Annotated in this window: 49 protein-coding genes (2 of these 49 running past the window's edge); 39 read left to right on the forward strand and 10 right to left on the reverse strand. The window is 68.7% G+C overall.

Translation table 11 applies throughout. The features are described 5' to 3' along the window. The 6 genes from ESD82_RS02310 to ESD82_RS02335 form a co-directional block, all read left to right on the forward strand. On the forward strand, window positions 1–509 hold the 3' end of the coding sequence (locus ESD82_RS02310; protein WP_024842498.1) for a CmpA/NrtA family ABC transporter substrate-binding protein. The gene continues 664 nt to the left of window position 1, outside the view; the window shows 509 of its 1,173 coding nt (coding positions 665–1,173); its start codon lies off the left edge, out of view; the stop codon is at window positions 507–509. Between the two features lie 281 nt (window positions 510–790). After that, on the forward strand, window positions 791–1,999 hold the full coding sequence (locus tag ESD82_RS02315) for an MFS transporter (RefSeq protein WP_024842499.1): 1,209 nt from the start codon (window positions 791–793) through the stop codon (window positions 1,997–1,999). A 15-nt stretch (window positions 2,000–2,014) separates the two neighbouring features. After that, entirely contained in the window at window positions 2,015–4,447 is a 2,433-nt protein-coding gene (nirB, locus tag ESD82_RS02320; RefSeq protein WP_147429100.1) for a nitrite reductase large subunit NirB, read from the forward strand. Further along, window positions 4,444–4,779, forward strand: a complete 336-nt coding sequence (nirD, locus tag ESD82_RS02325) for a nitrite reductase small subunit NirD (RefSeq protein WP_147429099.1) — start codon at window positions 4,444–4,446, stop codon at window positions 4,777–4,779. The genes nirB and nirD overlap by 4 nt, the downstream gene beginning before the upstream one ends. A gap of 11 nt (window positions 4,780–4,790) precedes the next feature. Then, complete coding sequence (locus tag ESD82_RS02330) at window positions 4,791–5,633, forward strand: formate/nitrite transporter family protein (RefSeq protein WP_147429098.1); 843 nt, start codon at window positions 4,791–4,793, stop codon at window positions 5,631–5,633. Between the two features lie 8 nt (window positions 5,634–5,641). Further along, on the forward strand, window positions 5,642–8,245 hold the full coding sequence (locus ESD82_RS02335) for a nitrate reductase (RefSeq protein ID WP_147429097.1): 2,604 nt from the start codon (window positions 5,642–5,644) through the stop codon (window positions 8,243–8,245). A 27-nt stretch (window positions 8,246–8,272) separates the two neighbouring features. On the opposite strand, the gene ESD82_RS02340 is transcribed toward ESD82_RS02335, so the two are convergent. After that, window positions 8,273–9,385, reverse strand: a complete 1,113-nt coding sequence (locus ESD82_RS02340; RefSeq protein ID WP_024842504.1) for an ABC transporter ATP-binding protein — start codon at window positions 9,383–9,385, stop codon at window positions 8,273–8,275. Window positions 9,386–9,477: 92 nt separating this feature from the next. Here ESD82_RS02340 and ESD82_RS02345 point away from each other — a divergent pair, with 92 nt between their 5' ends. From ESD82_RS02345 to ESD82_RS02410, 14 genes are all read left to right on the forward strand, one after another. Further along, window positions 9,478–10,491: an extracellular solute-binding protein gene (locus ESD82_RS02345; protein WP_147429096.1), complete on the forward strand. Its 1,014-nt coding sequence runs from the start codon at window positions 9,478–9,480 to the stop codon at window positions 10,489–10,491. A gap of 22 nt (window positions 10,492–10,513) precedes the next feature. Continuing rightward, the gene (locus tag ESD82_RS02350) at window positions 10,514–12,157 is read left to right on the forward strand and encodes an ABC transporter permease (RefSeq protein ID WP_024842506.1); all 1,644 of its coding nucleotides are present in this window, start codon (window positions 10,514–10,516) and stop codon (window positions 12,155–12,157) included. Window positions 12,158–12,210: 53 nt separating this feature from the next. After that, window positions 12,211–12,630 carry a DUF2946 family protein gene (locus ESD82_RS02355; RefSeq protein ID WP_024842507.1) on the forward strand — a complete coding sequence of 140 codons (420 nt, stop codon included), beginning with the start codon at window positions 12,211–12,213 and terminating at the stop codon, window positions 12,628–12,630. Between the two features lie 68 nt (window positions 12,631–12,698). Beyond that, the gene (locus tag ESD82_RS02360; RefSeq protein WP_147429095.1) at window positions 12,699–13,694 is read left to right on the forward strand and encodes a DUF1775 domain-containing protein; all 996 of its coding nucleotides are present in this window, start codon (window positions 12,699–12,701) and stop codon (window positions 13,692–13,694) included. Next, window positions 13,681–14,313 (forward strand): SCO family protein, encoded by a 633-nt coding sequence (locus ESD82_RS02365; RefSeq protein ID WP_024842509.1) that lies wholly within the window; start codon window positions 13,681–13,683, stop codon window positions 14,311–14,313. Before ESD82_RS02360 ends, ESD82_RS02365 begins: the two co-directional genes overlap by 14 nt. A gap of 407 nt (window positions 14,314–14,720) precedes the next feature. Further along, on the forward strand, window positions 14,721–15,998 hold the full coding sequence (locus ESD82_RS02370) for an ABC transporter substrate-binding protein (protein ID WP_147429094.1): 1,278 nt from the start codon (window positions 14,721–14,723) through the stop codon (window positions 15,996–15,998). 70 nt (window positions 15,999–16,068) lie between these two features. Next, window positions 16,069–17,031, forward strand: coding sequence for a carbohydrate ABC transporter permease (locus ESD82_RS02375; protein WP_114669360.1), 963 nt, complete (start codon window positions 16,069–16,071; stop codon window positions 17,029–17,031). After that, window positions 17,028–17,861, forward strand: a complete 834-nt coding sequence (locus tag ESD82_RS02380) for a carbohydrate ABC transporter permease (protein ID WP_024842512.1) — start codon at window positions 17,028–17,030, stop codon at window positions 17,859–17,861. The genes ESD82_RS02375 and ESD82_RS02380 overlap by 4 nt, the downstream gene beginning before the upstream one ends. A 3-nt stretch (window positions 17,862–17,864) precedes the next feature. After that, window positions 17,865–18,866, forward strand: coding sequence for an ABC transporter ATP-binding protein (locus tag ESD82_RS02385; protein ID WP_147429093.1), 1,002 nt, complete (start codon window positions 17,865–17,867; stop codon window positions 18,864–18,866). Between the two features lie 42 nt (window positions 18,867–18,908). Continuing rightward, window positions 18,909–19,694, forward strand: a complete 786-nt coding sequence (locus ESD82_RS02390) for a ThuA domain-containing protein (protein ID WP_024842514.1) — start codon at window positions 18,909–18,911, stop codon at window positions 19,692–19,694. Beyond that, window positions 19,694–20,743 (forward strand): Gfo/Idh/MocA family protein, encoded by a 1,050-nt coding sequence (locus ESD82_RS02395; RefSeq protein WP_024842515.1) that lies wholly within the window; start codon window positions 19,694–19,696, stop codon window positions 20,741–20,743. Before ESD82_RS02390 ends, ESD82_RS02395 begins: the two co-directional genes overlap by 1 nt. Before the next feature lie 66 nt (window positions 20,744–20,809). Beyond that, the gene (locus ESD82_RS02400; protein WP_147429092.1) at window positions 20,810–21,982 is read left to right on the forward strand and encodes a Gfo/Idh/MocA family protein; all 1,173 of its coding nucleotides are present in this window, start codon (window positions 20,810–20,812) and stop codon (window positions 21,980–21,982) included. 107 nt (window positions 21,983–22,089) lie between these two features. Then, on the forward strand, window positions 22,090–23,223 hold the full coding sequence (locus ESD82_RS02405; protein ID WP_167521687.1) for an aminodeoxychorismate synthase component I: 1,134 nt from the start codon (window positions 22,090–22,092) through the stop codon (window positions 23,221–23,223). Then, window positions 23,175–23,810, forward strand: coding sequence for an aminotransferase class IV family protein (locus ESD82_RS02410; protein ID WP_147429090.1), 636 nt, complete (start codon window positions 23,175–23,177; stop codon window positions 23,808–23,810). The genes ESD82_RS02405 and ESD82_RS02410 overlap by 49 nt, the downstream gene beginning before the upstream one ends. Before the next feature lie 5 nt (window positions 23,811–23,815). Here ESD82_RS02410 and ESD82_RS02415 read toward each other — a convergent pair whose 3' ends face one another. After that, complete coding sequence (locus ESD82_RS02415; protein ID WP_147429089.1) at window positions 23,816–24,580, reverse strand: IclR family transcriptional regulator; 765 nt, start codon at window positions 24,578–24,580, stop codon at window positions 23,816–23,818. A 228-nt stretch (window positions 24,581–24,808) separates the two neighbouring features. On the opposite strand from ESD82_RS02415, the gene nadA reads away from it, so the two are divergent. The 10 genes from nadA (at window position 24,809) to ESD82_RS02465 (ending at window position 41,408) form a co-directional block, all read left to right on the forward strand. Beyond that, complete coding sequence (nadA, locus tag ESD82_RS02420) at window positions 24,809–25,861, forward strand: quinolinate synthase NadA (protein ID WP_147429088.1); 1,053 nt, start codon at window positions 24,809–24,811, stop codon at window positions 25,859–25,861. Window position 25,862: 1 nt separating this feature from the next. Continuing rightward, window positions 25,863–27,428: an L-aspartate oxidase gene (locus tag ESD82_RS02425; protein WP_147429087.1), complete on the forward strand. Its 1,566-nt coding sequence runs from the start codon at window positions 25,863–25,865 to the stop codon at window positions 27,426–27,428. Beyond that, a complete protein-coding gene (nadC, locus tag ESD82_RS02430) occupies window positions 27,425–28,276 on the forward strand; it encodes a carboxylating nicotinate-nucleotide diphosphorylase (RefSeq protein WP_147429086.1) in 852 nt (283 codons plus the stop codon). The genes ESD82_RS02425 and nadC overlap by 4 nt, the downstream gene beginning before the upstream one ends. Before the next feature lie 231 nt (window positions 28,277–28,507). Then, complete coding sequence (locus ESD82_RS02435) at window positions 28,508–30,904, forward strand: glycogen/starch/alpha-glucan phosphorylase (RefSeq protein WP_147429085.1); 2,397 nt, start codon at window positions 28,508–28,510, stop codon at window positions 30,902–30,904. A gap of 19 nt (window positions 30,905–30,923) precedes the next feature. Next, window positions 30,924–33,125: a 1,4-alpha-glucan branching protein GlgB gene (gene glgB / locus ESD82_RS02440; RefSeq protein ID WP_147429084.1), complete on the forward strand. Its 2,202-nt coding sequence runs from the start codon at window positions 30,924–30,926 to the stop codon at window positions 33,123–33,125. Window positions 33,126–33,168: 43 nt separating this feature from the next. Continuing rightward, entirely contained in the window at window positions 33,169–34,431 is a 1,263-nt protein-coding gene (glgC, locus tag ESD82_RS02445; protein WP_074990341.1) for a glucose-1-phosphate adenylyltransferase, read from the forward strand. A 13-nt stretch (window positions 34,432–34,444) separates the two neighbouring features. Further along, window positions 34,445–35,845: a glycogen synthase GlgA gene (gene glgA, locus ESD82_RS02450; protein ID WP_147429083.1), complete on the forward strand. Its 1,401-nt coding sequence runs from the start codon at window positions 34,445–34,447 to the stop codon at window positions 35,843–35,845. After that, on the forward strand, window positions 35,845–37,938 hold the full coding sequence (gene glgX, locus ESD82_RS02455) for a glycogen debranching protein GlgX (protein ID WP_147429082.1): 2,094 nt from the start codon (window positions 35,845–35,847) through the stop codon (window positions 37,936–37,938). The genes glgA and glgX overlap by 1 nt, the downstream gene beginning before the upstream one ends. Beyond that, window positions 37,931–39,766, forward strand: a complete 1,836-nt coding sequence (locus tag ESD82_RS02460) for a 4-alpha-glucanotransferase (RefSeq protein ID WP_147429081.1) — start codon at window positions 37,931–37,933, stop codon at window positions 39,764–39,766. Before glgX ends, ESD82_RS02460 begins: the two co-directional genes overlap by 8 nt. A gap of 10 nt (window positions 39,767–39,776) precedes the next feature. Further along, window positions 39,777–41,408, forward strand: a complete 1,632-nt coding sequence (locus ESD82_RS02465) for an alpha-D-glucose phosphate-specific phosphoglucomutase (RefSeq protein WP_147429080.1) — start codon at window positions 39,777–39,779, stop codon at window positions 41,406–41,408. 20 nt (window positions 41,409–41,428) lie between these two features. Here ESD82_RS02465 and ESD82_RS02470 read toward each other — a convergent pair whose 3' ends face one another. The 5 genes from ESD82_RS02470 to ESD82_RS02490 all read right to left on the reverse strand — a co-directional run bounded on the left by ESD82_RS02470 (window position 41,429) and on the right by ESD82_RS02490 (window position 44,542). Beyond that, window positions 41,429–41,767, reverse strand: coding sequence for a carboxymuconolactone decarboxylase family protein (locus tag ESD82_RS02470; RefSeq protein WP_147429079.1), 339 nt, complete (start codon window positions 41,765–41,767; stop codon window positions 41,429–41,431). Between the two features lie 103 nt (window positions 41,768–41,870). Then, a complete protein-coding gene (locus ESD82_RS02475) occupies window positions 41,871–43,016 on the reverse strand; it encodes an alpha-D-ribose 1-methylphosphonate 5-triphosphate diphosphatase (RefSeq protein WP_147429078.1) in 1,146 nt (381 codons plus the stop codon). 179 nt (window positions 43,017–43,195) lie between these two features. Further along, the gene (locus ESD82_RS02480; RefSeq protein WP_024842532.1) at window positions 43,196–43,876 is read right to left on the reverse strand and encodes an NAD-dependent deacylase; all 681 of its coding nucleotides are present in this window, start codon (window positions 43,874–43,876) and stop codon (window positions 43,196–43,198) included. Between the two features lie 7 nt (window positions 43,877–43,883). After that, complete coding sequence (locus ESD82_RS02485) at window positions 43,884–44,189, reverse strand: hypothetical protein (RefSeq protein ID WP_024842533.1); 306 nt, start codon at window positions 44,187–44,189, stop codon at window positions 43,884–43,886. Between the two features lie 167 nt (window positions 44,190–44,356). Then, window positions 44,357–44,542 carry a heavy-metal-associated domain-containing protein gene (locus ESD82_RS02490; RefSeq protein ID WP_024842534.1) on the reverse strand — a complete coding sequence of 62 codons (186 nt, stop codon included), beginning with the start codon at window positions 44,540–44,542 and terminating at the stop codon, window positions 44,357–44,359. Window positions 44,543–44,657: 115 nt separating this feature from the next. Here ESD82_RS02490 and ESD82_RS02495 point away from each other — a divergent pair, with 115 nt between their 5' ends. The 5 genes from ESD82_RS02495 to ESD82_RS02515 all read left to right on the forward strand — a co-directional run bounded on the left by ESD82_RS02495 (window position 44,658) and on the right by ESD82_RS02515 (window position 49,952). Beyond that, window positions 44,658–45,563, forward strand: a complete 906-nt coding sequence (locus ESD82_RS02495; protein WP_114669106.1) for a DMT family transporter — start codon at window positions 44,658–44,660, stop codon at window positions 45,561–45,563. A 41-nt stretch (window positions 45,564–45,604) separates the two neighbouring features. After that, on the forward strand, window positions 45,605–47,404 hold the full coding sequence (gene lepA, locus ESD82_RS02500; RefSeq protein ID WP_024842536.1) for a translation elongation factor 4: 1,800 nt from the start codon (window positions 45,605–45,607) through the stop codon (window positions 47,402–47,404). A gap of 51 nt (window positions 47,405–47,455) precedes the next feature. Then, a complete protein-coding gene (locus ESD82_RS02505) occupies window positions 47,456–47,959 on the forward strand; it encodes a hypothetical protein (RefSeq protein WP_147429077.1) in 504 nt (167 codons plus the stop codon). Further along, window positions 47,960–48,388: a hypothetical protein gene (locus ESD82_RS02510; protein ID WP_024842538.1), complete on the forward strand. Its 429-nt coding sequence runs from the start codon at window positions 47,960–47,962 to the stop codon at window positions 48,386–48,388. It begins immediately after the preceding gene. A gap of 130 nt (window positions 48,389–48,518) precedes the next feature. Beyond that, window positions 48,519–49,952 (forward strand): NAD-dependent succinate-semialdehyde dehydrogenase, encoded by a 1,434-nt coding sequence (locus ESD82_RS02515; protein ID WP_147429076.1) that lies wholly within the window; start codon window positions 48,519–48,521, stop codon window positions 49,950–49,952. A gap of 10 nt (window positions 49,953–49,962) precedes the next feature. Here the strand turns inward: ESD82_RS02515 and ESD82_RS02520 are convergent, their stop codons facing one another. Continuing rightward, the gene (locus ESD82_RS02520) at window positions 49,963–50,541 is read right to left on the reverse strand and encodes a cupin domain-containing protein (RefSeq protein WP_024842540.1); all 579 of its coding nucleotides are present in this window, start codon (window positions 50,539–50,541) and stop codon (window positions 49,963–49,965) included. A gap of 143 nt (window positions 50,542–50,684) precedes the next feature. Between ESD82_RS02520 and gabT the strand changes: the two genes are divergently transcribed. Then, window positions 50,685–51,965 (forward strand): 4-aminobutyrate--2-oxoglutarate transaminase, encoded by a 1,281-nt coding sequence (gabT, locus tag ESD82_RS02525; RefSeq protein WP_147429075.1) that lies wholly within the window; start codon window positions 50,685–50,687, stop codon window positions 51,963–51,965. A gap of 13 nt (window positions 51,966–51,978) precedes the next feature. Here gabT and ESD82_RS02530 read toward each other — a convergent pair whose 3' ends face one another. Then, complete coding sequence (locus ESD82_RS02530; protein WP_322789429.1) at window positions 51,979–52,887, reverse strand: LysR family transcriptional regulator; 909 nt, start codon at window positions 52,885–52,887, stop codon at window positions 51,979–51,981. Between the two features lie 85 nt (window positions 52,888–52,972). Here ESD82_RS02530 and ESD82_RS02535 point away from each other — a divergent pair, with 85 nt between their 5' ends. Both ESD82_RS02535 and ESD82_RS02540 read left to right on the forward strand, forming a co-directional pair. Next, on the forward strand, window positions 52,973–54,184 hold the full coding sequence (locus ESD82_RS02535) for an acyl-CoA dehydrogenase (protein WP_024842543.1): 1,212 nt from the start codon (window positions 52,973–52,975) through the stop codon (window positions 54,182–54,184). Then, a complete protein-coding gene (locus ESD82_RS02540) occupies window positions 54,184–55,329 on the forward strand; it encodes a CaiB/BaiF CoA transferase family protein (protein ID WP_147429199.1) in 1,146 nt (381 codons plus the stop codon). Before ESD82_RS02535 ends, ESD82_RS02540 begins: the two co-directional genes overlap by 1 nt. A gap of 3 nt (window positions 55,330–55,332) precedes the next feature. On the opposite strand, the gene ESD82_RS02545 is transcribed toward ESD82_RS02540, so the two are convergent. Continuing rightward, window positions 55,333–56,289 (reverse strand): AraC-like ligand-binding domain-containing protein, encoded by a 957-nt coding sequence (locus tag ESD82_RS02545; protein ID WP_147429074.1) that lies wholly within the window; start codon window positions 56,287–56,289, stop codon window positions 55,333–55,335. A gap of 294 nt (window positions 56,290–56,583) precedes the next feature. Between ESD82_RS02545 and capB the strand changes: the two genes are divergently transcribed. After that, window positions 56,584–56,847, forward strand: partial view of a caprolactamase subunit beta gene (gene capB / locus ESD82_RS02550; RefSeq protein WP_147429073.1) — the 5' end (the start) only. It continues 1,485 nt past the right edge of the window; only the first 264 of its 1,749 coding nucleotides appear in the window; its start codon is at window positions 56,584–56,586; its stop codon lies beyond the right edge, outside the window.

Here is a 56,847-nt window from a genome sequence, read left to right on the forward strand (position 1 = left end):
CCGAGCCGCAGCTGACGGGCGCGCTGATGCGGGCGGTCTGGCGCGCCGGGCGCTGGCTCGACGAGCCCGAGAACCGCGACACCGCCGCCGAGATCCTGTCGCGGCGCGAATATCTGGATCTGCCGGCCGAACTGGCCGAGCGCGGGCTGACCGGGCGGATGCAGGTCACGCCTTCGGGCGAGATCCGCCATGTGCCGGGCTTCGTCGCCTTCCATGCCGGGGCGGCGAATTTCCCTTGGAAAAGCCTGGCTGCACTGTTCGCGCAGCGCATCGCCCTGCGTCACGGGCTGGAGCCGGGACCGGCGATGCAAAAGGCGATGGCGCATTTCCGCACCGATCTTTACCGCCGGCACCTGCGCGAGGCGGGGGCGGCGCTGCCCGGCGCCTCGGCCCGGCTGGAGGGCGCGCTGGCTGAGGACCGCGAGGTCGCGGCCGAAAAGGGGCAGATGATTCTGCGTGCCGATGCCTTCTTCGACGGCACCGTCTTCGAGCCCCCTTTCGCCGGTTGAGCGTTTTGCAGGCAGGCCGGGCATGGGGCTGCCCGGCATTCGGGCGCAGCCTGTCGCGGATGCTGCGATGCCGCATCAAGGCTTGATCCGGCCCGCGTCCTGACCCAGTCTTGCCTCATGGCCCGGCGCAACGGCGCGCCATCGGCCCGCTCGCAATGATGCGGCACGGGTTTCCGCAAGGGCGCGGAGATCCTCCCCCGAAAGCGTAAATCCGCTGCGGTATTCGCCGCTCGGCCGCGCTTTCCGACAGCCTTCGCCATCAGCAACGCATCGGAGCCACCATGTCCGCCGTTCCCCCCGTTCCATCCTCCGAGGCCAGCCGCGCGCTGGGCCTCTCGACCTTCGCCTTCACCATCTGCTTCGCGGTATGGACCATCTTCTCGATCATCGGCCTGCAGATCCGCGAGCAGCTTTCCCTGACCGAGACGCAGTTCGGCCTGCTGATCGGCTTGCCGATCCTGACCGGCTCGCTGGTGCGCATCGCGCTTGGCGTGCTGACCGACCGGCTGGGCGGGCGGCGCGTCTATACGCTGACCATGCTGGCCGCCGCCGGCGCGACCTTCCTGCTGTCCTGGGCCAGCACCTGGCCGCAGATGCTGCTGGCGGCGCTGGGCGTCGGGCTGGCCGGCGGATCCTTCGCCGTCGGCGTGGCCTATGTCTCGCGCTTTTACGACAAAGGGCGGCAGGGCACGGCGCTGGGCATCTTCGGGGTCGGAAATGTCGGCGCCGCCGTGACCAAATTCGCCGCGCCCTTCGTCATGCTGGCACTGGGCTGGCAGGCGACCGCGCAGATCTGGGCCGGTGCGCTGGCGCTGACCGCCGTGCTGTTCTGGGTCTTCAGCAAGGACGACCCCGTCACCGCCGCAGGGGCCAGCCGCAAGGCGCCCTTGCGCGCCGAGTTCGCGCCGCTGGGCCAGGTCCGGGTCTGGCGCTTCTCGGCCTATTACTTCTTCAGCTTCGGCGGCTTCGTGGCGCTGGCGCTGTGGCTGCCGCATTACCTGACGCAGGTCTACGGCTTCGGTGTCGGGACCGCCGGCATGATCGGCGCGGCCTATTCTATCCCCGGCTCGATCTTCCGCGCCTGGGGCGGGGTGCTGTCCGACCGCATCGGCGCGCGGGCGGTGATGTATGCGACCTTCCTCGTCTCGCTGGTCGCGACGGCGATCCTGTCGATCCCCTCGGGCGTGCCGGTGCCGGTCTTTTTGGCGGTGATCTTCGTGCTGGGCTTCTTCATGAGCCTGGGCAAGGCCGCCGTCTACAAGCACATCCCCAGCTATTACCCCGGCCATGTCGGCGCGGTCGGCGGGCTGGTCGGCATGATCGGCGGCCTTGGCGGCTTTGCGCTGCCGCTGCTGTTCGGCTGGCTGCGCGACCAGACCGGGCTGTGGTCCAGCTGCTTCATGGCGCTGTTCCTGCTGGTCGGGCTCTGCGCGCTCTGGATGCATGCCTCGATCCGCCAGATGGGCCGCGCGCCCCTGCAAGCCGCCTGAGAAAGGAGTCACGCGATGAAGAAACTGGTCGTCATCGGCGCCGGCATGGCCTCGGGCCGCCTGCTGGAGCAGCTGTTCGAGGCCGCGCCCGGCGAATGGCATGTCACCCTGTTCAACGCCGAGCCGCGCGGCAATTACAACCGGCTGATGCTCTCGCCGGTCCTGTCGGGCGAAAAGACCTATGAGCAGATCGTCACCCATGACGCGGACTGGTATGCCGCGCATGGCGTCGATTGCCGCTTCGGCGAGCCGGTGGTGCGGATCGACCGCGCCAATCGCGCCGTCTATTCCAATTCGGGCGGCGCGCCCTATGACGCGCTGGTCATCGCCACCGGCTCGGCGCCCTTCATCATCCCGGTGCCGGGCAGCGATCTGCCGGGCGTGGTGACCTATCGCGACCTCGAGGACACCAATGCGATGATCGAGGCCGGTATCGCCGGCAAGGACGCCGTGGTGATCGGCGGCGGGCTTCTGGGCCTTGAAGCCGCGGCCGGCATGGCCGCGCGCGGCGCCCGCGTCACCGTCGTCCACCTGATGGGCCATCTGATGGAGCGGCAGCTGGACCCCGCCGCCGGCTATCTGCTGCAGCGCGACCTGGAGCGCCGCGGCATCAAGGTGCATTGCAAGGGCGCGACCAAGGCGATCCTGGGCCATGGCCGGGCCGAGGCGGTGCTGCTGGAGGACGGCACCGTCCATCCCGCCGACCTGGTCTGCATGGCGGTCGGCATCCGCCCCGAGGTGCGGCTGGCCAATGACGCGCATCTGGAGGTCGAGCGCGGCATCGTCGTCGACGACGCCCTGCGCACCAGCGATCCGCATATCTTCGCGCTTGGCGAATGCGTCGAGCATCGGGGGCAGGTCTTCGGCCTTGTCGCGCCGCTTTACGACCAGGCCAAGGTGCTGGCCCGGACCCTGCTGGGCGAGGAGGCCGAGTTCCGCCCGGTGCAGACCGCGACCAAGCTGAAGGTGACGGGCTGCGACCTGTTCAGCGCCGGCGATTTCGCCGAAGGCGAGGGGCGCGAGGACATCGTGTTTCGCGACCCCGGCCGCGGCATCTACAAGCGGCTGGTCTTGGAAAACGACCGCATCATCGGCGTGGTCATGTATGGCGACACCGCCGACGGCAACTGGTTCTACGGGCTGATGAAGGACGAAACCGACGTGTCGGAGATGCGCGACACGCTGATCTTCGGCCCGGCCTTCCAGGGGGGGACCGCGCTGGACCCTATGGCGGCCGTTGCAGCCTTGCCGCCTGAGGCGGAGATCTGCGGCTGCAACGGCGTCTGCAAGGGAACGATCACCGATGCGGTGCTGAATGGCGCAACCACGCTCGACGCGGTGCGCGCAACCACCAAGGCGTCGGGATCGTGCGGCACCTGCACCGGGCTGGTCGAGCAGGTGATGAAGCTGACGCTGGGCGACGGCTTCGTCGCGCCCGCGCCTGCCGGCATGTGCAAATGCACCGACCACAGCCACGAGGACGTGCGGCGGCTCATCAAGTCCATGGGGCTGAAGTCGATCCCGGCCGTCATGCAGGAACTGGGCTGGAAGAGCGTGGGCGGCTGCCATTCCTGCCGCCCGGCGCTGAACTATTACCTGCTGGCGGAATGGCCCCTGGAATATCAGGATGACCGCCAGTCGCGCTTCGTGAATGAAAGGAACCACGCCAATATCCAGAAGGACGGCACCTATTCCGTGGTGCCGCGCATGTGGGGCGGCGTCACCACGCCCTCGGAACTGCGCGCCATCGCCGATGCGGCCGAGAAATATGCCGTGCCGATGGTCAAGGTCACCGGCGGCCAGCGCATCGACCTGCTGGGCGTGAAGAAGCAGGATCTGCCGCATATCTGGGCCGACCTGAACGCGGCTGGGTTGGTCTCGGGCCATGCCTATTCCAAGGGGCTGCGCACGGTGAAGACCTGCGTCGGCAGCGAGTTCTGCCGCTTCGGCACCCAGGATTCCACGGGCCTCGGCATCCGGCTGGAAAAGCTGCTCTGGGGCTCCTGGACGCCGCACAAGGTCAAGCTGGGCGTCTCGGGCTGTCCGCGCAATTGCGCCGAGGCGACCTGCAAGGATGTGGGCGTGATCTGCGTCGACAGCGGCTACCAGATCAGCGTCGCCGGGGCCGCCGGGATGGAGGTGAAGGAGACCGAGCCCCTGGCCGCGACCCCCTGCGAGGACGAGGCGGTCGAGATCATCACCGCCTTCATCCAGCTTTACCGCGAGCACGCGCGCTATCTGGACCGGCCCTATAAATGGGTGGCCAAGGTCGGGCTCGACTGGGTCAAGGAACAGATCGCCGACCTGCCGACCCGCCGCGCGCTGGTCGAGCGGTTCGAGATCAGCCAGTCGGTCTATCGCAAGGATCCCTGGGCCGAACATTCCACCACCACCGAGACGCCCCGATGGGCGCCCCTTGCCGATCTGACCCTGGAGGCTGCGGAATGACCGTCTTTGTCGATATCGGAGCCCTGGACGACATCCCCCGCCAGGGCGCGCGGGTGATCCGCACCGCGCAGGGCTGCGTCGCGGTGTTCCGCACTATGGACGACCGGGTCTTTGCGCTGGACGACCGCTGCCCGCACAAGGGCGGCCCGCTGTCCGAGGGCATCGTGCATGGCGATCGCGTGACCTGCCCGCTGCACAACTGGGTGTTCGACATGAACTCGGGCGCCGCGCAGGGCGCCGACGAGGGCGCGGTCCGCACCTGGCCCGTCCGCGTCGAACAGGGCCGCGTCCTGATCAGCGCCGAACTCGTCTCCCGCTCGAACGCCGCCTGAGGAGTTGCATCATGTCCTACGTCAATCCTGCCGATTTCGCGAAGAAGATGATCGACGCTGGCGAGGCCAAGGTCTTCATGTCCACCAAGGACACGCTGATCCGCGCCTATATGGCCGGGGCGATCCTGGCGCTTGCCGCCGCCTTTGCCGTGACCGTCACCGTGAACACCGGCGAGCCGCTGATCGGCGCGCTGCTGTTCCCGGTCGGCTTCTGCATGCTCTACCTGCTGGGCTTCGACCTGCTGACGGGCGTGTTCACGCTGGTGCCGCTGGCGCTGATCGACCGGCGGCCGGGGGTGACGGTCCAGGGCATGCTGCGCAACTGGGGCCTGGTCTTTTGCGGCAATTTCGCCGGCGCCTTCACCGTCGCGGTGTTCATGGCGATCATCGTCACCTTCGGCTTTTCCGAGGCGCCGAACGCGGTCGGCGAACAGATCGGCCATATCGGCGAGGGGCGCACGATCGGCTATGCCGCCCATGGCGCGGCGGGGATGCTGACGCTGTTCGTCCGCGCGGTCATGTGCAACTGGATGGTTTCGACCGGCGTCGTGGCGGCGATGATGTCCACCAGCGTCTCGGGCAAGGTCATCGCCATGTGGATGCCGATCCTGATCTTCCTCTACATGGGCTTCGAGCATTCCATCGTGAACATGTTCCTGTTTCCGGCCGGGCTGCTGCTGGGCGGCCAGTTCACCATCATGGACTACATGATCTGGAACGAGATCCCGACCGTGCTGGGCAACCTGGTCGGCGGGCTGACCTTTGTCGGCGCGATGATCTATGCCACGCATCACAAGACCTCGCCCCGGCGCGAACCCGAGGCCGCCGAGCCCGTCCCGGTCGCCGCCGAATGAGCGTCGCCATGCAGAGCATCCGCACAACCTGTCCCTATTGCGGCGTGGGCTGCGGCGTGCTGGCCGCGCCGGACGGCCGCGGCGGGCTGGGCATCGCCGGCGATCCCGATCATCCGGCGAACAAGGGCCGGCTTTGCGTCAAGGGCTCGGCGCTTGGCGAGACAATTGGTCATGCCGGGCGGCTGCTTGCCCCGCGTATCCACGGGCGCGAGGCCGGCTGGGACGAGGCGCTGGATCTGGTCGCGCGCCGGTTTTCCGAAACCATCGCCGAGCACGGGCCGGATTCGGTCGGCTTCTACGTCTCGGGGCAGCTGCTGACCGAGGATTACTATGTCGCCAACAAGCTGATGAAGGGCTTCATCGGCTCGGGCAATATCGACACCAATTCGCGGCTCTGCATGGCCTCGGCGGTGGCGGGGCACCGGCGGGCCTTCGGCACCGACACGGTGCCGGGGCTCTACGAGGATATAGAATTGGCCGATACGGTGGTGCTGGTCGGCTCGAACCTGGCCTGGTGCCATCCGGTGCTTTACCAGCGGCTGGCCGCGGCGCGCGAGGCGCGGGGCACGCGGGTCGTTGTGGTCGATCCGCGCCGCACCGCCACCTGCGACATCGCCGACCTGCATCTGCCGCTGGCGCCGGGGTCGGATTCGGCGCTGTTCAACCTGCTTCTGGCAGAAATCGGCAGAAAATCAGAGATCTGTGCCGATAACCTGGAGGGAATCGAGGATGCCATGGCCGCCGCGCGCGAGACGCTGCCCTCGACCACCGGGCTGGCGCACAGCCAGATCAGGCAATTCCTCGACCTGTGGCTGCACAGCGACAAGGTGGTGACGGTCTGGTCGCAGGGTGTGAACCAGTCCGACAGCGGCACCGACAAGGTGAATGCGATCCTGAACTGTCACCTGGCCAGCGGCCGCATCGGCCGGCCGGGCATGGGCCCGTTCAGCGTCACCGGCCAGCCCAATGCCATGGGCGGGCGCGAAGTCGGGGGGCTCGCCAACATGCTGGCCTGCCACCTGGAGATCGAGAACCCAGCGCATCGCGAGGCGGTGCGTGCCTTCTGGAACGCGCCGCGCATGGCCGAGCGGCCGGGGCTGAAGGCCGTGGACATGTTCCGCGCCGTCGAGGACGGCCGGATCAAGGCGCTGTGGATCATCTGCACCAACCCCGCCGCGACCATGCCCGAGGCCGACCGCGTCGCCCGCGCCATCGCCGGATGCGATTTCGTCGTTGTCTCGGACATCATGGCGCGGACCGACACCGTGCGGCTGGCGCATGTGGCCTTGCCGGCGACCGGCTGGGGCGAAAAGGACGGCACGGTGACGAATTCCGAACGCCGCATCAGCCGCCAGCGCCGGACGCTGGCCCCCGCCGGGCGGGCGCGCGACGACTGGCGCATCCTGGCCGAGGTCGGGCGCCGCATGGGCTGGCCGGGGGCCTTCGGCTGGACCAGCCCGGCCGAGGTCTTTGCCGAACATGCCGCGCTGTCGGGCATCGCGGGCGGGTTGGGCAGCGATTTCGACATCTCGGCCCATGCCGGCATCACCCAGGCGGAATATGACGCGCTGGAGCCTTTCCTTTGGCCGCAATCGGCGGGCAGGCAGGGCGGGCGGTTCTTTGGCGACGGGCGGTTCCATACGCCCTCGGGCCGGGGGCGGATGGTCGCGGTCACGCCGCGCCCGCCGCAGCCGGTCGGCGGGGATCATCCGTTCCGGCTGAACACCGGCCGGGTGCGCGACCATTGGCACAGCATGACCCGCACCGGCCTGTCGCCGCGCCTGTCGCGCCACCTGGCAGAGCCCTTCCTGGAACTGCACCCAAGCGACGCGGCCCGGCTGGGCCTGGCCCCCGCGAGTCTGGCCGAGGTCGAAAGCCCGCAGGGCCGGGCCGTGCTGCGGGTGCTGGTCAGCGACCGGGTGGCGCCGGGCCATCCCTTCGCCCCGATGCACTGGACCAGAGAGACCGCGCCCTCGGGCCGGGTCGATGCGCTGGTGCCGGGGACGGTCGATCCGGTCTCGGGCCAGCCGGCGCTGAAATCGGCACCGGTGGCGATCCGGCCCTTTGCCGCGCGCTGGTTCGGCTTTGCCGTCTCGGCCGGCGCGATCCGGCCGGATTGCGACTATTGGGCGCGGGCGACGCTGCCCCGCGGGGAGCAGGCCGAACTGGCCGGGCTGGAGATGCCGCAGGACTGGACCGCCCATGCCCGCGCGCTGTTCGGCCTGTCGGACGAGCCGCTGGTGCTGCATGACCGCGCCCGCGGGCAGGTGCGGCTGGCCTTCCTGCGCGAGGGGCGCTTGCGGGCGGCGCTGTTCGTGGCGCCCGGGCCGGTGGGCCTGTCGCGCAGCCATGTCGCGGCGCTGCTGGGCGAGGGCGGGGCCGAGGTGCTGGCCGGCCGCCCCGGCGCCGACCGCCCGGACGAGGGCGCGCTGGTCTGCGCCTGCTTTGGCATCGGCGTGAACAGCATCGTGCGGGCCATTGCCAGCCAGGCCCTGACCTCGGTCGAGGCAGTGGGGCAGGCGCTGCGGGCGGGCACCAATTGCGGCTCGTGCCGGCCCGAGATCCGCGCGCTGCTGGAGGCCGGCACCGCCTGCCGGGCGGCGGCCGAATAGGGGGCGGCCGAGTAAGGGCGGCCGATCCTATTCGTTCTCGCAGGCAAAGACCATGGCGCTGCCGGGCTGGGCGGCGACGCGGATCAGGCTGCCCGGCGCGGGCAGGACCAGGCCGGGAATGCGCGATTTCATCGCTGCACCGCCGGGTTCCAGCCGGATCTCGATCAGGCTTTCGCGGCCCAGATAGCGCGCGCGTTCGACCCGCGCCGGGGTGCCGCCGGCCTCGGCCGGGACCAGGTGCTGCGGGCGGACGGCGACCTCGGCTCGGCTGCCCTCGGCCAGGCCGGGGGCGGGAAAGGCGCCCAGCACGGTCTGCACCCGCCCGCCCGCCACCCGGCCCGCGACGATGTTCAGGTCCGAGAAGAAGGCCGCGACGCCGCGGTCGGCCGGGCGGTCGTAAAGCTCGTCCGGGCGGCCTTCCTGGATCAGCCGGCCCCGGCGCATGACGGCGATGCGATGGCCCATCAGCATCGCCTCCTCGGGGTCGTGCGTGACCATCACCACCGCGGTTTCGGTTTCGCGCAGCAGGTCCAGCGCCGCGTCGCGCACCCCGTCGCGCAGCCGGTGGTCGAGGCTGGAGAAGGGTTCGTCCATCAGCATCAGGCAGGGCCGTGGCGCCAGGGCCCGGATCAGCGCCACGCGCTGCTGCTCGCCGCCCGAAAGCTCGTGGGGGTATTTCGCGGCATGGCCGGCCAGGCCCACCCGCTCCAGCAGCGCGGCGATCCGGTCGCGGTCCTGCCGCGCCGGGCCGCGCAGGCCGAAGCCGACATTCGCCGCCACGTCCAGATGCGGGAACAGTGCGAAATCCTGGAACACCATCCCGACCGGCCGGCGCTCGGGCGGCAGGAAGGCGCCGCCTTCCGACATCGGCCGGCCGGCGATGCGCACGACGCCCGAATCGGGCCGCTCGATGCCGGCGATCATGCGCAGCGTGGTGGACTTGCCGCAGCCCGAAGGGCCGAGCAGGCAGGTCACCTGGCCGGGCGCCACGCTGAAGCCGACATCCTCGACCGCCGCCACGCCGGCGAAACGGCGGCACAGCGCCTCGACCTCCAGCATGGGCGGGGACGGGGTATCGGGTGCGGCAACGCGCGCATCCACCTGGCTGGCCCAGTCGGGAGGGCTGGCGAATTGGTTCATCGGCATCCCTTCGTGACCGCAACCGCATGAGAATAGTTTACATTACTAATTAGTTTAGTAAACATGTCGAGAAATCGCAAGGAGGACAGGGAATGCGTGTCGGACTATCTGGAGTGATCGGTATCCTGCTGGCGGCGCAGGCCGTCGCCGCAAGCGCCCAGGAAGTGAACCTTTACACCACGCGCGAGCCGAACCTGATCGAGCCGCTGCTGGCCTCGTTCACCGAAACCACCGGGGTCAAGGTCAACACGATCTTCCTCAAGGACGGCCTGCCCGAGCGGGTCGAGCAGGAGGGCGACGCCTCGCCCGCCGATGTGTTGATGACCGTGGACATTGGCAACCTGGTCGACCTGGTCGACCGTGGCCTGACCCAGCCCGTCGAATCCGAGGCGCTGGCCGCCGCCATCCCGGAAAACCTGCGCGACAAGGACGGCAACTGGTTCGCGCTGTCGCAGCGCGCGCGGGTGCTTTACGCCGACAAGGATCTGGATCTGGTGAGCTTCACCTATGAAGACCTCGCCAAGCCGGAATGGCAGGGCAAGGTCTGCATCCGTTCGGGCCAGCACCCCTATAACGTGGCGCTGACCGCCTCTTACATCGTGCATCACGGCGAAGAGGCCGCCAAGGCCTGGCTGGAAGGCGTCAAGGCGAACCTGGCCCGCACCGCCGGCGGCGGCGATCGCGACGTGGCGCGCGACATCATGGGCGGCATCTGCGAGATCGGCATCGCCAATTCCTATTACGTCGGGCTGATGCGCAGCGGCGCCGGCGGCCCCGAGCAGGAGGAATGGGTCAAGGCGATCAAGGTCATCCTGCCCACTTTCGAGGGCGGCGGCACGCAGGTCAATGTCTCGGGCGCCGCGGTGGCCAAGCATGCGCCGAACCGCGACCAGGCGGTGCAGCTGCTGGAATACCTGGTCTCGGATGAGGCGCAAAGGATCTATGCCGAGGCGAATTTCGAATACCCGGTCAAGCCCGGCGTGGCGGTCAGCCCGGTGATCGAGGACATGGCGGGGCTTCAGGTCGACGGCACCGACCTGACCGAGATCGCCCGCCAGCGCAAGGCGGCGAGCGAACTGGCCGAGGCGGTGGGATTCGACAACTGAACCCGCCGCGGACGCAGGCCGCATGACCCCGGAACTGACACGAATCCCCCGCGTCCGCGCGGGGATGGGCTGGCAGGCGGCGGCTTTGGCCGTCGCCGCGCTGGTTCTGCTGCCGGTGCTGGCGCTGGGGCTGTTCGCGCTGCGGGGCAGCCCGGGGCTGTGGGCGCATCTGGTCAGCAATGTGCTGCCGGTCGCGGCGCGGCAGACGGTGATCCTGCTTCTGGGCGTCGGCGCCATCGTCGCCACGCTCGGCACGGTCACGGCCTGGCTGGTCGCGGCCTGCGATTTTCCGGGGCGGCGCATCTTCGGCTGGGCGCTGCTGCTGCCCTTGGCGGTGCCGACCTATATCGTCGCCTATGCCTATCTGGACCTTCTGCACCCGGTCGGCCCGGTGCAGGGCGTGATCCGCGGCTGGCTGGGCTATGCCAGCCCGCGCGAGTTCCGCCTGCCCGACATCCGCTCGATGCCCGGCTGCATCCTGCTCTTGGGGCTGGTGCTTTACCCCTATGTCTACCTGCCGGTGCGGGCGCTGTTCGCCATGCAGGCGGGCAATCTGCTGGATGCGGGGCGCACGCTGGGGGCGGGACCGGTCGCCACCTTCCTGCGCGTGGCCCTGCCGCTGGCGCGGCCCGCCGTCGCCATCGGCACCGCGCTTGCGCTGATGGAGGCGATGAACGACATCGGCGCGGCCGAGTTCCTGGGCGTGCGCACGCTGACCGTCTCGGTCTATTCGACCTGGATCAACCGCTCGGACCTGCCGGGCGCGGCACAGATCGCGCTGGCGATGCTGGCCATCACCATGGCGCTGGTCATGCTGGAGCGCCGCGGCCGCCGGCGCCAGCGCTATGCGGCGGGTGCGCAGCCCCTGCGGCGCATGCGGCTGCGCGGCTGGCGGGCCGGGGGTGCGATGCTGGTCTGCGCGCTGCCGGTCGCCCTGGGCTTCGCGGCGCCGGCCTGGTATCTGGCCAGCGCGGCCTGGGCGCGCTATCGCTTTGCCGGGCTTTCGCCGCGCATCATCGAAGAGGCCGGCAATACCGCCTTGTTCGCCGCGGCGGCGACGCTGGTCGCGCTGCTGCTGGGCCTGGTCGTGACGGGGGCGGCGCGGATGCGGCCCGGACGCCTGACCCGCAGCATGGCGCGGCTTTCGACGCTGGGCTATGCGGTGCCGGGCACCATCCTGGCCATCGGGCTTTTGCCGGTGATCGCGCTGGCCGACCGGCAGATCGCCGCCGTCTCGCAGGCGCTGCTGGGCGCGGGGCCGGGGCTTTTGCTGCTGGGCTCGGGCGCGGCGCTGGTCTATGCCTATGTCGCGCGGTTCCTGGCCATCGCCACCGGCGGGATCGAGGCCGGGCTCAGCCGGGTGCCCGCCTCGCTCGACCATGCGGCGCGCACGCTGGGCCGCAGCCCCGGCCAGGTGTTCCGGCAGGTGCATGTGCCGATCTCGCGCCCGGCGCTGGCGGCCTCGGGGCTGTTGATCTTTGTCGACTGCGTCAAGGAACTGCCGGCGACGCTGCTGCTGCGGCCGCTGAACTTCGAGACGCTCTCGACCCATCTTTACGGCGAGGCGGCGCGCGGCACCTATGAGGACGCGGCCATCGTCGCGCTGATCATCGTCGTCATCGGCATCCTGCCGGTAATCGTGCTGGCGCGGACGATTCGCCGGTGATCGCGGCATATTGTCCCTTTCCTCCGGCGCGGATTTCTGACAGGGCTGCGCCCATGCAGGGTCGAAGCGGACATCGGACGACGGGGCTTGGACGCGGCGGGCCGCTCTGGCGCCTGGGCCGCTGGCTGGCGGTGCTGCCTTTCCTGCTGTTCTCGCTGATCCAGCCCGGCACCATGATCGCCCGCGACGCGCAGGGCGCCGTCGCCATCGTGCTGTGTTCGGGCGAGGGGCCGGTGCAGATGGCCGTTGCCGCCGATGGCAGCCTGGTCCCGGCCGACGAGATCCCGCATGGCGATCCGCATGCCTGCGCCTGGGCGCCGCATGGCCAGCCGCTGTTGCAGGGCGCCGTGGCCGACGCGCCCCAGCCCCTTGCCGCTGCGGCGCGCCTTGCGCTTTGGCCGGCGCCGCCGGCCCCGCCGCATGCCTCGGCCCTGCCTGAGCCCTCGGCGCGCGGACCGCCGCGCCTCATCTGACGGAATCCTGTTTCGGCAGCCGACGGGCCAGGGCCCGGCGGCGCCTTTTCCACAAGATGAGAACGATCATGCAAAATCCTGTTTTCGGCGCGCTTTGCGCCACGCTTCTGGGCCTTGCGGCCGGTCCCGCCCTGTCCCATGCCACGCTGGAGAAATCCGAGGCCGCGGCCGGTGCCGCCTATCGCGCGGTGATCCGCATCGGCCATGGTTGCGACGGCCAGACCACCCACACCCTGCGGGTCGAACTGCCCGAGGGCTTTTACAACGCCAAGCCCATGCCCAAGCCGGGCTGGACGCTGGAGACGGTGAAGGGCGCCTATGCCCGGCCCTTCGACAATCACGGCACCCAGATGACCGAGGGCACGCGCGAGGTGGTCTGGTCCGGCGGTGCGTTGCAGGACGACTGGTATGACGAGTTCGTCATCCGCGGCACCGTCGGCGCGGATGTGGCGCCGGGCACGGTGCTGTATTTCCCCACCGTGCAGGAATGCGCAGAGGGCAAGGCGGACTGGACCGACGTTTCGGGCAGCAAGGAGGTGCCGAACCCGGCGCCGGGCCTGACGGTCACGGCGGGCAAGGCCGATCACGGGCATGGGCATAGCCACGGGCACGGGCATGGGCCTGATGCCCAGGCCGCGGCTGCCGGCGGTCCGGTGGTCCTGGGCGATCTGGCGCTCAGCGGCGGCTTCAGCCGCGCCACGCCCCCCGGCGCGCCGGTGGCGGGCGGCTTCCTGACCATCGCCAACGGCGGGGACGAGGATCGGCTGGTCGCCGCCCATGCCGATTTCGCCGGCCGCACCGAGATTCACGAGATGGCCATGGAGGGCGAGGTGATGCGGATGCGCGAACTGCCCGATGGCCTGGCGATTCCGGCCGGGGCCACGGTCGAACTGAAGCCCGGCGGCTATCACCTGATGTTCATGGAGTTGAAGCAGCCGCTGGTCGAGGGCGAAACGGTCAATGTCACGCTGAGCTTCGAAAAGGCGGGCGAGGTCAGCCTGCCGCTGGCGGTCGGGCCGCGCAATGCCGGGGCGCAAAAAGGAGGTGGCCATGGCGGACACTAAGGGCAAATCCGGGTTGAAACCGCTGCGCTATGCGCTTTGGGCGCTGGTCGTGCTGGCGCTGGCCGGGCTGGGCTGGTTCCAGCTCGTCTCGCCCCGCTCGGGTTCGGGCACGGGCTCGATCGCCGATGCCGGGACGGCGGCGCTGGGGCGGGGCGACTACCGGCTGGTGGCGACCGACGGGACCGAGTTCAGCCAGGCCGCGCTGAAGGGCCAGCCCTCGGCGGTGTTCTTCGGCTTCACCCATTGCCCGGATGTCTGCCCGACCACGCTGGGCGACGTCGCCAGCTGGCAGGAGGAACTGGGCGAGGACGGCAAGAAACTGCGGGTGTTCTTCGTCACCGTCGATCCCGAGCGCGACACGGTCGAGGCCTTGCGCGAATACGTGTCCTGGGTGCCGGGCGTGGTCGGGGTCTCGGGCGCGCCGGAAGAGGTCGCCAAGGCGATCAAGGCGTTCCGCATCTATGCCCGCAAGTCGCCGCTGGAAGGGGGCGACTATACCATGGACCATTCCTCGACCATGCTGCTCTTTGACGGCAACGGCGATTATGCCGGGCTGATCGGCTATCAGGAGGATCGCGAGCGCGCCCTGGCCAGCCTGCGCCGCCTGCTGAACGGCTGAAGTCTTGCGGCGCCGGATTTCCGGCGCCGCTTCCCCATCCGGCGGGCGGGCCGGTTTTCGTCTCCGAAATGTTTTGGAAAACGGCTTGGCGGGTGATTCCCAGCCCTGCGCCGGTGATTCGGCCGCGAAAGCGCCCTTGTCGGCGAAACGCGCTGTCTGATGTTAGCGCATGACATCCGCTGTCCCGCGCGTTCGTCGCGCCGCCCGGCGCGACGATACGGTTTTTCCCAGGAAACGCACGGTTTCTTGCAGCCCGCCGCCCGGTTCCGGCGGGTTTCGTCGGAATTATTGACCGGACCGGCCGGATGCGGTAGAAATTTCCCGAAAGGTTTCGGAACGGGCCGAGGCAGGCAGGCCCGATACTGCGAACGGTGCTGGGAGGCGCCTTTACCAAGGGGAGGATGAGGATGGGACGTATCAGCCGGGGCGCGCTGCGCCCGGTCGCATTGGCCGCGCTCATGGGCAGCATCGCGCTGCCTGCCGTGGCGGACGAGCTGTTCTATGTCGCGGGCGGCGTCGGCAAGCAGGCCGAGCATTTCAAGGAACTGGTCAAGCCCTGGGAGGAACGCACCGGCCACACGGTGACGCTGGTGCCGATGCCGCAGTCCAGCTCGGACCAGTTCGCGCAATACCGGCTGTGGCTGGCGGCGGGCACCAAGGACGTTGACCTGTATCAGACCGACGTGATCTGGGCGCCGCAGCTTTCCGAATATTTCGTCGACCTGTCCGAGGCGGCCAAGGATATTGTCGGCGAGCATTTCCCCTCGGTCATCGAAAGCCAGACCTCGGACGGCAAGCTGGTGGCGCTGCCGCTCTATACCGATGCCCCGGCGCTGTATTACCGCACCGACCTGCTGGAGAAATACGGCAAGGAGGTGCCCAGGACCTGGGCCGAACTGACCGAGACCGCCAAGCTGATCCAGGACGGCGAGCGGGCCGCGGGACAGGGCGACCTGTGGGGCTTCGTCTGGCAGGGCAATGCCTATGAGGGGCTTACCTGCAACGCGCTGGAATGGGTGAAATCCTTTGGTGGCGGCCAGATCGTCGAGGCGGACGGCACCGTCTCGATCAACAATCCGCAGGCTGTGGCGGCGCTGGAACTGGCGGCAGGCTGGATCGGCACCATCAGCCCGCGCGGCGTGCTGGCCCATAAGGAAGAAGAGGCGCGCGGCGTCTGGCAGACCGGCAACGCGGTCTTCATGCGCAACTGGCCCTATGCCTTCGCGCTGAGCGGCGGCGCGGACAGCGCGGTCAAGGACAAGTTCAACGTGGCGCCGCTACCAGCCGGCACCGAGGAGGCCGGCTCGGCCGCGACGCTGGGCGGCTGGAACGTCGCGGTGTCGAAATTCTCGACCAAGCAGGAGGCGGCGGTCGATCTGGCGCTCTATCTCGCCTCGGCCGAGGCGCAGAAACGCCGCGCGCTGCTGGACGGCAACCTGCCCACCGTGGTCGCGCTCTACGACGATGCCGAGATCGCCGAGGCGGTGCCGCTGATCCCGCGCTGGAAAGAGGTCTTCGCCGATGCGGTGCCGCGCCCCTCGGGGCCGACCAAGAACAAGTATAACGAGGTCTCGTCGAAATTCTGGTCGGCCGTGCATGACACGCTGTCGGGCAACGGCAGCGCGGCTGAGAACCTCGAGCTGCTGGAGCTGGAGCTGAGCGACATGCAGGGCTCGGGCTGGTAAGGCGCTTGGCGGGGGCTGGCGGGTTTGCGCCGGCCCCGACCGGCCCCTGCGGCCGATGAGGAGTTTCCCCATGACTGACCCCATCGCGGGCCGCAGCGGCGGTCCCAGCCTGCGGCAGCGTCGGCAAAGGGCGGCCTTCTGGTTCCTGGCCCCCATGCTTTTCGCGCTGCTCTGCGTCGCGGCCTGGCCGCTGGCGCGCACCATCTGGTTCTCGTTCACCAACACCACGCTGTCGAACCTTTATGGCGGCGAATGGATCGGCTTCGACAACTACCTGTCGATGCGCACGCTGTCCTCGGGGCGGGTGGTCTGGCGCGGCACGCTGGTCGATCCGGCCTGGTGGAACGCGGTCTGGAACACCGTCCGCTTCTCGCTGATCTCGGTCGGGTTCGAGACGGTGCTGGGCCTGATCGTGGCGCTGGTGCTGAATGCCGAGTTCAGGGGCCGCGCCCTGGTGCGCGCCGCCATCCTGATCCCCTGGGCGATCCCGACCATCGTCTCGGCCAAGATGTGGGCCTGGATGCTGAACGACCAGTTCGGGATCCTGAACGACATCCTGCTGCGGCTGGGGCTGATCAGCGAAAAGATCGCCTGGACCGCCAGCACCGAAACCGCAATGACCGCCGTGCTGATCGTCGATATCTGGAAGACCACGCCCTTCATGGCGCTGCTGATCCTGGCCGGCTTGCAGATGGTGCCGCGCGACATCTACGAGGCGGCGCGGATCGACGGCATCCATCCGGTCAAGGTGTTCTTCCGCGTCACCCTGCCGCTGATCAAGCCGGCGCTGATGGTCGCGGTGATCTTCCGCATGCTGGACGCGCTGCGCATCTTCGACCTGATCTATGTGCTGACGCCGAACAGCTCGGCCACCAAGACCATGTCGGTCATCAGCCGCGAGAACATGATCGACTTCGACAAGTTCGCCTATGGCGCGGCGCAATCGACGCTGCTCTTCGCGATCATCGCCGTCTTCGTCAGCGCCTATATCTGGCTCGGCCGCGTGGACCTGGGCGGGGAGGGCTCGAAATGACCCGTCACAAGCTGCTCAAACGGATCGGCTTTTACGCGCTGGTCGTGGTGATCGTCGTCTTTTCGGTCTTTCCCTTCTACTATGCCGTCGTGACCAGCTTCGCCTCGGGGACGGCGCTGTTTCGGGTGAACTACCTGCCCGCGGGCTTCGACCTGCGCAACTACCAGGCGGTGCTGGGGTCGAGGAACTTCCTTTACTCCATCGGCAACTCGCTGATCATCGCCACGGCCACGGTGGGGCTGTCGCTGTTCCTGGGCGTCACCGCCTCATACGCGCTGGCGCGGGTGCGGTTCCGGGGGCGGGGGCTTCTGCTGATGACCATCCTGGCCGTGTCGATGTTCCCGCAGATCGCCGTGCTGGCCGGGCTGTTCGAGCTGGTGCGCTTCCTGGGCATCTTCAACACCCATTGGGCGATGATCCTGTCCTATACGATCTTCACGCTGCCCTTCACCGTCTGGGTGCTGACCACCTTCATGCGCGACCTGCCGGTCGAGATCGAGGAGGCGGCGATCGTCGACGGCGCCAGCCCCTGGATCATCATCACCCGCGTCTTCCTGCCGCTTCTGTGGCCGGCGATGGTGACCACCGGGCTTCTGGCCTTCATCGGCGCCTGGAACGAGTTCCTGTTCGCGCTGACCTTCACCAGCACTGAAAGCATGCGCACCGTGCCGGTGGCCATCGGCCTGCTTTCGGGCGCCTCCGAGCAGGAGATCCCCTGGGGTCCGATCATGGCCGCCTCGGTCATCGTGACGGTGCCGCTGATCGTCCTCGTCCTCATTTTCCAGCGCAAGATCGTGGCGGGCCTGACCGCCGGCGGCGTGAAAGGTTGAACCATGGCCAAGATCGAGTTGAAGAACGTCACCAAATCCTATGGCGGCTTGCAGGTCATCAAGGGCATCGACCTGGAGATCCGCAAGGGCGAGTTCATGGTCTTCGTCGGCCCGTCCGGCTGCGGCAAGTCCACGCTGCTGCGGCTGGTCTCGGGGCTGGAGGACATCACCAGCGGCGACATGCTGTTCGACGGGCAACGGGTGAACGACCTGGTGCCCTCGGACCGCGGCATCGCCATGGTGTTCCAGAGCTATGCGCTTTACCCGCATATGAAGGTCTATGACAACATGGCCTTCGGCATGAAGCTGGCCAAGGCCGGCAAGGCCGAGATCGACCGCCGCGTGCGCGAGGCGGCGCGGCTGTTGCAGATCGAGCACCTGCTGGACCGCCTGCCCAAGCAACTGTCCGGCGGCCAGCGCCAGCGCGTCGCCATCGGCCGCGCCATCGTGCGCGACCCGCGCGTCTTCCTGTTCGACGAGCCGCTGTCGAACCTCGACGCGGCGCTGCGCGTGCAGACGCGGCTGGAGATCGCCCGGCTGCATCACGGCATGGAGGACGTGACGATGATCTACGTCACCCATGACCAGGTCGAGGCGATGACGCTGGCCGACCGCATCGCCGTGCTGCGCGACGGCAGGCTGGAGCAGGTGGGCACGCCGGCCGAGCTTTACGAGCGGCCGAACTCGACCTTCGTCGCCGGCTTCATCGGCAGTCCCAAGATGAACTTCCTGACCGACGGTTTCGCGCATGCGCATGACTGCGCGACCCTGGGTATCCGCCCCGAGCATATCGACATCGTCGAGGCCGGCCCCTGGTCGGGCGAGGTCGTCCATGCCGAGGATCTGGGCGCCGACCATTACCTTTTCGTCGAGATCGGCGCCGCCGAGCCGCTGGTCGTGCGCCAGCCGGGCAAGCTGGCCCGGCCGCTGGGCACGCGGCTGAACCTTGGGCCGCGCCTGGGCCACCTGCACCGTTTCGACGCCAACGACGCGCCGATCCGCTGAATCCACCACCCGCTTCCGCAGGGGAGCAACAAGGAGCGATGAATGACCATCCGAGTCACTGTCTGGGGCGAGAACGTCCACGAGCAGAAGAACCAGACCGTCGCCGGGATCTACCCGGACGGCATGCACAACACCATCGCCGCGGCGCTGAACCGCGATGACGGGATCGCGGCCGGCAGCGTCACCCTGCAAGATCCCGAGCATGGGCTGACGGCCGAGAGGCTGGCCGAAACCGACGTGCTGATCTGGTGGGGCCATTGCGCCCATGGCGAGGTGCAGGACGCGGTGGTCGAGCGCGTGGCCGAGGCGGTCTGGTCCGGCATGGGCATGATCTTTTTGCATTCGGCGCATTTCTCGAAACCCTTCAAGCGGCTGATGGGCACGCCCTGCAACCTGACCTGGCGCGAGGCGGGCGAGCGCGAGCGGCTTTGGCTGACCTCGCGCAACCATCCCATCGCCGCCGGCCTGCCCGATCATTTCGAGCTGGAGCACGAGGAGATGTATGGCGAGCCCTTCGGCGTGCCCGAGCCGCTGGAGACGGTCTTCGTCAGCTGGTTTGCCGGCGGCGAGGTGTTCCGCTCGGGCCTGACCTACAAGCGCGGGGCCGGCAACGTGTTCTATTTCCGCCCCGGCCACGAGACCTATCCGACCTATCACGACGCCAATGTGCAGCGGGTGATCCTGAACGCGGTGAAATGGGCGCATAACCCGGCCGCGCGGCTGGCCGAGCCGACCGTCGCGCCCAATGTCCCGGTCGAACAGGCGCTGGAGCCGATCGAGGAACGCGGTCCCAGGCTGCATGCCGCCGGCGAGGAGGGCTATCGCTGATGGTCCGGCTTCTCGTCATCGGCACCGGCGGCATGGCGGCGAACCATGCCCGTGCCTTCGCCGGCATTCCCGGCGTCGAGCTGGTGGGCGGCGTGGACCCGCGGCCCGAGCCGCTGGCCGCCTTCAACGCCGAACATGGCATTGCCCGCGGCTTCGCCAGCCTGGACGAGGCGCTGGCCTGGGGCGCGTTCGACGCCGCGACCAACGTGACGCCGGATGCCGCGCATTATCCGACCACCATGCCGCTGCTGGCGGCGGGCAAGCATGTGCTGTGCGAAAAGCCGCTGGCCACCAATGCCGCGGATGCGGCAGCGATGGCCGAGGCGGCGGCGCGGGCGGGCGTGGTGAACATGGTCAATCTCAGCTATCGCGACGTGCCGGCGCTGCAAAAGGCCGCCGCGATGGTCCGCGCGGGCGAGATCGGCGCGGTGCGGCATTTCGAGGCGAGCTACCTGCAAAGCTGGCTGACCCAGCCCGGCTGGGGCGATTGGCGCACCGACCCGAAATGGCTGTGGCGGGTCTCGACCGCGCATGGCTCCAAGGGGGTGCTGGGCGATGTGGGCATCCATATCCTCGATTTCGCCACCTATATCGCCGGGCAGGACGCGGCGCAGGTTTCCTGCCTGCTCAAGACCTTCGACAAGGCGCCGGGCGGGCGGATCGGCGACTATGTGCTGGACGCCAACGACAGCGCCACCATGCAGATCGTGCTGGAAAACGGCGCGCTGGGGACGGTGGCGGCGACGCGCTTTGCCTCCGGGCACCTGAACGACCTGCGGCTGCGGATCTATGGCGACCGCGGCGGGCTGGAAGTCTGCTTCGAGAACCGCGTGAGCCGGCTGCGCGCCTGCCTGTCGCCTGACCTGGAGATCGCCGCCTGGCACGAGGTCGACTGCCCGCCGGTGCCGACGATCTACCAGCGCTTCGTCGCCGCGATCCGGGGCGAGGGCGCGGTCGATCCCGATTTCGCCCGCGGCGCGGCGCTGCAACGCCTGCTGGACCGGGCCGAGGAATCCTCGGTCGGGGCCGGGCTCGGCCTCGCCGTCTAGGCGCAACCGATCCGGCGGCGGCCCTCTCCTCCCTGCCGCCGCCGGACATCTTGCAAGGAGCATGGCATGACCCAGACCGTTCCCGCGCAGGCCCGCCGCGTGCCCCGCATCCGCCTTGGCATGGTCGGCGGCGGGCAAGGCGCCTTCATCGGTGCCGTGCATCGCATCGCCGCGCGTATCGACGACCAGTATGAGCTGGTCGCGGGCTGCTTTTCCTCGACGCCCGAGAAAAGCGCGGCCTCGGCGGCGGAGCTGGGCGTGGGCCGCGCCTATGGCGATTTCGCGCAGATGGCGATGCGCGAGGCGCGGCGCAAGGACGGGATCGAGGCGGTGGCCATCGTCACCCCGAACCACCTGCACGCCCCCGTCGCCCGCGCCTTCCTGAAGCGCGGCATCCATGTCATCTGCGACAAGCCCCTGACCGCGACCCTGCCCGAGGCGCGCAAGCTGGCCGGGGCCGCAGCGGATTCGGACGCACTGTTCGTGCTGACCCACAACTATACCGGCTATCCGATGGTGCGGCAGGCCCGCGCCATGACCCTGGCGGGCGAACTGGGCGAGATCCGGCTGGTGCAGGTCGAATACGCGCAGGACTGGCTGGCCGAGCCCATCGAGCAGGCGGGCAACAAGCAGGCGGGCTGGCGCACCGACCCGGCGCAATCCGGTGCGGGCGGGGCCATCGGCGACATCGGCACCCATGCCTTCAACCTGGCCGGCTTCGTGACCGGGCTGGAGTTGGAGGCGCTGGCCGCCGATCTGCAAAGCTTCGTGCCGGGCCGGGCGGTCGATGACAACGGCCATGTGCTCTTGCGCTATCGCGGCGGGGCGCGCGGGATGCTGTGGTGTTCGCAGGTCGCCTCGGGCTGCGAGAACGCGCTGCGGCTGCGGGTCTATGGCAGCCGCGCCGGCATCGAATGGGCGCAGGAAGAGCCGAATGCCCTGTGGGTCACGCCGCTGGGCCGGCCGCGCTACCGGCTGTCGCGCGGCGGCGCCGGCACGGGGCTTGAGGCCGCGCGCCTGACCCGCATTCCCGCCGGCCACCCCGAGGGCTATCTTGAGGGTTTCGCGAATATCTATGCCGAGGCGGCGCGCGCCATCCTAGCCCGTCGCGACGGGGCGGTTCCGGACCCGGCGGCGACCTTTCCCGGCATCCGCGAGGGGCTGGAGGGCGTGGCTTTCGTCGATGCCTGCCTGCGCTCCAGCAAGCGCAACGGCGCCTGGGTGGCGCTGGCTCTCTAGGCACCGCGGACCCCGGCATTCCGCGCCATTGTCGCGCCGGTCCCGTGCCGGCCATTGTTCGCGCCGCCCCGCCTATGCTACCCCGCGCGGCGAGAATGGAGGCGCGCGTGATCCTTTGCGAATTCGGTCCTGACGGCAAGCCGGTCCTGTTCCGGGATCCGCGGGAAGTGCTGGTGGTGACCGGGCCCGAGGATGTGGCCTCTGCGCTCGACCATCTCGAGGCCCGGCGCCGGCAGGGGGCCTGGATCGCGGGCTACCTGTCCTATGAGCTGGGCTATGCGCTGGAGCCGGTGCTGGCGCGCGAGATGCCGGCGGACCGGCGCACGCCGCTCATGGCCTTCGCCGTCCATGACGCGCCCGAGCCGGCGCCGCTGTTGCCCGCGCCAGGCGCGGCCCGGCTGGCGCCGCTGGAGCCCATGATCTCGCCGCAGGATTACGCGGCGGCCTTTGCCCGCACCCGCGACTATATCGCGGCCGGCGACTGCTACCAGATCAACCTGACCTTTCCCATCGGCTCGCGCCTGATCTCCGGCTCGGCGCTGCAGCTTTACGCCGCGCTGGCCGTGCGCCAGCCGGTCGGTTTCGGGGCCTATGCCGAGCTGGGGCAGGGGCCGGTGGTGGTCTCGCGCTCGCCCGAGCTGTTCTTCCGCCTCGATGCGCAGGGCCGGATCGAGGCGCGGCCGATGAAGGGCACCGCGCCGCGCGACCCCGATCCGGCGCGCGACGCGGCCCTGGCGGCGGGGCTGGCGGCATCGGAAAAGAACCGGGCCGAGAACCTGATGATCGTCGACCTGCTGCGCAACGACATCGCCCGCCTCTCGCGCGTGGGCTCGGTGCGGGTGCCCGAGCTTTTCGCCGTAGACAGCTTTGCCACCGTCCACCAGATGAGCTCGCGCGTGGTGGGCCAACTGGAGCGTCCGGCGGAACTGGGCGCGCTGCTGCGGGCGCTGTTTCCCTGCGGCTCGATCACCGGCGCGCCCAAGATCCGCGCCATGCAGATCATCCGCGAGGTCGAGCCGTTCCCGCGCGGGGTCTATTGCGGCGCCATCGGCTGGATGGCCCCGGACGGTGCGGCCTGCTTCTCGGTGGCGATCCGCACGCTGTCGGTCTGGCCGGATGGCGAGGTCACGCTGAATGTCGGCGGCGGCGTGGTGCAGGATTCGACCGCGGAAGGCGAATGGGAGGAGGCGCTATGGAAAGCCCGCTACGCGCAGGATCTGACGATCCCGAACTGCGGCTGATCGAGACGGTGCTGTGGGACGGCACCGGCTGCCCGCGGATCGCGGGGCATCTGGCGCGGCTGGCGGCGGGGGCGCGGACGCTGGGCTGGTCCTGCGACGCGCAGGCCGCCCGCGCCGCTCTGGTCGGGCCTGCGGGCCAGCCTGCGCGGTTGCGGCTGACGCTGGACCGCGCCGGGCGGATCGAGGTGACGCGCGCGCCCCTGCCGCAGTCGCGCCCGCAATGGCGGCTGGCGCTGGCCGGTACGCGGCTCAATTCGGTCGATCCCTGGCTCAGGCTCAAGACCACGCGGCGGGCGCATTACGACGCCGCCCGCGCCGCGCTGCCCGAGGGGGTCGAGGAGGCGGTCTTCCTGAACGAGCGCGGCGAGGTCTGCGACGGCACCATCACCACGGTCTTCTTCGACCGCGGCCAGGGGCTGCGCACCCCGCCGCTGTCCTGCGGGCTTCTGCCGGGCGTGCTGCGCGCCGGGATGCTGGCCGAGGGCACCTGCCGCGAGGAATTGCTGCTGGCCGGGGATCTGCCCCATGTCCGGCTGTGGGTCGGCAATGCGCTGCGCGGGCTGATCCCCGCCACCTGGGCCGGCTGAACCGGTCAGGCCAGGTCGGCCAGTTCGCTTGCCGCGCGCTTCAGCGCCGGCAGATGCGTCATCGCCGTTTCCAGCGACATGCGCTGCACCGGCGCGTGGAAGGTCACGGCGGCCAGAACCCGGCCGCGCCCATCCAGCGCCGGGACCGAGATCCCGACCATGCCGGGAATGAATTCCTGGTCGTCGATGGCATGGCCCTGTTCGCGCACCCGCGCCAGTTCCTCGCGCAGGCTTTCGGCCGAGACGAAGGTGTTCGGCGTATGCGGATGCAGCCGGGCATGGCGCAGGAAATGCTCGACGCTTTGCGGGTTCATGAAGGCCAGGCAGACCTTGCCGGCCGCGGTGGCATGCAGCGGCACGCGGGTGCCCAGCTGGATCACCAGCCGCAGGGGCCAGTTCGTCTCGACGCGGTCCACATAGACCAGCGTGTCGCCTTCGGGGATCGAGATCGAACAGGTCTCGCCCACGGCGGTGAAAAGCCGCACCAGCACGTCGTGGCGCGGCAGGTCGTATTGGCAGGCATGCATGACGCCCAGCATCATCTGGCGCAGCTTGAGGCCGGGCAGGTAGCTGCGCCCGTCGAGCTGGCGCGACAGGTAGCCCTCTTGCTCCAGATTGGCGACCAGGCGGTGGATGGTGGGCTTGGGCAGGCCCAGGCTGGCATTGATCTCGGTCGCGGTCATCGGGCGCGCCTCGCGGGCCAGGGCTTCCAGGATCTGGAGGTTTCGCAGGCTGGGCGGCACCGGGGAACTGTCTTGGAACTCTTTCATGGCCTGAACCCGATCACTTTACTGTTCATTTTTACCGCAGGACGGCCCGAGGTCCAGACGTCAGGGGCCGGCAAGGCGGCTTGTCCTTTTGGCGCAGCTTAGCATTTGCGTTGCCCGAGCGTCATCCATGGGTTAGGAACCGCGACTCACAGGCCCGGGGCTCTGGTATCGGGGGCCCGGCGCATTATATCCGGGGTGACTGCGACGCGGGCAGAGTGGGGGGACCGAATGCTCGATCTGACGACCATCCGCAGCGAGCTGGGCTCGCATTACGATCTCGAGCCCTCGCTCGAGCTGGCCGAGCGCATGGCGGATGTCCATGCCCGGATGGGCCGCGTCATGCCCTGGCCGGACTGGGCGATCCACGCCCCCTATGTCGCAGCGATCAACAAGCTGAAAAAGGAACGCAATGCCGTGGTGCTGGCGCATAACTACATGACGCCGCAGATCTATCACGGCATTTCCGACGTGGTGGGCGACAGCCTGGCGCTGGCCATCGCCGCGACCAAGGTCGAGGCGCAGGTGATCGTGCAATGCGGCGTGCATTTCATGGCCGAGACCTCGAAGATCCTGAACCCGCAAAAGACGGTGCTGATGCCCGACATGGAGGCCGGCTGCTCGCTGGCCGAAAGCATCACCGCCGAGGGCATCGCCCAGATGCGCGCGCGTTACCCGGGCGCGCCGGTGGTCAGCTATGTCAACACCACCGCCGAGGTGAAGGCCGCCTCGGACATCTGCTGCACCAGCGCGAATGCGGCGCAGATCGTGGCGGCGCTGGATGCCGACACGATCATCATGACGCCGGACAAATGGCTGGCGCAGAATGTGGCGAACAAGGTGCCGCAAAAGCGCATCGTCTGGTGGGACGGCGCCTGCATCGTGCACGAGCAGTTCACGGCGCAGGATCTGCGCGACTTCCGCGACTGGAATCCGGGGCTGAAGATCATCGCCCATCCCGAATGCCCGCCCGAGGTGGTGGCCGAAGCCGATTATGCCGGCTCGACCGCCAATATCCAGGACTGGGTCGAGGCCGAGCGGCCGAAGCAGGTGATGTTGGTCACGGAATGCTCGATGGCCTCGAACATCTCGGACGCCAATCCCGAGGTCGAGTTCCTCGGACCCTGCAACATGTGCCCCTACATGCAGAAGATCACGCTGGAGAAGGTGCTCTGGTCGCTGCACACCATGACCGGTGTGGTCGAGGTCGATCCCCAGGTCGCCGATCGCGCCCGGCTGGCGGTGCAGCGCATGATCGACCTGTCGCAGCGTCTGGCAGCCTGAGGTGCGCGAGGTTTCGACCGGCCGCGTCGTCATTGTGGGCGCCGGCCTGGGTGCGCTTTACGCGGCGCTGAAACTGGCGCCGCGCCCGGTGCTGATGATCTCGCCCGAGGTGCTGGGCCAGGGCGCAAGCTCGGCCTGGGCGCAGGGCGGGGTGGCGGCGGCCATGGACCCGGCCGACAGCACCGAAGCCCATGCCCGCGACACGCTCCGCGCCGGCGCCGGCACCGTCGATCCCGCCATCGCGGCGCTGGTCACGGAGGAGGCGCGGGCGCATATCCTGGACCTGACCCGGCTCGGCACCCCTTTCGACCGCAAGCCGGATGGCGGCTATGTGCTGTCGCGCGAGGCGGCGCACAGCTTCGCCCGCGTCGTGCGGGTGCGCGGTGACCAGGCCGGGGCCGAGATCATGCGCGCGCTGGTCGCCTGCCTGCGCGAGGCCCCCTCGGTGCAGGTGCTGGAGGGGGTGATGGCCACCGGGCTGCGGGTCGAGGACGGCAGGGTCGCGGGGGTCGAGGTGGCGCTTTCCGGCCCGCAGGGCTCGGCGCCGCTGCTGATCCGGGCGCCGGCGGTGCTGCTGGCCGGCGGCGGCTCGGGCGGGCTTTACGCGCTGACCACCAATCCGCCGCGCATCCGCGGCCAGGTGATCGGCATGGCGGCGCGGGCCGGGGCCGAGATCGCCGATGCGGAATTCGTGCAGTTCCATCCCACCGCCATCGATTGCGGCGAGGATCCGGCGCCGCTGGCCACCGAGGCGCTGCGCGGCGAGGGCGCACATCTGGTCAACCGCCTGGGCGAACGCTTCATGCCGGCGGTGCATCCCGATGCCGAATTGGCGCCGCGCGACGTGGTGGCGCGCGCCATCTATGCACAAAGCCAGGCCGGGCTGCGACCGATGCTGGATACCCGCGCCTGCCTGGGCGACCGCATTCTGACCGAGTTTCCGGCCGTGGCGGGGGCCTGTGCGCGGGCCGGGATCGACCCGACGCGCGAGCCGATCCCGGTGGCGGCGGCAGCGCATTACCACATGGGCGGCGTGGCGGTGGACAGCGACGGCCGCGCCAGCCTCGACCGGCTCTGGGTCTGTGGCGAGGCGAGCTCGACCGGGCTGCATGGCGCCAACCGGCTGGCCTCGAACGGGCTTCTGGAGGCGCTGGTCTATGCCCGCCGCTGCGCGCTGTCCATCGCGGCGCGGCTGGGGCCGGTGCAGGACGCGCCCGAAATCGTGCTGCCCGACCTGCCGCCCGGCCCGGTGCCCGATCCGGCGCTGGTCGCCCGCCTGCGCCGCGCCATGACCGAGGGGGCGGGCGTCTTGCGCGATGCCGGGGGCCTGACCCGCTGCCTGCGCGAGATCGCCGCCATCGAGGCGGCGCAGCCCGATTGCCCGGCGCTGCTGAACATTACCGCCACCGCCACGCTGATCGCCGCCGCGGCGCTGATGCGGCAGGAAAGCCGCGGCGCGCATTGCCGCACCGATTTCCCGCAGACCCTGCCCGAGGGCCGCCGCTCGCGCCTGACGCTTTCGCAGGCGCTGGCCCTGCGCGCCTCGCTTGAACCGGAGACGACATGACCGAGATGCCACCGCTGCCCGAGATGATCATGGAACCGCTGGTCCGGGCCGCGCTGACCGAGGATCTGGGCACCTATGGCGACATCACCACCCGCACGGTGATCCCGGCCGGCACCCGCTACCGGGCGCGGATCGTGGCGCGCGAGGCGGGCGTGGCCTCTGGCATGCAACTGGCGGCCATCGCCTTTCGGCTGATCGACCCCGCGCTGGACTGTCGGTTGCACCATGCCGATGGCAGCCGTTTCCAGCCCGGCGACACGCTGGCCGAGATCGAGGGCGAGGCGGCCTCGATCCTCTCGGCCGAGCGGGTGGCGCTGAACTTTGCCGGCCGGCTGTCCGGCATCGCCACCCAGACGGCGGCATTCGTGGCCGAGACGGCGGGGACGAAGGCGCGCATCACCTGCACCCGCAAGACCACCCCCGGCCTGCGGCTGGTCGAGAAGCAGGCGGTGCTGCATGGCGGCGGCTTCAACCATCGCTTCAGCCTGTCGGACGCGATCCTGATCAAGGACAACCACATCGCCGCGGCGGGCGGCATCCGGCCGGTGCTGCAAGCCGTCAAGGCCCGCGCCTCGCATATGATGCGGGTCGAGATCGAGGTGGACCGGCTCGACCAGCTTGCAGAGGTGCTGGAGGAGGGCGGCGCCGATGTCGTGCTGCTGGACAACATGGAAACGGCCGCGCTGCGCGAGGCGGTGGCCATGGCCCAGGGCCGGGTGGTGCTGGAAGCCTCGGGCAACATGCGGCTGGCTCGCGTGGCCGAGGTGGCGGCGACGGGGGTGGATTACATCTCGGTCGGCGCGCTGACCCATTCGGCGCGCACCCTGGACCTGGGCCTGGATTTCTGACCGGCCAAGGGGCCGCAGAACATGCGGCCCTTGCCCGGTTTGGCGCAATCCTGCAGCGCACAATGCGGCAGGGGCGGGTGTTTCCGGCGTCCCGCGCCGGGTTTCGGCGCGATATTGCCCGCGCCGGTTAACGCTAACAGAATTTTCTCCCAACCGCTTGCTTTCGATCACGGATGCCTTAAGCCAAGAGATGACCCGAAAGGATACGGGTGTGCCGACAAAGGGTGATCCATGGCCAGGGACGACATGCCCCAAAGCGATTTCCGCGACGCGATCCTGTGGCACCTGACCTATACGCTGGGCAAGGATCCCGACCACGCGCAGCTTTTCGACTGGCGGCTGGCGCTGAGCCATGCGGTGCGCGACCGCATCGTGGATCGCTGGATGGCATCGACCCGCGCCACCTATCGCGCCGATGCCAAGCGGGTCTATTACCTGTCGATGGAATTCCTGATCGGCCGGCTGCTTCAGGACAATATCGTCAACCTGCAACTGGCCGACGAGGCACAGGAGGCGGTGGAAAGCTTCGGCCTCGACTGGCGCGGCGTGCTGCTGGACGAGCCCGACGCGGCATTGGGCAATGGCGGCCTGGGCCGGCTGGCGGCCTGTTTCATGGAATCGCTCGCCACGCTGGGTTGCCCGGCCTATGGCTATGGCATCCGCTACGAGCACGGGCTGTTTCGCCAGAGCTTTGCCGAAGGGCGGCAGATGGAATCGCCCGAGGACTGGCTGGAACAGCCCTTCGTCTGGCAGTTCGAACGCCCCGAGGCGCGTTTTGTCCTGGGTCTCGGCGGCCGGGTCGCGACCCGCGACGGCCGCGCGGTCTGGGAACCCGAAAGCTTCGTGCAATCCGAAGCCTATGACATCCCGGTCATCGGCTGGCGCGGCGCCTGGGCCAATACGCTGCGGCTCTGGGCCGGACGGGCGGTCGATCCCTTCGACCTGGCCCGCTTCAATGCCGGCGATTTCGCCGCTGCGGCCGAGGCCGAGGCGCTGGCGCGCACCATCTCGCGCGTGCTTTATCCCGAGGATTCGACCGAAAAGGGCAAGCGGCTGCGGCTGACGCAGGAATATTTCTTCTCGGCCGCCTCGATTCGCGACATCCTGCGCCGCTTCGAGGCCGAGCATGCCGACCTGCGCCTGTTGCCGCAGAAGGTGGCGATCCAGCTGAACGATACCCATCCCGCCATCGCCGGGCCGGAGCTGCTGCGCATCCTGCATGACGAACGCGGCCTGCCCTTCGACGAGGCGCTGGCGATCACCAGGGCTTGCGTGAACTACACCAACCACACGCTCTTGCCCGAGGCGCTGGAAAGCTGGGGCGAGGGGCTTTTCGGCGACCTGCTGCCGCGGCATCTGCAGATCATCGACCGCATCGACGCCGAGGATGCCCGCGCACATCCCGACCGCCGCAACACCGCGCGCGGCGACGGCAAGGTGCGAATGGGCGAGCTGTCCTTCATCCTGTCGAACCGCGTGAACGGCGTCTCGGCGCTGCATACCGGGCTGATGAAGACCACGGTCTTTGCCGACCAGCACCGCATCTGGCCCGACCGCATCGTGAACCAGACCAACGGCGTCACGCCGCGGCGCTGGCTTTTGGGCTGCAACCCGCGCCTGGCGCGGCTGATCACCCGGACCATCGGCGACGGTTGGGTGGGCGATCTGGAGCAGTTGCAGGCGCTGGAGCCCCATGTCGCCGATGCCGGCTGGCTGGAGGAATTCGCCGCCGTGAAGGCCGCCAACAAGGCCGATCTGAGCGGCTGGATCGCCCGCGACCATGGCGTGATGCTGGATCCGCAGGCGCTGTTCGACGTGCAGATCAAGCGCATCCACGAATACAAGCGCCAGCACCTGAACATCCTGGAAGCCATCGCCCTGTGGCAGGAGATGCGCGAGAACCCGTCCGCGGACTGGACGGCGCGGGTCAAGATCTTTGGCGGCAAGGCGGCGCCGGGCTATTTCTTTGCCAAGGACATCATCCGGCTGATCAACGACGTCGCTGCCGTCATCAATGCCGACGCGGCCACGAAGGAGAAGCTGCAGATCCTCTATCTGCCCAACTACAACGTGACGCTGGCCGAGCGGCTGATCCCGGCCGCCGACCTGTCCGAGCAGATCTCGACGGCCGGCAAGGAGGCGTCGGGCACCGGCAACATGAAATTCGCGCTGAACGGCGCGCCGACCATCGGCACGCTGGACGGCGCCAATGTCGAGATCCGCGAACTGGTGGGGCCCGAGAACTTCTTCCTGTTCGGCCTGACCGCCGAGGAGGCCGAGGCCCGCCGCGCCGTCCCCGACCATGCCGCCTGCGCGGTCGCCGCCGATCCGCGCCTCAAGCGCGCCGTCGAGGCGATCCGCAGCGGTGCCTTCAGCCCCGGCGAGCCGGACCGCTATGCCAATATCGTCGAGAACCTGACGGGGGCGGATTACTTCCTGGTCGCCTCGGATTTCGCCGATTACTGGCGGGCGCAGCGCGAGGTGGATTTTGCCTATGCCAACCGCGCGGAATGGACGCGCATGGCGGCGCTGAACGTGGCGCGCTCGGGCTGGTTCTCGTCGGATCGCACCATCCGCGGCTATATGCAGGACATCTGGAACGTGAAAAGCCTGCTCGGGCAGGAGTGACGCCGCAAGGGGGGGAACCATGGCGCAGATCGACCCCAATGAAGTCGCCGACCCCGCGGTGCTGGCCCGCATCGCCGAGGGGCGCTTCGACGATCCCTTCGCGGTCCTTGGTCCGCATCCGCGGGGGGGCTTGCGCCATGTCACCGCCTTCGATCCCGGCGCTCAGGAACTGGCGGCCATGGTCGGCGGCAAGGCGCATCCGCTGGCGCCGGTCGAGGGCTGTCCGGGCCTGTTCCACGGCAAGGTGCCGGGCGCGGAACCCTATCTCTTGCGCGGGCGCCGCGACGGCGAGGAATGGCTGGTCGAGGATGCCTATCGCTTCGGCCCGGTCTTGGGCGAGCTTGACGAATACCTGCTGGGCGAAGGCCGGCACCGGCGGCTCTGGCAGGCGCTCGGCGCGCATGTGATCGAGCATCAGGGCACGGCCGGCACGCATTTCGCGGTCTGGGCGCCCAATGCCCGCCGTGTCTCGCTGATCGGGGATTTCAACGCCTGGGACGGGCGGCGCCATGTCATGCGCCGCCGCGGCGCGACCGGCGTATGGGAGATCTTCATGCCCGGCCTGGGCGAGGGCACCGCCTATAAATACGAGATCCTCGGCGCCTATGGCGGGCTGGCGCAAAAGGCCGACCCAGTCGGCTTCGGCGCCCAGCACCCGCCGGCCACCGCCTCGGTGGTGCGCGACATCGCGGGCTATGGCTGGTCGGACCAGGGCTGGATGGGCACGCGGGCCGCGGCGCAGCGCATCGACCGCCCGATCTCGATCTACGAGGTGCATCTGGGCAGCTGGCGCAGGAAGGACGGCGGCCGGCCGATCTCATACCGCGAGGCGGCGGTGGAGCTGGTCGATTACGCCCGCGACATGGGCTTCACCCATATCGAGCTCTTGCCGATCAGCGAATACCCCTTTGACGGCTCATGGGGCTACCAGCCGGTCGGGCTGTTCGCGCCGACCATCCGCTTCGGCCCGCCGCACGAGTTCCGCGACCTGGTGAACGCTGCGCACAAGGCGGGGCTGGGGGTGATCCTCGACTGGGTGCCCGGCCATTTCCCGACCGATCCGCACGGGCTGGTGCAGTTCGACGGCACCGCGCTTTACGAGCATGCCGACCCGCGCGAGGGCTTTCACCAGGACTGGAACACGCTGATCTACAATTACGGCCGCAGCGAGGTGATGAACTACCTGACCTCGAACGCGCTTTATTGGCTTCGGGAGTACCACCTCGACGGGCTGCGGGTGGATGCGGTGGCCTCGATGCTCTATCGCGACTATTCCCGTGCCGAGGGGCAATGGATCCCCAACAAGGACGGCGGGCGCGAGAATTACGAAGCCATCGCCATGCTGCAGGAGATGAACCGCCTGACCTATGGCGAGGAACCGGGCATCATGACCGTGGCCGAGGAATCGACCAGCTACCCCAAGGTCTCGCGGCCGGTGCATGAAGGCGGCCTGGGCTTCGGCTTCAAGTGGAGCATGGGCTGGATGAACGACACGCTGGATTATATCCGGCGCGAGCCGATCCATCGCAAGCACCATCACCACCAGATGACCTTCGGCCTGCATTACGCCTTTTCCGAGAATTTCATCCTGCCGATCAGCCATGACGAGGTGGTGCACGGCAAGGGCTCGATGCTGGCCAAGATGCCCGGCAGCGAATGGGAGAAATTCGCCAACCTGCGCGCCTATTACGGCTTCATGTGGGGCCATCCGGGCAAGAAGCTGCTGTTCATGGGCCAGGAATTCGCCCAAGGCTCGGAATGGAACCACGATGCCGAGATCGACTGGGCCTGCATCGGCAACCCGCTGCATTACGGCATGCAATTGCTGGTGCGCGACCTGAACGCCATCTATCGCGCGACCCCCGCGCTTTACGCGAAGGATTGCGACGGCGCCGGCTTCCAGTGGATCGAGGCCAATGACGCCGCGCATTCCATCTATGCCTGGATCCGGCGCGGTGGTCCGGGCGATGCCGCGGTGGTGGTGGTCTGCAACTTCACCCCGGTCGAGCGCAGCGGCTGGCGCATGGGCTTTCCGCAGCCGGGCCTGTGGCGCGAGGTGCTGAACACCGATGCCGAGGTCTATGGCGGGGCCGGGCGCGGCAATCTGGGCCGCGTCACCGCCCTGCCGGGCGAAAGCCACGGCCAGCCCGCCCATGCCGACCTGGTGCTGCCGCCGCTTTCGACGCTGATTTTCATCAAGGACGACAGGACGACATCATAGCAACCACACCCGCGCGCCGGGCAAAAAGGGAGAGGGCAGAGAGATGGCACCGCGTGAGGAAAGGCTTTCCAGACGATCCATGGCCTTCATTCTGGCCGGCGGCCGCGGCTCGCGCCTGCGCGAACTGACCGACAAGCGCGTGAAGCCCGCGGTCTATTTCGGCGGCAAGTCGCGGATCATCGATTTCGCGCTGTCGAACGCGCTGAACTCGGGCATCCGCAAGATGGCGCTGGCTACGCAATACAAGGCCCACAGCCTGATCCGCCATGTCCAGCGCGGCTGGAACTTCTTTCGCGCCGAGCGCAACGAGTTCCTCGACATCCTGCCCGCGTCCCAGCGTTACGACGAATCGATGTGGTATCGCGGCACGGCCGATGCGGTGGCGCAGAACATTGACATCATCGACAGCTACGGCGTCGATTACGTGCTGATCCTGGCCGGCGATCATATCTACAAGATGGATTACGAACTGATGATCCGCCACCATGTCGAGGCGGGTGCGGACGTGACCATCGGCTGCCTGACCGTGCCGCGGGCCGAGGCCTCGGCCTTCGGCGTCATGGCGGTGGACGGCAAGGACGTCATCACCAGCTTCCTGGAAAAGCCCGCCGATCCGCCCGGCACGCCGGATGATCCCGAGGTGACGCTGGCCTCGATGGGCATCTATGTGTTCCGCTGGGACTTCCTGCGCGACCTCTTGATCCGCGACATGCAGGACGACAATTCCAGCCATGATTTCGGCAACGACCTGATCCCGCAGATCGTCAGGAACGGCAAGGCGCAGGCGCATCGCTTCGCCGACAGCTGCGTGCGCTCGGACGGCGATCCGGTCTATTGGCGCGACGTGGGCACGGTCGACGCCTTCTGGCGGGCGAATATCGACCTGACCGACTTCAACCCCGACCTGAACCTCTGGGACCGCGACTGGCCGATCTGGACCTATTCCGAGCTGGTGCCGCCCGCCAAGTTCATCCATGACGAGCCCGACCGCCGCGGCAGCGCCGTCAGCTCGCTGATCTCGGGCGGCTGCATCATCTCGGGCAGCGAGATCCGCGAGTCGCTGTTGTTCACCCAGGTCCATACCAATTCCTATTCCAGCCTGGAGCGCGCGGTGGTGTTGCCCTATGCCAATGTCGCCCGACACGCGCGTTTGACCAATGTGGTCATTGACCGCGCCGTCAGAATCCCCGAAGGGCTGGTCGTCGGCGAAGACCCCGACGAGGACGCGAAATGGTTCCGCGTCTCGGAAGGCGGCGTCACGCTGATCACGCAGGACATGCTGGATCGAAGGGAAGCGTCTTTATGAGGGTCTTGTCCGTATGAGGGTTCTGTCCGTCGCCTCGGAATGCGTGCCGCTGGTCAAGACCGGCGGGCTGGCCGATGTGGCCGGGGCGCTGCCGGCGGCGCTGGCCGGGCACGGGGTCGGGATGCGGGTGTTGCTGCCCGGCTATCCGGCGGTGCTGGGGGCCGCGGCCAAGGCGCCGGCCGTGCGCGAGATCCCGGAGCTGTTCGGCGGCCCGGCCCGCATCCGGCGCGGCGCACTGGGGGATGCGGTGCTTTACATCCTGGACGCGCCGCATCTTTTCGACCGGCAGGGCGGCATCTATCTGGGGCCGGACGGCCGCGACTGGCCCGACAATCCGCAGCGTTTCGCCGCGCTTTGCAAGGCCGCCGCGCTGATCGCCGCCGAGGGGATCGAGGACTGGCGCCCGCAGGTGCTGCACCTGCACGACTGGCAGGCCGGCCTGACCCCGGTCTATCTGCGCCAGGCCGGGGTGCGGGACGTGCGAACGCTGCTGACCATCCACAACATTGCCTTCCAGGGCCTGGCGCCGGCGCATATGCTCTCGGCGCTGCAACTGCCGGCGCATCTCTTCAACCCGCGCGGCTTCGAATATTGGGGCCGGATCTCGGCGCTGAAGGCGGGAATCGTCTTTGCCGACAAGGTCTCGACCGTCAGCCCGACCTATGCCGAAGAGCTGATGACCCCGGAATTCGGCATGGGGATGGAGGGGGTGCTGGCCGACCGCGCCGGCGATTTCACCGGCATCCTGAACGGCATCGACCTGGATGCCTGGACGCCGCCCTATGCCGCGCCCGAGGGCAAGGCGCCGCATCGCGCCGCGCTGCGCAAGGAATTCGGCCTGCCCGAGGCCGAAGGGCCGCTTTGCGTCGTCGTTTCGCGCCTGACCGGGCAGAAGGGGCTGGACCTCTTGATCGAGGCGCTGCCGGCGCTGCTGGAGAACGGCGGCCAGCTTGCGGTGCTGGGATCGGGCGATCCTGGGCTGGAAGCGGCCTTTTCCCAGGCTGCCGCCCGCCACCCCGGCGTCGCGCTGCGGCTGGGCTATGACGAGCCGCTGTCGCGCCGCATGATCGCCGGCGGCGACGCCATCCTGGTGCCCTCGCGCTTCGAGCCCTGCGGGCTGACGCAGCTTTACGGGCTGCGCTTCGGCACCCTGCCGCTGGTGGCGCTGACCGGCGGGCTGGCCGATACCGTCATCAACGCCTCGGCGGCGGGGCTGGCTGCGGGCGTGGCGACCGGGGTGCAATTCCACCCGGTCGATGCCCGGGCGCTGTCCCGGGCGCTGTCGCGGCTCTGCGCGCTCTGGCGCCAGCCTGCCGTGTGGCGACGGATGACGGAAAACGCCATGGCGCATCCGGTCGGCTGGGACGCCTCGGCCCGCGCCTATGCCGAGCTGTTCGGGGCGATGGCCGCCTGATGACCGGGCTGCGCATCTTCGAGGGCCGGGCGGAACCGCTGGGCGCCACCTTCGACGGCGAGGGCGTGAACTTCGCCGTGTTCTCGGAACATGCGCGCCGGGTGACGCTGTGCCTGTTTTCCCCCGACGGCCGGACCGAGACGTACCGGCTGGACCTGCCGGAACGCGACGGCGACGTCTGGCACGGCTATGTCCCCGGCCTGCGCCCCGGCCAGCTTTACGGGCTGCGCGCCGACGGTCCCTATGCGCCCTCCGAGGGGCACCGCTTCAACTATCACAAGCTGCTTCTCGATCCCTATGCCAAGCGGCTGACCCGGCATCTGGTCTGGCACGATGCGCTGATGGGCTATACGGTCGGTGCGCCCGAGGCCGACCTGAGCTTCGACCGCCGCGACAGCGCCCGCTTCATGCCGCGCTGCGTGGTCGAGGATCCCTCCTTCGCCTGGGGCCCCGACCAGCCGCCGCGCCGCGACATCGCCGAGACGGTGATCTACGAGGCCCATGTCAAGGGCCTGACGCAACTGCACCCTGATGTCCCGCATCGCGGCACCTTCCTGGGCCTCGCCTCGGACCCTGTGCTGGAGCATCTGCAAGCCCTGGGCATCACCGCGCTGGAGCTCTTGCCGGCGCAAGCCTTCCTCAACGACCGCTTCTTGCTGGAGAAGGGGCTGGTGAACTATTGGGGCTACCAGACGCTGGGCTTCTTCGCCCCCGATCCGCGCTATCTGGCCAAGGGCCAGATCGCCGAGTTCCAGCATATGGTCGCCCGCATGCATGCCGCCGGCATCGAGGTCATCATGGACGTGGTCTACAACCACACCGGCGAGGGTAACGAGCTTGGCCCGACGCTCAGCTTCCGCGGCCTCGACAATCGCAGCTATTACCGGCTGCAGGAGGATCCGCGCCATTACGTCGACGACACCGGCACCGGCAACACGCTGAACGTCAATCACCCGATGGTGCTGCGCATGGTCATGGACAGCCTGCGCTACTGGGTCGAGGTGATGCATGTGGACGGGTTCCGCTTCGACCTTTGCGCCACGCTGGGCCGGCGGGTTCGTGGCGGCTTCGACCGCAGCGCCTCGTTCTTCGACGCGATCCGGCAGGATCCGGTGCTGACGCGGGTGAAGCTGATCGCCGAGCCCTGGGACATCGGTCCCGGCGGCTATCAGCTGGGCGGCTTTCCGCCGCCGTTCCTGGAATGGAACGACAAGTATCGCGACGGCATCCGCCGCTTCTGGCGCGGCGACGCGCGGCAGGTGCCGGAGTTGGCCGACCGCATGGCGGGCTCCGCCCGGCAGTTCGACCATTCCGGCCGGCCCGCCACGGCTTCGGTGAACTTCCTGACCGCGCATGACGGCTTCACGCTGATGGACGTGGTCAGCTATTCCGAAAAGCACAACCAGGCCAATGGCGAGGAGAACCGCGACGGCCATTCCGAGAATTTCTCGGACAACATGGGCGCCGAGGGGCCCAGCGACGACCCCGCGATCCGGGACGCCCGCGCGCGGCGGCGGCGCAACCTGCTGGCGACGCTGCTTCTGTCGCAGGGCACGCCGATGCTGCTGGCCGGGGACGAGCTGGGCAATTCGCAACAGGGCAACAACAACGCCTATTGCCAGGACAACGAGATCGGCTGGGTGCAATGGCAGGGTGCCGACCCGGCCTTCCTGGACTTCACCCGCAAGCTCATCGCCTTTCGCCGCGCCCATCCGATCCTGCGGCAGAAACGTTTCCTGCATTCGCGCCCGCGCCTGACCGACGGGCTGCCCGACCTGTTCTGGCTGCGCCCGGACGGCGCGCAGATGACCCCGGCCGATTGGGGCAATCCCGAGCTGCGCGTGCTTTGCGCCGAGCTGCGCATGGCCGCCGGCACCCCCGAATATGCGCAGCGCGAGGAGGCGCTGTTTCTGGTCTTCAACAACGGTGAGCCGCTGGAGGTGGTGCTGCCCGAGCGCCCCGAGGGCTGGCGCTGGCGGCTGCATCTGGATACCAGCCGCCCCGACCTGGCCCCGCATGTGGTCGAGGCCGAGCGGCTGGCGGTGGACGGCCAGTCGACCCTCGCCTTCGATCTGGAGCGCGAGCATGGCTGATCCGCGCCTGACCCTGGCCGGTCGCATGGGCGTGCTGCCGGGCTTTCACGACCTTGCCGGGCAATGGCGCGAGACCTCGGTCGAGACGGCGGTGGCGCTGCTTGCCGCCATGGGTCTTGCCGTGCCCACGGCGGCCGAGGCGCAGGCGGCGCTGGACGACCATGCCGTCCGCCTGCCGCAGGATGTGATCTGCGCTGCCGGCGCGCGCCCCGACCTGGCCTTGGACGACTGGCAACTGACCTTCGAGGACGGCACCGAGGCCGAGGGGAACGGCCCGCTGCCCGTGCTGCCGCTGGGCATCCACCGCCTGCGGGCCGGGGGCCGGGACTATACGCTGCTCGCCGCGCCGCCGCGCCTGCCGGGGCCGGCGCGCTGCTGGGGGCTGGCCGCGCCGCTCTACGGCATTTCGGAAACCGGGATCGGCAGCTATGCCGACCTTGCGGTGCTGGCCAAGGGGATGGGCCGGCAAGGGGCGGCATTCCTGGGCATCAACCCGGTCCATGCCGGCTTTCCGACCGAGCCGCAGCTGTCCAGCCCCTATACCCCCTCGCATCGACGGCGGCTGAACGTGATCCACCTGCCCGGCGGCCCCGGCACCCCCGGCCCGCGCATCGACTATGCCCGCGACATCCCCGCCCGCATGGCGGCCTTGCGGGCGGGATACGACGCCTTTCCCGGCGATCCGGCCTTCGACGCCTGGCAGGCGGCGGAGGGCGAGGGCCTGCAACGCTTTGCCCTGCATCAGGCGCTCTCGGCCCGGCTGGGGGCCTTCTGGGGCGACTGGCCGGCGACCCTCGCCTCGCCCGACACGCCCGCCGCCATCGCCGCGCGGGCCGATCTGGCCGGCGAGATGCGCTTTCACGCCTGGCTGCAATGGCGGGCCGAGCGGGCCTTGGCGGCGGCCGGGCAGGCGGCGCGCGACGGCGGCATGGCGCATGGGCTCTATCTCGACCTCGCCGTCGGCACTCATCCCTTCGGCGCCGAGACCTGGGAGGACCGTGCCAGCTTCGCCTTCGGCGCCTCGCTCGGTGCGCCGCCCGACGCTTTCGCCCCGCAGGGGCAGAACTGGAGCCTCGCGCCCTTCAGCCCCTTGGGTCTGCGTGCCCAAGCCTATGCGCCGCTGGCCGAGACCCTGCGCCGCCAGCTGCAATTCGCCGGCGTGCTGCGCATCGACCACATCCTGGGTTTCGAGCGCGCCTATTGGGTGCCGGACGCCGCCCCCGGCGCCTATGTCGCCATGCCGCGCGATGCCATGCTGGCCGTGGCCCGGATCGAGGCGGCGCGCGCCGGCAATGCGGTGCTCGTCGGCGAGGATCTGGGCAATATCCCCGACGGCCTGCGCGAGGCGCTGGCGGCTTCCGGCATCCTCGGCTGCCGCGTGGCGATGTTCGAGCGCGAGGGCTGGCATCCGCCGGCCTTCCGCCCGGCCGAATCCTATGACCAGGGCGCCATCGCCAGCTTCTCGACCCACGACCTGCCGACCTGGCGCGGCTGGCGGCGTGGCGCCGACATCGCTGCCCGCGCCGGCATCGCCGGGCAGGAAACCGCCGCCGGGCAGCAAGAACGCGCCGAGGAGGTCGTCGCCTTCGACCGGCTGCTGCCCGATCCCGGCTTGGACGCGCTGCACGGTTTCCTGGCCCGCACGCCGTCGCGTCTGGTGGCGGTGCAGGCGGAGCTGCTGCTCGACATGGCCGACCAGCCGAACCTGCCCGGCACGGTCGGCGAATATCCGAACTGGCAGCTGCGCCTGCCGGTGGCGGCCGGGGATTTCCCGGCATTGCCCTCGGTCGCGCGGACTGCCAGCATCATGCGCGACCACGAACGCTAAGGAGAGGTCCATGACCGTTCACACCGTCCCGACCCAGCCCATCGCGGGGCAAAAGCCCGGCACCTCGGGCCTGCGCAAGAAGACCTCGGTCTTCATGCAGCCGCATTACCTGGAAAACTTCGTGCAGGCGATCTGGAACGGCACCGGCGGCGCCGCGGGCAAGACCTATGTGCTGGGCGGCGACGGGCGCTATTTCGGCGACCGCGCCGCGCAGGTCATCCTGCGCATGGCCGCGGCCAGCGGCGCGAAGAAGGTGATCGTCGGCCAGAACGCGCTGCTTTCCACCCCCGCCGCTTCGCACCTGATCCGGCTGCGCGGGGCGGATGGCGGCATCATCATGTCCGCCAGCCACAATCCCGGCGGCCCGACCGAGGATTTCGGCGTCAAATACAATATCGGCAATGGCGGCCCGGCCCCCGAGCCGGTGACCGAGGCGATCTTCGAGGCCACCAAGACCCTGGCCGAATACCACATCCTCGACGCGCAGGACGTGGACCTGGCCACGCCGGGGACCAAGGCCCTGGGCGGCATGGAGGTCGAGGTCGTCGACCCGGTCGCCGATTATGCCGAGCTGATGCGCTCGATCTTCGATTTCGGCAAGATCCGCGCGCTGTTCGCCGACGGCTTCCGCATCCGCTTCGACGCCATGCATGCGGTCACCGGCCCCTATGCCAGGGCGATCCTGGAAGGCGAGCTGGGCGCGCCCGCGGGCTCGGTGGTGAATGCCGTTCCCAGTCCCGATTTCGGCGGCGGCCATCCCGACCCGAACCCGATCTGGGCCAAGGATCTGATGGATGCGATGTTCGGGCCGGACGCGCCGGATTTCGGCGCCGCCTCGGATGGCGACGGCGACCGCAACATGATCGTCGGCCGCAACTGCTACGTGACGCCTTCGGACAGCCTGGCGGTGCTGGCTGCGAACGCCACGCTGGTCCCGGCCTATGCCGGCGGGTTGAAAGGCGTGGCGCGCTCCATGCCGACCTCGCGGGCGCTGGACCGGGTGGCCGAGCGCCTGGGCCTGGCCTGCTACGAGACGCCGACCGGCTGGAAATTCTTCGGCAACCTGCTCGACGCCGGCAAGGCGACGCTCTGCGGCGAGGAAAGCGCCGGCACCGGTTCGGACCATGTGCGGGAAAAGGACGGGCTCTGGGCGGTGCTGTTCTGGCTGAACCTGCTGGCCGAGCGCCGGCAGCCGGTGGCCGGGATCATGGCCGACCATTGGGCGAAATACGGCCGCAACTACTATTCCCGCCACGACTATGAGGCGGTGGATGCCGCGGCCGCGGCCGAGCTGATGCAGGCGCTGCGCGAGCGTCTGGCCGATCTGCCGGGCCAGGCCGCGGCCGGGCTGCGGATCGAGGCGGCGGACGAGTTCGCCTATGACGACCCGGTGGACGGCTCGCGCAGCGAGGGGCAGGGCCTGCGCATCATGACCGAGGGCGGCGGCCGCATCGTGCTGCGCCTGTCGGGCACCGGCACCGAGGGGGCGACGCTGCGCGTCTACCTGGAGCGGGTCGAGACCGATCCCGCCCGGATGCAGGACGATCCGCAACAGGCGCTGGCAGGCATCGTCGCCGCCGCCGAGGAAATCGCCGGCATCCGCGCCCGCACCGGCCGGGATGCGCCCGACGTCATCACCTGAGCGCGTCCCGCGCGGCGGGATCAGCCCGCCGCCAGCTCGTCCCAGCAGGCCAGCGCGTGGCCGGCATACATCAGGCCCGGCCCGCCGCTCATCTGGATCGCCATGGACAACACGTCGCCCAGTTCCTCGCGCGTGGCGCCGGCCTTCATCAGCGCCTCGACATGAAGCAGGATGCAGGGCTCGCAGCGCTGGACGATGGCCATGCCGACGGCGATGAATTCCTTGGTCTTGGCGTCCAGCACGCCGCCGTCATGCACCGCCTTGGACAGTGCGCCGAAGCCCTTGGTGGCGTCGGGGATGGCCTTGTTCATCACCCGCAATTCGCTGCGCATCTCGTCGATCTTTGCCTTGTAGCTCATGGTTCGCACTCCTTCTGGGCCGGGCATGGCTAGCCCGGCGCCGATCGCAACGGCTTGATCCAGATCAAGGGAATTGCGAATTTTCGCAGGTTCGCGGCAAGGTTCAGACCCGGCGCCCGCGCACCCATGTCTCGCGCATGACCGGCGTATCCTCGTCCAGCATGGCAAAGCGGATCAGGTCGGCGCGCAGCCCCGGCGCCAGGCGGCCGCGGTCGGCCAATCCGGCCGCCTGGGCCGGGTTGGCCGTCACGCTTGCCATGGCGCGCGGCAGGTCGTCCCAGATCCGCGCCAGGATCAGCGCCCCGGCCAGGAGCCCCGCGGGCACGTAATCCGAGGACAGGATGTCGAGCTGCCCAACCCGTGCCAGATCCGCCGCCGAGACATTGCCGGAATGGCTGCCGCCGCGGATCAGGTTCGGCGCCCCCATCATCACCATGATACCGTGGTCGTGGCAGGCCGCCGCCGCCTCGGGCGTGGTCGGGAATTCGGCCAGCCGCACGCCATGGCCGGCCGAAAGCGCGACATGTGCGGCCGTGGTGTCGTCATGGCTGGCCAGCACCGCGCCCAGCCGGTGCGCGATCTCGACCGCCGCCGCCTCGTGGCGGTCGCCGAAGCGGGCGCGCAGATCCTGCAGCCGGGCGACATGCTCGGCGAAGGCCGCGTCCGAGAGCTTGTACTTGCCCTGCACATATTGCGCGAGCTTCGAGATGTCGCGGAACTGGCGCTGGCCCGGTGTGTGGTCCATCAGGCTGATGATGCCGACCCGGTCCTCGGGGCCGAACTCGTCGAGTTCCGCCAGCAGGGTCTGCGAGCAGATCTCGGCGCGCAGGTGCAGGAAATGGCTGATGCGCAGCGCCCCCCGAGCCCGTAGCGCGGCCAGTTCATGCGCCAGTTCGCGGGCATATTTGTCGTAATCCTGGTCTGGCCCCTCGTTCGGGATCGAGCCCACGCGCATGGCGTCGAAGACCGTGGTGATGCCGCAGCCCGCCAGTTCGGCGTCATGCGCCAGGATGGCCCCGGCATGGGGCCAGTCCACGCCGGGGCGGGGACGGATGTGGCGTTCCAGGTTGTCGGTATGCAGCTCGACCATGCCGGGGGCAAGATAGTCGCCCTGCATGTCCAGCGCGCCGGCCGGCACGGCGCTGCCCGGCTGGATCGCGGCGATGGCGCCGTCCTCCAGCACCAGCGCGCCGGGGGTCACGGTCTCGGGCAGGATCAGGCGGGCATTGGCAAGGATGGTGCGGGTCATCGCGGGCCTTGGGGTTGCGGGGCAGGCCAGGGGTGGCCGATTGCGGCGCCATGGTCAAGCGCGGTGGCTGCGAGATGGGGGCCGGGGGGCTTTGCCCCCACGCCGCGCCGGCCCCTCGACGGGGCCGGCGCGGCGTTCCCCCAGGATATTTGCACAAGAAAGAAGCCGGAAGGCGGCGCCTAGGGGCAGAGCGCATCCACCCATTGCGGCACCACCTCGGTCGCGGCGCCGAGGCGGCGTTCGGCGAAGTCGCGGCTGACGGCCGAGGCAGCCAGGTTCAGCTCGATGGTATGGGCGCCGTTGCGGCGGGCGTGCTGGGCCAGGCCGGCGGCGGGATAGACTAGGCCCGATGTGCCGATGGCGGCAAAGAGCTCGGCGCTTTCGACCGCCTTCCAGATCCGCTCCATGTGATAGGGGATCTCGCCGAACCAGACGATGTCGGGCCGGGCCAGGGCCTTGCCGCAGGCCGGGCAGGGATCGGGCGGGCGCATCACCAGCGCCGCCGGCCAGCGGTGGCCGCAGCCGGCGCAGAGCGCGCCGAGCAGGCTGCCATGCATGTGGATCACCTCGGCCGAGCCGCCGCGCTCGTGCAGGTCGTCCACGTTCTGCGTGACCAGGGTTAGCTCGTGCCGTTGCGCCAGCCGCGCCAGAGCCCGATGCGCCGCGTTGGGCCGGGCGCGGGCGGCATCGGCGCGGCGCTGGTTGTAGAAGCGATGCACCAGCGCCGGGTCGCGCCGAAAGCCCTCGGGCGTGGCGACGTCCTCGATGCGGTGCTCTTCCCACAGCCCGTCGGTGGCACGGAACGTCCTGATTCCGCTTTCGGCCGAGATGCCTGCCCCCGTCAGCACGGTGATGCGCATCCCCGGCTCAGCGTGCGCAATAGGCCTCGGCCGCGGCGGCGAAATTCTTGTAGCGGGCCCAGAAGGCGTTGTCGGCATCGCTTTTCGACATGCGCACTTCTTGCGCCGCATCGGCGTCGCGGAAGAAGCGCGCCGCGCGGCGCTGGTCCGAGCGCGACAGCGTCTGGTCGGCGACCTGCTGGATGCAGCGACAGGCCTGGCCGTTGCGGGCGCCCCGCTCCGAACGGATGCAGGCGGAATCGATCGGGCCTGCCACGGCGAGCGGCGTGGTCAGCACCACCGCGGCGGCGGCGATCATCAATCGGTTGAACATCTCTGTCTCCTCGGCTCCTGCCACGGCAACGGGGCTGCGCACCCTCTTTCCGCCGCGCTCTTGTCCGGCGGAGCTTAGCAGAAGCCGCCCCTTGCCTCAATTGCGGCGGGGCGGCGCAGGGGGCCAAAGGATGGCGGCCGCGGGGGCGCGCGCCCCAAGATATGCGGTCAGGCCGGTTCGGGCGTATAGCCGGCGTCGCGAATCACCTCGGCCGCGCGGGCGGCATCCAGCCCCTCGACCGTGACGCTGCGGCTGGCGAGGTCGGTCGCGGCCCTGCCGCCCGCCTCGGCCACCGCCTTTTCGATGGCCGCCGTGCAATGGCCGCAGCTCATGTCCTCGACGCGGAATTTCATCGGCCCGTCCTTTCACCCGTTTTTCGTCTGGCCCGGCCTTTCGCTTGTCCGGGAAGCAGCCTATGATCGCGTCGCGGCGCCACGGGCGCAACTCCCCCTCATGAGGCTGCGACCAATGGTCACCGAAAACTTCCGTGGCGCGATCCTGATGGTCGTCTCGATGGTGCTGTTCGCCTTCGAGGACATGTTCATCAAGCTGCTTGCGGCCGAACTGCCCTATGCGCAGGTGCTGGCCCTGATCGGGCTTCTGGGCTTTCTTGCCTTTGGCGCCATGCTGAAGCTCAAGCGTGGGCGGCTGTTCACCCGCGACCTGGTCCGGCCCATCGTGCTGTTTCGCAACCTGGCCGAGGCGGTTGGCTCGATCGGCATCGTCGTGGCGCTGGCGCTGACCGAGCTGTCCTCAACCTCGGCGATCATGCAGGCGCTGCCCCTGGCCATCGTGCTGGGCGCGGCGCTGTTTCTGGGCGAGCCGGTCGGCTGGCGGCGCTGGAGCGCGATCATCGTCGGCTTCCTGGGCGTGCTCTTGGTGATCCGGCCGGGACTGGCGGGGTTCCAGCCGGTGTCGCTGATGGCGCTGCTGGCGGTGGTGGGGCTGGCGGCGCGCGACATCGCCACCCGCCGCGTGCCGGCGCATATCCATTCCGACCAGCTGGCCGCCTCGGCCTTCTTCGCCATCCTGATCGCCGCGGTGCTGATGGGGCTGGTGCTGGGGCAGGACTTCGTCCTGCCCAGCCCGCGGCAATGGCTGCTGTTGCTGGCCTGCATCACCCTGGGCGTCGGCGGCTATGCGCTGCTGGTCACCGCAACCCGCGTGGGCGAGGCCTCGGCGCTTGCCCCCTATCGCTATGCAAGGCTGGTCTTTGCCCTGATCCTGGCCTTCCTGGTCTTCGGCGAGCGTCCGGATGCGCTGACGCTGACCGGCGCCGCGATCATCGTCGGCTCGGGCTGCTACACCATGTGGCGCGAGGCCGCGCTGCGCCGCCGCCGGCTGCGCGAGGCCGGTTTCGTCACCGCCTCATGAACCCTCTTTCCGCAACGCCAAAGCCCTTGTATAGCCCGGCCATGACCGACCTTGACCTCATCCGCAATTTCTCGATCGTGGCCCATATCGACCACGGCAAATCCACCCTGGCCGACCGCCTGATCCAGCTGACGGGTACGGTCGCCGAACGCGACATGAAGGCCCAGCTGCTCGACAGCATGGATATCGAGCGCGAGCGGGGCATCACCATCAAGGCCAACACCGTGCGCATCGAATACCCCGCGCGAGACGGGCGGACCTATGTGCTGAACCTGATCGACACCCCCGGCCATGTCGACTTCGCCTATGAGGTCAGCCGGTCGATGCGCGCGGTCGAGGGCAGCCTGCTGGTCGTGGACGCGACGCAGGGGGTCGAGGCGCAGACCCTGGCCAATGTCTATCAGGCCATCGACGCCGGGCACGAGATCGTGCCGGTGCTGAACAAGATCGACCTGCCCGCCGCCGAGCCCGACCGCGTCAAGGAACAGATCGAGGACGTGATCGGCATCGACGCCCATGACGCCATCGAGATCTCGGCCAAGACCGGCCTTGGCATCCCCGAGGTGCTGGAGGCCATCGTCACCCGCCTGCCGGCCCCCAAGGGCGACCGCGACGCGCCCTTGAAGGCGATGCTGGTCGATTCGTGGTATGACCCCTATCTGGGCGTCGTGGTGATGATCCGGGTCATGGACGGGGTGATCCGCAAGGGCGACCGCATCCGCATGATGCAGACCAATGCCGTCTACGGCATCGACAAGCTCGCCGTGCTGCGGCCGCAGATGCAGGACATTGCCGAGCTGGGGCCGGGCGAGATCGGCGTTTTGACCGCCTCGATCAAGCAGGTGCGCGACACCCGCGTCGGCGACACCATCACGCATGAGCGCAAGGGCACCGACAAGCCGCTGCCGGGCTTCAAGCCGGCGCAGCCGGTGGTGTTCTGCGGCCTCTTTCCGGTCGATGCCAATGATTTCGAGGCGCTGCGCGACGCCATCGAGAAGCTGGCGCTGAACGATGCCAGCTTCTCCTACGAGATGGAGACCTCGGCCGCGCTGGGGTTCGGCTTCCGCTGCGGCTTCCTGGGCCTTCTGCACCTCGAGGTGATCCGCGACCGGCTGGAGCGCGAATACGACCTGGACCTGATCACCACCGCGCCCTCGGTGGTGTTCCGGCTGCACATGCGCGACGGCGAGGTGCGCGAGCTGCACAACCCCGCCGACATGCCCGACCTGACGCTGATCGACCATATCGAGGAGCCGCGCATCAAGGCCACGATCATGGTGCCCGACGAATACCTGGGCGACGTGCTGAAGCTTTGCCAGGACCGCCGCGGCATCCAGATGGACCTGACCTATGCCGGCAACCGGGCGATGGTGGTCTATGACCTGCCGCTGGCCGAGGTGGTCTTCGATTTCTACGACCGGCTGAAATCCGTGACCAAGGGCTATGCCAGCTTCGATTACCAGATCAGCGAATATCGCGAGGATTATCTGGTCAAGATGTCGATCCTGGTGAATGACGAGCCGGTGGACGCGCTGGCGATCATGGTCCACCGCGACCGTGCCGAAAGCCGCGGCCGGGCGATGGTGGAAAAGCTGAAGGAGCTGATTCCGCGCCACATGTTCAAGATCCCGATCCAGGCCGCCATCGGCAGCCGGGTGATCGCGCGCGAGACGCTTTCGGCGCTGCGCAAGGACGTGACGGCGAAATGCTATGGCGGCGATGCGACGCGCAAGAAGAAGCTCTTGGAAAAGCAAAAGGCCGGCAAGAAGAAGATGCGCCAGTTCGGCAAGGTCGAGATCCCGCAGACGGCATTCATCCAGGCATTGAAGATGGACGGATGACTCATCCCCCGGGTTGTGGCAGCATGGATTCGCGCCACATCGGGGAATGGTATGCGGGTTGCCTTCGTTTTACTGGCGGTTTCTTTCCTGGGCACGGGGGCCTTCGCCCAGGACGGAGACGATTTCGGCTTCCCGGTCCCGATTGATGTGCAGACCCGGCGGCAGTTGCTGAGCGAAGCTTTTCCGCAGGTCGATAACAGCCTGAAAAAGCTGGACAGCCTGATCAGGTATCGCCGGGATCTGGAGCTTTACCGAGTCACGCATCTTGAGGCGTTCAACGAGGCGATAGAGCAGATCTGCCGCGATCTGCTTATTGTCGAGGCCAGGGTGAGTGCGGCCGCCGGCAGGGGCGACCTTTCCCCGAACGAGAAAGGCAATTACGACCGCCGGATCGCCGAGGAACGCGGGCAATGTTCGGTCTCGAACAAGGCTTCCAGCCGGTATTATCGGCTTTACGATCAGTTCATGGGCATTTATCGCGACGAGGCCGCCAGTTCCAGGGATCGCCTGCATAGTTGCTATGCCAGCGATCCTTGCCGCCTGGGGCAGGGTTAGATGCTGCTGGACTGGAGCAACGTCGTCTCTCGGGCCCAGCTTTCGCTTTTCAATTTCCTTTTGGCGCTTTCGGACCTGCTGCCTGCCATATTCTTCGCGATCACCTTTCCGCTGGTCCTGCTGCTTTTCATCCGCTTCGATGAAGGGGAAAAGGTTCTCGCGCCGTTCGAACTGACATTCTTTTCCTTTATCGGGCTACTGGTCGCCTATCTGACCTATCTGAGCAAGGATACCTTGCTGGAAAACCTGCTGCCGTCCTTTGTCGTGATCCTGGCCTTCTTCTTTCAGCTGTTCGGTCGGACGAAATCCGGGGCAGAGGTGCCCCTGGGAACCAAGATGACGCTGGCGGCCGGGATCGTCACCGTCGGCTCGTTCATCATCGGCTCGCGCTTCTTCAACCTGTTGTTCGGCGGCGGCGGGGGAGGCTAGGGCCGGGCTCCGGCCGATGCGCAATCACGCAGAAAGTCTGCGTTCAGGATATTGAGCAATTGGATTGAAAACCGCCCGGCCTAGCCCTATGACCGGACCGGCCGACGGCCGATTCCAGCAGGGGGACAGGATGAGCTATCCGAACACGCAGCTTTTCATCGACGGAATCTGGCGTCCGGCGCAGGACGGGCGCAGCCTGCCGGTTCTGAACCCGGCCACCGGCGCCGAGATCGGCCGCGTCGCCCATGCCGGCCTCGCCGACCTGGATCAGGCGCTGGCCGCCGCCGACCGCGCCTTTGTGGAATGGCGGCGCAGTTCGCCGCTGCACCGCTCGGACCTGATGCGCAAGGCGGCGGCGCTCTTGCGCGAGCGCGCCGAGCCCATCGCCGCGCTGATGGTCGCCGAACAGGGCAAGCCGCTGGCCCAGGCGCGGACCGAGACCCTGGCCGGGGCCGAGATCATCGAATGGTTCGCCGAAGAGGCGCGCCGCAGCTATGGCCAGGTCATCCCGCCCCGCGTGCCGGGTGTCACCCAGCTGACGGTCAAGGAGCCGCTGGGCCCGGTCGCCGCCTTCACGCCGTGGAATTTCCCGATCAATCAGGCGGTTCGCAAGGTTTCCGCCGCGCTGGCGGCGGGCTGCACCATCATCGTCAAGGCGCCCGAGGAAACTCCGGCCTCGCCGGCCGAACTGATCCGCTGCTTTGCCGATGCCGGGGTGCCGGCGGGGGTGGTGAACCTGGTCTATGGCGACCCGGCCGAAATCTCGGGCTACCTGATCCCGCATCCGGTGATCCGCAAGGTGTCCTTCACCGGCTCGACGGCGGTGGGCAAGCAGCTGGCGGCGCTGGCGGGGCTGCACATGAAGCCGGGGACCATGGAGCTGGGCGGCCATGCGCCGGTACTGGTCTTCGACGATGCCGATGTCGATGCGGCGGTGGCGGCCATGGCGGCCGCGAAACTGCGCAATGCCGGGCAGGTCTGCATCTCGCCCACCCGCTTCCTGGTGCAAGAGGCGGTGGCAGACCGCTTCACCGAAGGTTTCACCGCCGCACTGGCCGCCGCCAAGGTCGGGCCGGGCATGGACCCGGACAGCGCCATGGGGCCGCTGGCGAATGAGCGCCGCATCCCCGCCATCGAGCGGCTGATCCGGGACGCGCTGGACCGCGGCGCGCGGCTGGCGACCGGCGGGGCGCGGATCGGCAACGAAGGCTGGTTCTTTGCCCCGACCGTGCTGACCGACGTGCCGGCGGATGCGGCGGTGATGAACGAGGAACCCTTCGGCCCCATCGCCGTGGTCAACCGGTTCAGCAGCGACGACGAGGCCTTTGCCGAGGCGAACCGGCTGCCCTATGGCCTGGCCAGCTATGCCTGGACGGGCAGTTCGGCCCGCGCGCAGCGGTTGCAGGATGAAATCCAGGCCGGAATGCTGACCATCAACCATATCGGCCTGTCGCTGCCGGAATTGCCCTTTGGCGGCATCGGCGATTCCGGCATGGGGACCGAGGGCGGTTCCGAGGCGATCGGCGCCTATCTGCAGACCCGCTTCGTCACCCGCAGGGGTTAGAAATCAGGGGCTAGAGATAGGGCGGGGTGCAGGCGCTGACCACCACCGCCTCGCGGTCCGAGATGTTGCGGAAGCGGTGCGGCTGGGTCGAGGCGAAGAGGTAGCTGTCGCCCGCCTTCAGCACCCGGCTCTGGTCGGCCACGATCAGCTCGATCTCGCCGGCGATGACGATGCCGCCCTCGCTGCCGTGATGGGCCAGCATGGTCTCGCCGGTATCGGCGCCCGGCTCATAGCGTTCGTGCAAGATTTGCAGGTTGTGCAGCCGCGCGTCGCCGACCTGGCGCAGGGTCATGCGCCCGACCGGCCCCTGCGCGGCGGAATAAAGCCGCGAGGTCAGGTCGCGCAACTCGGCCGGGGTGAAGAAGGGTTGCGGGCTTTGCGGCAGGTCGGGCTCGAAGAACTCGGACATGGTGACGCCCAGCCCGCCAAGGATCTTGCGCAGCGAGGCGACCGAGGGGCTGGAGCGCCCGGTCTCGATCATCGAGATCTGGCCATGCGGCACGCCCGAAGCCTCGGCCAGCTGCCGCTGCGACATGTTTGCCGCGCTGCGCAGCTCTTTCAGCCGCGCGCCCACGTCGAAATCGCTCATCCTTGCCCCGATGCCGTTTTGCGGCAGGTTAGCAGGGCCGGGGGTTGCGCACCAGTTCCGCATCCTGCCGCAGATCGAAGAAAGTCGTTGCTCAAAATATTGAGCATCGTGTAAGCCGATTCCATCAGCATGGAGGTCTGCACATGGAATCGAAGCAGTTGATCGAGCGGCGCAAGGCGGCGGTGGCGCGGGGTGTCGGCACGCGGGACATCTATGCCGTCCGGGCCGAGAATGCCGAGCTTTGGACCGCCGAGGGCCGGCGGATGCTGGATTTCGCCGCCGGCATCGCGGTGAACAACACCGGCCATCGCCATCCCAAGGTGATCGAGGCGGTCCAGCGCCAGATGCAGGACTTCACCCATACCTGCTTCCATGTCGCGCCCTATGAATCCTATGTCGCCCTGGCCGAGCGGCTGAACGCGCTGACCCCCGGCGATTTCGCGAAAAAGACCATGTTCGCCACCACCGGCGCCGAGGCGGTCGAGAATGCGGTGAAGATGGCGCGGGCCTTTACCGGGCGCTCGGGCGTGATCGCCTTCAACGGCGCCTTCCATGGCCGCACGCTTCTGGGCATGGCGCTGACCGGCAAGGTGGCGCCCTACAAGGCCGGTTTCGGCACCATGCCGCCCGAGATTCACCACGCGATCTTCCCCAACGCCATGGCGGGCGTGTCGGTCGCGCAGGCCGTCGCACATCTGGAGACGCTGCTGGCCTCGTCCATCGACCCCCGGCGGGTGGCGGCGATCATCGTCGAGCCGGTGCAGGGCGAGGGCGGCTTCAACGTCGCGCCGCCCGAGTTCCTGGCCGCGCTGCGCCGCATCTGCGACAGCCACGGCATCGTGCTGATCGGCGACGAGATCCAGGCCGGCATGGCCCGCACCGGCCGCATGTTCGGGTTCCAGCATTCCGGCGTCGCGCCCGACCTGGTGACCATGGCCAAAGGGCTGGCCGGGGGCTTTCCGCTGTCCGCCGTCACCGGCCGGGCCGAGATCGTGGACGCGCCCGCGCCGGGCGGGCTGGGCGGCACCTATGCCGGCAACCCGCTGGCCATCGCCGCCGCGCTGGCGGTGCTGGAGGTGATCGAGGACGAAGACCTTTGCGCCCGCGCCGAGGAAATCGGCTCGGCCATCCGCTCGCGCCTGCAAAAGCTGGCCGAACGCTTCTCGGCCATCGGCGACGTGCGCGGGCTTGGCGCGATGAACGCTTTCGAGCTGGTGCAGCCCGGCGACCGCAGCCAGCCCGACGCGCAACTGACCGCCGCCATCGTGGCCGAGGCCGAGGCGCGCGGGCTGATCCTGCTGTCCTGCGGCACGCGCTACAACGTCATCCGCCTGCTGCCGCCGCTGACCATCCCCGACGCGCAGCTGTCCGAGGCGCTGGCGATCCTGGAAGCGGCCATCGAGGCGGCGCTGGTCCCGGCCTGAAGGCGGGCGGCCCCTAACCCATGCCGTCCAGCGCCATGCGGGCGGCGAGCCAGTCGCGAAAGGCCGCCAGCGGCTTCAGCCCGGCCTTGCGCGCCGGCCAGGCCAGCCAATAGGCGCCGCTGCCCGGCACGCCCTGCCGAAGCACCGGCGCCAGCCGGCCCTCGGCGATCTCGACCCGGGCCAGGTAATCGGGCAGCAGCGCGATCCCCAGCCCCGAGATTGCCGCCTGGATCATCATCGAGAACTGGTCCATCATCATCCCGTCCAGCGGCGCCGGCGGCTCGGCGCCCTGGCCCCGGAACCATGCTTGCCAGGCGTCCGGGCGGGTCGGCAATTGCAGCAGCACCATTCCCGCCAGATCGGCGGGCGCCGTTACAGGCCGCCGGGCCAGAAGATCGGGCGAAGCGCAGGCGGTGAGGCGTTCATCGAACAGCTTCAGGTGCTCGGCCCGCGGCCAGTCGTCCCGGCCGTAAAAGATCATCGCGTCAAAGGGCTCTTCGTCGAAGTTGAAGCGACGGAAGCGGGTGGTCAGGTTGATCGAAACCCCCGGATGGGCCGACAGGAAATCCGGCAGCCGCGGCGCCAGCCAGCGCGTGGCAAAGGTCGGCAGCACGGCCAGGTCCAGGCTGCCGCCGTCGGGATTGGCGATCAGCGACATGCTGCCGCGCTGGATCAGGTCGAGCGCGGCGGAAATGTCGCGGAAATACCGCTCGGCCGCCTCGGTCGGGGTCAGGCGCTTCTTGTGGCGGATGAACAGCTCCTGCCCCAGCTGCGCCTCCAGGCTTTGCAGCAGCCGGCTGACCGTGCTTTGCGTCAGCCCCAGATCCTGCGCCGCGCCGGTGACCGAACCCGTGCGCATCACCGCATCGAAGGCCAGCAGCAGGCTGAGGTTCGGAAGAAAGCGCCTTTGCCGCAAGAACATTCACCCCATGCATGAAGTAATGAGGATTATCCATTTTCCGGCCCGGTTTGAAAGCGGTAATGAATGATCCGACAAGCATCAGCGCATGAGGCATGACGTGACGACGAAATCGCACAAGGGCAGCCCTTTCTCGTGGTCCGACCCGTTCCTGCTTGAGGATCAGCTGACCGAGGAAGAGCGGATGATCCGCGACACCGCCGCGGCCTTTGCCGCCGACCGGCTGGCGCCGCGCGTCGAGGCCGCCTATCTGAACGAGGAAACCGATCCCGAGATATTCCGCGAGATGGGTGCCTCGGGCCTGCTGGGCGTCACCGTGGACGAGGCCTATGGCGGCGTCGGCGCCTCTTACGTCGCCTATGGGCTGGTCGCGCGCGAGATCGAGCGCATCGATTCGGGCTATCGCTCGATGGCCTCGGTGCAAAGCTCGCTGGTGATGTTCCCGATCGAGGCCTATGGCAGCGAGGCGCAGAAGCAGAAATACCTGCCGAAACTGGCCTCGGGCGAGTTCATCGGCTGCTTCGGCCTGACCGAGCCGGACGCGGGCTCCGACCCCGCCGGGATGCGCACCGTGGCCCGCAAGACCCAGGGCGGCTATGTGCTGAACGGGTCCAAGATGTGGATCTCGAACGCGCCCATCGCCGATGTCTTCGTGGTCTGGGCCAAGTCCGAGGCGCATGGCGGCAAGGTGCGCGGCTTCGTGCTGGACAAGGGCACGCCCGGCCTTTCGGCGCCCAAGATCGAGGGCAAGCTGAGCCTGCGCGCCTCGATCACCGGCGAGATCGTGATGGAGAATGTCGAGGTTGGCGAGGACGCGCTGCTTCCGAATATCGAGGGCATGGGCGGTCCCTTCGGCTGTCTGAACCGCGCGCGCTATGGCATTTCCTGGGGCGCGATGGGCGCGGCCGAGGATTGCTGGTTCCGCGCCCGGCAATACGGGCTGGATCGCCACCAGTTCAACCGCCCGCTGGCCGCGACGCAGCTTTACCAGAAAAAGCTCGCCGACATGCAGACCGAGATCGCCCTGGGCCTGCAAGCCAGCCTGCGGGTCGGGCGGCTTTTCGACGAGGGCAAGTTCGCGCCCGAGATGATCTCCATCGTCAAGCGCAACAATTGCGGCAAGGCGCTGGAGATCGCCCGCCAGGCCCGCGACATGCATGGCGGCAACGGCATCCAGATCGGCTATCACGTCATGCGGCACGCGCAGAACCTGGAAACGGTGAACACCTATGAGGGCACGCATGACGTGCATGCGCTGATCCTGGGCCGGGCGCAGACCGGCATCCAGGCGTTCGCGTGATGGATCAGCCGGCGCTGAAGGGGCTGCGCGTCGTCGAACTGGCGCGCATCCTTGCCGGGCCGTGGATCGGCCAGACGCTGGCCGACCTGGGCGCCGAGGTGATCAAGGTCGAGGCGCCCGAGGGCGACGATACCCGCCGCTGGGGCCCGCCCTTCATCGAGCGGCCGCGCGCCGACGGGACCACCGAGCGGGTCGCGGCCTATTTCCACGCCGCCAACCGCGGTAAGCGTTCCGTCACCTGCGATTTCAACGATCCCGCCGACCTGGAGCGGTTGCGGGCGCTGATCGACCAGGCCGATGTGGTGATCGAGAATTTCAAGCTGGGGGGGCTGCGCAAGTTCGGGCTGGACTACCAGACGCTTTCGGCGCGCAATCCGCGGCTGGTCTATGCCTCGATCACCGGCTTCGGGCAGGACGGGCCGCGCGCGGTGCAGCCGGGCTATGATTTCCTGATCCAGGGCATGTCGGGCATCATGGACCTGACCGGCGATCCGCAGGGCGAGCCGCAGAAGGTCGGCGTCGCCTGGATCGACATCTTCACCGGGCTTTACGGGGTGATCGCCGTGCAGGCGGCGCTGGCCGAGCGGGCGCGTTCGGGCCTGGGCCAGCATCTGGACCTGTCGCTGCTGGATTGCGGGGTGGCGGTGCTGGCCAATCAGGCAACGAATTACCTGCTGGGCGGCGCGGTGCCGCATCGGCTGGGCAATGCGCATCCCAATATCGTGCCCTACCAGCTTTTCCCGGCTTCGGACGGGCATCTGATCATCGCCTGCGGCAATGATCGACAGTTCGCGGCGCTGTGCCGGGTTCTGGATCTGGCCGGTCTGGCGACCGACCCGGATTACGCCACCAACCCCGCCCGCGTGGCGAACCGCGCGCGGCTGGTGCCGCTTCTGGCCGATGCCACGTGCCGCTTTGCCCGCAGCGCGCTGATCGCCTTGCTGGAAGAGGCGGGCGTCCCCGCGGGCCCGGTCAACGACGTGGCCGAGGCCCTGGCCGAGCCGCAGGTGCAGGCCCGCGGCCTGCGCATCGCGCCCGAGGGCATCGCCGGGCTGCGCAGCCCGCTGCGCTTCTCGCGCAGCCCGCTGGTGACGGAACGCGCCGCCCCGGCGCTCGGCGAGGGCGACTGGCGCTTTCAGGGCTGAACCCTAGCCCTGCCGCCCCGCGCGGCAGGCGGCGCGATAGCCGCTGGGGGTCTGGCCGAACATGGCCCGGAACAGCCGCGAGAATTGCGCCTGGTCGCTGAAGCCGAAGCGATAGGCGACGGCGGCCAGGGACAGGTCGCCCGGCATCTGCAGCATGTCCCGCGCCGCCTTCAGCCGCGCCTCGCGGATGAATTGCGCCACCGTGGTCCCGGTATCGCCGAACAGGTCGTGCAGATAGCGTTTCGAGATGCCGCAGGCCGCCGCCACCGTCTCGGGCGACAGGGCCGGATCGGTCAGGCTGCGCAGGATCGCGTCCTGCGCGCGCTTCAGATGCGCGGCGCGGACCGCCGTGGCAGCGCCGCCGTCGGTTTCCGCCTGCCGGTCCAGCGCCAGCGCCAGCAACTCGATCAGGTGCCGGCCCAGCACGTCTGCCGCCGCGGAATCGGCGGGCAGGGCATGGGCGCGGCGCACCGTCTCGGCGAACAGGCCGCCCAGGCCCTCGCGCCCGTCGAAGACCGTGGCGCAAAGCCGGTCCGGCTGGCGCAGCCTTTCGGCCAGCGCGCTGCGGGCGATCTTCATCACCAACAGGTCGTTGCGCGCCTGATAGGCGAAGCGATAGGGCTCGTCGCCGCGCTCGACGATGAAGCCGCCGGGGGCGCAGGTGATGTCGCGGCCCAGCTGGCGAAACAGCACCGGCGCCAGGCTGGGAATGGTGACCAGGTATTCCTCGGCCTCGCCCTGCCGGATCAGGCCGGGCACCCGCTCATAGCGCGCCGGCTCGGTGCGCAGCCGCGACAGCGACACTTGCCCCATGCCGCGCCGTTCCAGCCGGCCCTGGAAGGTGGCGGGGTCGCGATAGCTCAGCTGCAGCGGAAAATAGGTATCCGCGATGATGGCCGACCAATGCGCCGCGCGCTCGGGCGGCGCGGCCGCGGCGGTGCTGTAGCTTTCCAGGGTCATGATGCGCCTCCCCGCATCGGTTCCGCGATTCGTAGCGCGCCGCGAGCAATCGGGCAAAAGAAAACGTGCGCGCGGGGCAGGCGCCAGATCCTGCCGCATGGATCGGCAGGGCTGCGCCCAGCGACAAGTTTCTCCGCACCCAGCGCCAAGACCGGGCGCCGCTGCCGCCGCACCATGGTCCAACCGAAAAGATGCCGCGCCAGGCGGCACGCCGCAGGGAGAAAAGACCATGAACCAGCCGTTTCCCGGCTGCCCTGCCCGTGCGCGCCCATGCGGCCCAGACAGGGAAATGCCATGACCAGACCCAAACCCGACCCCATCACGCTTTCGGTGGTGCGGGGCGTGCTCGAGACCACGCAGCGCGAGATGACGCTGACGCTGGAACAGACCGCCCGCAGCTCGGTCTTCAACCTCGCGCATGATTATTCGACCGCGCTCTTCAACCACACGCCCGAGATGATCCTGCAGGGCCAGGACATCCCCATCCACCTCGGCAGCCTGATCCCGGCGATGAAATCGGTGGCGAAATTCTTTCAGGGCGACATCCACGAGGGCGAC

Origin of the sequence: Paracoccus pantotrophus, from assembly GCF_008824185.1 — a bacterium.
In the GTDB taxonomy this organism is placed as follows: Bacteria; Pseudomonadota; Alphaproteobacteria; order Rhodobacterales; family Rhodobacteraceae; genus Paracoccus; species Paracoccus pantotrophus.

What these genes read in the sequence shown, in the direction of transcription:
- ESD82_RS02315 (WP_024842499.1), top strand. Translation starts at nt 791, where the DNA reads ATGTCCGCCGTTCCCCCCGTTCCATCCTCCGAGGCCAGCCGCGCGCTG.
- nirB (WP_147429100.1), top strand. Translation starts at nt 2,015, where the DNA reads ATGAAGAAACTGGTCGTCATCGGCGCCGGCATGGCCTCGGGCCGCCTG.
- nirD (WP_147429099.1), top strand. Translation starts at nt 4,444, where the DNA reads ATGACCGTCTTTGTCGATATCGGAGCCCTGGACGACATCCCCCGCCAG.
- ESD82_RS02330 (WP_147429098.1), top strand. Translation starts at nt 4,791, where the DNA reads ATGTCCTACGTCAATCCTGCCGATTTCGCGAAGAAGATGATCGACGCT.
- ESD82_RS02335 (WP_147429097.1), top strand. Translation starts at nt 5,642, where the DNA reads ATGCAGAGCATCCGCACAACCTGTCCCTATTGCGGCGTGGGCTGCGGC.
- ESD82_RS02340 (WP_024842504.1), bottom strand. Translation starts at nt 9,385, where the DNA reads ATGAACCAATTCGCCAGCCCTCCCGACTGGGCCAGCCAGGTGGATGCG.
- ESD82_RS02345 (WP_147429096.1), top strand. Translation starts at nt 9,478, where the DNA reads ATGCGTGTCGGACTATCTGGAGTGATCGGTATCCTGCTGGCGGCGCAG.
- ESD82_RS02350 (WP_024842506.1), top strand. Translation starts at nt 10,514, where the DNA reads ATGACCCCGGAACTGACACGAATCCCCCGCGTCCGCGCGGGGATGGGC.
- ESD82_RS02355 (WP_024842507.1), top strand. Translation starts at nt 12,211, where the DNA reads ATGCAGGGTCGAAGCGGACATCGGACGACGGGGCTTGGACGCGGCGGG.
- ESD82_RS02360 (WP_147429095.1), top strand. Translation starts at nt 12,699, where the DNA reads ATGCAAAATCCTGTTTTCGGCGCGCTTTGCGCCACGCTTCTGGGCCTT.
- ESD82_RS02365 (WP_024842509.1), top strand. Translation starts at nt 13,681, where the DNA reads ATGGCGGACACTAAGGGCAAATCCGGGTTGAAACCGCTGCGCTATGCG.
- ESD82_RS02370 (WP_147429094.1), top strand. Translation starts at nt 14,721, where the DNA reads ATGGGACGTATCAGCCGGGGCGCGCTGCGCCCGGTCGCATTGGCCGCG.
- ESD82_RS02375 (WP_114669360.1), top strand. Translation starts at nt 16,069, where the DNA reads ATGACTGACCCCATCGCGGGCCGCAGCGGCGGTCCCAGCCTGCGGCAG.
- ESD82_RS02380 (WP_024842512.1), top strand. Translation starts at nt 17,028, where the DNA reads ATGACCCGTCACAAGCTGCTCAAACGGATCGGCTTTTACGCGCTGGTC.
- ESD82_RS02385 (WP_147429093.1), top strand. Translation starts at nt 17,865, where the DNA reads ATGGCCAAGATCGAGTTGAAGAACGTCACCAAATCCTATGGCGGCTTG.
- ESD82_RS02390 (WP_024842514.1), top strand. Translation starts at nt 18,909, where the DNA reads ATGACCATCCGAGTCACTGTCTGGGGCGAGAACGTCCACGAGCAGAAG.
- ESD82_RS02395 (WP_024842515.1), top strand. Translation starts at nt 19,694, where the DNA reads ATGGTCCGGCTTCTCGTCATCGGCACCGGCGGCATGGCGGCGAACCAT.
- ESD82_RS02400 (WP_147429092.1), top strand. Translation starts at nt 20,810, where the DNA reads ATGACCCAGACCGTTCCCGCGCAGGCCCGCCGCGTGCCCCGCATCCGC.
- ESD82_RS02410 (WP_147429090.1), top strand. Translation starts at nt 23,175, where the DNA reads ATGGAAAGCCCGCTACGCGCAGGATCTGACGATCCCGAACTGCGGCTG.
- ESD82_RS02415 (WP_147429089.1), bottom strand. Translation starts at nt 24,580, where the DNA reads ATGAAAGAGTTCCAAGACAGTTCCCCGGTGCCGCCCAGCCTGCGAAAC.
- nadA (WP_147429088.1), top strand. Translation starts at nt 24,809, where the DNA reads ATGCTCGATCTGACGACCATCCGCAGCGAGCTGGGCTCGCATTACGAT.
- nadC (WP_147429086.1), top strand. Translation starts at nt 27,425, where the DNA reads ATGACCGAGATGCCACCGCTGCCCGAGATGATCATGGAACCGCTGGTC.
- ESD82_RS02435 (WP_147429085.1), top strand. Translation starts at nt 28,508, where the DNA reads ATGGCCAGGGACGACATGCCCCAAAGCGATTTCCGCGACGCGATCCTG.
- glgB (WP_147429084.1), top strand. Translation starts at nt 30,924, where the DNA reads ATGGCGCAGATCGACCCCAATGAAGTCGCCGACCCCGCGGTGCTGGCC.
- glgC (WP_074990341.1), top strand. Translation starts at nt 33,169, where the DNA reads ATGGCACCGCGTGAGGAAAGGCTTTCCAGACGATCCATGGCCTTCATT.
- glgA (WP_147429083.1), top strand. Translation starts at nt 34,445, where the DNA reads ATGAGGGTTCTGTCCGTCGCCTCGGAATGCGTGCCGCTGGTCAAGACC.
- glgX (WP_147429082.1), top strand. Translation starts at nt 35,845, where the DNA reads ATGACCGGGCTGCGCATCTTCGAGGGCCGGGCGGAACCGCTGGGCGCC.
- ESD82_RS02460 (WP_147429081.1), top strand. Translation starts at nt 37,931, where the DNA reads ATGGCTGATCCGCGCCTGACCCTGGCCGGTCGCATGGGCGTGCTGCCG.
- ESD82_RS02465 (WP_147429080.1), top strand. Translation starts at nt 39,777, where the DNA reads ATGACCGTTCACACCGTCCCGACCCAGCCCATCGCGGGGCAAAAGCCC.
- ESD82_RS02470 (WP_147429079.1), bottom strand. Translation starts at nt 41,767, where the DNA reads ATGAGCTACAAGGCAAAGATCGACGAGATGCGCAGCGAATTGCGGGTG.
- ESD82_RS02475 (WP_147429078.1), bottom strand. Translation starts at nt 43,016, where the DNA reads ATGACCCGCACCATCCTTGCCAATGCCCGCCTGATCCTGCCCGAGACC.
- ESD82_RS02480 (WP_024842532.1), bottom strand. Translation starts at nt 43,876, where the DNA reads ATGCGCATCACCGTGCTGACGGGGGCAGGCATCTCGGCCGAAAGCGGA.
- ESD82_RS02485 (WP_024842533.1), bottom strand. Translation starts at nt 44,189, where the DNA reads ATGTTCAACCGATTGATGATCGCCGCCGCCGCGGTGGTGCTGACCACG.
- ESD82_RS02490 (WP_024842534.1), bottom strand. Translation starts at nt 44,542, where the DNA reads ATGAAATTCCGCGTCGAGGACATGAGCTGCGGCCATTGCACGGCGGCC.
- ESD82_RS02495 (WP_114669106.1), top strand. Translation starts at nt 44,658, where the DNA reads ATGGTCACCGAAAACTTCCGTGGCGCGATCCTGATGGTCGTCTCGATG.
- lepA (WP_024842536.1), top strand. Translation starts at nt 45,605, where the DNA reads ATGACCGACCTTGACCTCATCCGCAATTTCTCGATCGTGGCCCATATC.
- ESD82_RS02505 (WP_147429077.1), top strand. Translation starts at nt 47,456, where the DNA reads ATGCGGGTTGCCTTCGTTTTACTGGCGGTTTCTTTCCTGGGCACGGGG.
- ESD82_RS02510 (WP_024842538.1), top strand. Translation starts at nt 47,960, where the DNA reads ATGCTGCTGGACTGGAGCAACGTCGTCTCTCGGGCCCAGCTTTCGCTT.
- ESD82_RS02515 (WP_147429076.1), top strand. Translation starts at nt 48,519, where the DNA reads ATGAGCTATCCGAACACGCAGCTTTTCATCGACGGAATCTGGCGTCCG.
- ESD82_RS02520 (WP_024842540.1), bottom strand. Translation starts at nt 50,541, where the DNA reads ATGAGCGATTTCGACGTGGGCGCGCGGCTGAAAGAGCTGCGCAGCGCG.
- gabT (WP_147429075.1), top strand. Translation starts at nt 50,685, where the DNA reads ATGGAATCGAAGCAGTTGATCGAGCGGCGCAAGGCGGCGGTGGCGCGG.
- ESD82_RS02530 (WP_322789429.1), bottom strand. Translation starts at nt 52,887, where the DNA reads ATGTTCTTGCGGCAAAGGCGCTTTCTTCCGAACCTCAGCCTGCTGCTG.
- ESD82_RS02535 (WP_024842543.1), top strand. Translation starts at nt 52,973, where the DNA reads ATGAGGCATGACGTGACGACGAAATCGCACAAGGGCAGCCCTTTCTCG.
- ESD82_RS02540 (WP_147429199.1), top strand. Translation starts at nt 54,184, where the DNA reads ATGGATCAGCCGGCGCTGAAGGGGCTGCGCGTCGTCGAACTGGCGCGC.
- ESD82_RS02545 (WP_147429074.1), bottom strand. Translation starts at nt 56,289, where the DNA reads ATGACCCTGGAAAGCTACAGCACCGCCGCGGCCGCGCCGCCCGAGCGC.